Raw genomic sequence first — 54,555 nt, 5'->3', positions numbered from 1 at the left:
AGTCCTACCATAAAATACTGATTATTTTCCTTCCAAATTCGCGCGCTTTACTGATTTTTTAAATAACCTAGCAAGCAAGGGTTATTGCACACAACACGTAAATATACTTAATTTTAAACAAGCCCATCCAGTACAAGAGTTTTTTTAAAAATCTCCGTAAATACAGGGGAGAGCAGCGTTTTTTAATTGATCATTTTGTATATCTTTTGGTTGTATATCACTAATTTTTATATCTCGTGATATACAAAATGACTAGTGTATTATACTATATAAATAACTACAACTTGACGATTCACCAATTTGATGCATCGTTTAAAGACGTATTCATCGCAATAATTAGACACTATACAATATTAACAAAATATTTAGAATTAAAAAGATGTTTATAATTAGTTAATTTTAAAAAATCAGCTATTATTCCTAAAATATTATTGTTAGCTAGGATTCGTGATTACAATTGTTATTAATATGTTAATTGACTTATCTCATAGTCATGGTGAATTTATAAGCTTATATTACATTTCGATGAAACAACGCTGCGATGCAGAGGACAAAATCTTAAAAAGGTTTGAAACTTTGAGTGGGGTTGTTATTTTTAGTAACGCCTTTATTTCAGAGGAATATAACTCTATTTTTAATTATTTAAAAGCTAACAAAACCATGAAAGAAATGAAAAATACAGCCGATTTACTTGCAGCCAACAATGAGGTAGATATGCTTATTGTGGGTACGGGAACAGGAATTTCAGCGGCATTATCTACCAATGAACAACATTTAAAGTGTTTAATTATTGAAAAAACCGAATATGTTGGTGGTTCTACAGCATTGTCGGGAGGTGCCTTTTGGATTCCTGCGAATCCCGTGCTTACCGAAAATGGATCTACAGATACCCTTGAAAAAGCAGAGAATTATCTTAAAACCCTAGTAGGAAATGATGCACCACAAGAACGATGGAAATCTTTCCTAGACAATGGCTCGGAAACTGTAGAAATGCTCCGCCGCACTACGCCAATGAAGTTTTTTTGGGCAAAAGGGTATTCAGATTATCATCCAGAACAACCGGGCGGTGATGCCTTAGGAAGAACCTGCGAGTGCGAACCTTTCGATTTAAACACATTGGGCGAGGAAACCCAAAGATTTAGACCTGGATTAATGGAAGCATCATTACCAATGCCCGTAACAGGCTTTGATTATAAGTGGATAAACCTAATGATGCGTCGACCTACTAAGGCATTTCCTATAATTTTTAAAAGACTTTTCCAGGGAGTAGGAGGTAAAATAGTAGGAAAAAATTTGGTTGCTGGAGGGCAAGCAATTGCTGCTGGATTGTTTGCAGGGGCAATTAATAATAATATTTCCATAGCTACAAACACCAAATTAGTGGAATTACTTATGGACGGTGAGCGTGTTGTGGGTGCAGTTGTAGCACATCAAGGTAAGAATATAGAAATAAAAGTCAATAAGGGAGTGGTGTTGGCCGCGGGTGGATTTGATCATAATATGCCCATGCGTCAAAAATACCAATCTAAATCGTTAGGTAATTATAGCCTTGGAGCGGAGGGGAATACAGGAGATGCTATTTTACTTTCTCAAAAAATTGGAGCCAATATAGATCTTATGAAAGAATCTTGGTGGTTCCCAGCCATCGCTCCGGTTAATAAAGGTGAAAAGCCCATGGTGCTTTTGGCAGAGCGCTCCTTGCCTGGAAGCTTTATGGTAAACTCCAAAGGAAAAAGATTTATAAATGAAGCTACCGATTATATGAGTTTTGGTCAAAAGCTTTTAGCAGATGAAAAAATTGGGGATCCTATTGGGGATATGTGGTTGGTATTCGACCAAACGTACCGCAATAGATATATTCTTGGAGGTTCAGTTTTCCCGAGAGCTAAATTACCACAAGAATGGTATGATGCTGGGATTGCTTTTACTGCAGATTCTGTTGAGGAACTAGCAAAATTAACAGGTTTACCCGAAAAAGATTTTGCAGCCTCACTTGCCAGATTCAATATGTTGGCCAAGGCTGGGAAAGACGAAGACTTCAATAGAGGAGAAAGTGCCTATGATAGATATTACGGCGATCCAACGGTTAAACCAAACCCTAATTTACTGCCACTTAAAGGAAAATTATATGCCGTAAAAGTTGTGCTTTCAGATTTAGGAACCTGTGGTGGTTTGGTAGCAGATGAACTCGGTAGAGTTTTGGGTGAGGATAAAACTCCAATAGAAGGACTATACGCAATAGGAAATACCGCAGCGAATATTTTTGGTAGAGTGTATCCAGGGGCCGGAGGTACTATTTGTCAAGGGCTAGTATTTGGCCATATCGTAGCAAAACACGCCGCTAGCTTAAAACAAGTAGAAGCCTAAAATTAATTGTGTTTATGGTAGCGACGCTAATATTAGCGTCGTTATTTATTTTTAGTAGGATTACAATTAATTTTCCTCTCAACGTGGAGCTTTGCTAATGCAAAAAATAATTGTAACTGCTCTATTTTAATAAGGACTTGCGTTTCCAAAAAGCTGTCTAAAAAAAAATTACTTCTAGGTATTTTCACATATAAAAACTGACGGATTATCACTTACCTTTGGCTCATGAGTATAATTGTACAAATTGCGGTTTCTCCACAACAGCTAGAGGATTTAGATTTTATTTTAACACTTGCTTTAAAGAAGCAGAACCTTCGAAAAAACGAAGTTGGAGATTGGCGAATTCGCAAACGATCTATCGACGCGCGCAATAGTCCGATAAAACTAAACCTTCAAATAGAGTTGTGGCTACTTGAAGAACTTCGCGAACCAATACCACCTTATACACCACAAAAGGTTCACAACGCCAAGAAAATAGCCATTATTGGGGCGGGTCCAGCCGGACTTTATGCAGCCTTACGAGCGGTAGAAGCCGGATTTAAACCTGTAGTGTTCGAACGCGGTAAAGATGTACGTGAACGCAGAAGAGATTTGGCCGTTATTAATAAACTTCAAAAAGTAAACCCCGAAAGTAACTATTGCTTTGGCGAAGGTGGGGCTGGAACATATTCCGATGGCAAACTTTACACCCGAAGTAAAAAACGTGGCAATGTGCTTAAAGCATTAGAGTGGTTTGTACATTTTGGAGCAGATGAAGATATACTGGTAGATGCTCACCCACATATAGGTACCAATAAACTGCCAAAGATAATCGCTTCTATGCGGGAGGAGATAATAAAAAATGGGGGAGCGGTTCATTTTAACTCCAAACTTACCGATATTAAGATTAACGATACCGCAATTCAGGCTATTCAAATTAATAATGAAAATTGGTTTGAGTTTGATAATGTGATACTAGCAACAGGACATTCCGCTAGAGATATTTACTACCTACTTCACCGCAATAACATTAAAATTGAAGCAAAAGGTTTCGCGATTGGCGTTCGGGTAGAACATCAACAAACGCTTATAAATCATATTCAATATCAAAAAGAATACGATAACCCTTATTTACCTCCAGCGAGTTATAGCTTAGTAGAACAAATAGATGGCTTTGGTGTATATTCGTTTTGTATGTGCCCAGGTGGAATAATTGCACCTTGTGCCACCGAGCAAGACGAAGTTGTTACCAATGGTTGGAGCCCAAGTAAACGAAATAACCCTTATGCAAACTCAGGAATTGTGGTAAGTGTAAAACCTACAGATTTACCGAATTACAAAAAAGATGATCCATTTGTATGCTTAGATTTTCAGAAATATGTAGAAAAACGATGCTGGGAAGCGGGAGGTAAAACACAAAAAGTCCCTGCTCAACGTATGATAGACTTTGTAGAAGGTAAGGTTTCCACCGATTTCCCAAAAACATCATACCAGCCAGGTATTGTTGCAGCCGATTTAAATGAAGTGCTACCAGCTTTACTCGCAGAAAAACTAAAAAAAGCTTTTGTTGCATTTGGAAAAAAGAAGAATGGATATTACACTAATGAAGCCGTACTTCACGCACCCGAAAGTCGAACATCCTCAACTATTAGCGTGCCTAGAGATTCGATTACCCTACAACACGTCGAAATTCATGGGCTCTATCCCTGCGGAGAAGGAGCTGGCTACGCCGGAGGAATAATTTCTGCAGCCATAGACGGAATTAATTGTGTTGATGCTATAGTTAGAAAACAAGTAAGCACCGAATAGCCAAACTTAGAAATTAGAACCAAGAATCAAGAACCAAGAAACAAGAACCAAGAAACAAGAAACAAGAACCTAGAACCTAGAACCTAAAACCAAGAACCAAGAATTTAGACTCTCTCCACATTATATCTAGCCTCTAACATCTAACATCTAACATCTAACCTCTAACATCTAGCCTCTAACATCTAACATCTAACCTCTAACATCTAGCCTCTAACATCTAGCCTCTAACATCTAACATCTAACATCTAACATCTAGCCTCTAACATCTAACATCTAACCTCTAACATCTAACATCTAACATCTAAAATTTAGTCACCCACGTCTTAAAACCTAACATTTGACATTTATCATTCTTAATTTATAACCTAAGGCTTATTTTTGCATTCATTAAAAGAAGAAATATGAAAGCATTATTAGAAAAGTCGATAAATAATGCAATGGATTATACACAGTATAACATGCTTTTCAAACAATTGGTACAAGAAGAAAGAACTACAGGGGAATTCTCCCAAATGAAGGTCGATTATACAAAACTAAATTATAGCCGCACTAAAAGATTGGATAAAACTGCAAAGGTTTCGGAAGAGGCTATGGAGGTATTTAAAAATGTTTCTAATAAACAAACATGGCTGGTTATTAGTGAACCATGGTGTGGAGATGCAGCGCAAACACTTCCTTTTTTAAATAAAATTGCTCAAGAAGCTGATAATATCGAATTAAAAATTGTGCTTAGAGATGATAATCTTGAATTGATGAATCAGTTTCTTACTAATGGTTCGCAATCTATCCCTATTGTAATTATGATTGATGAGGAAATGAATGTACTTCAAACCTTCGGTCCGCGATCCAAGGCAGCTACTAAACTTGTTTCAGACTATAAAGAAGAGCAAGGAAAAATTGACGACGCTTTTAAAGAAATTATACAAGTGTGGTATAATAAGGACAAAGGTGTTTCAATAATAAATGACCTTGTAAATAGTTTGACTGTTAGAGCTTAAGTTAAGAAAGGACATCTAAGAACCAAGAACCAAGAATCAAGAACCAAGAACCAAGAATCAAGAACAAAGAACCAAGAACCATGAATCTAGAGTTTAGAGACTAGACGGATTGGATTAAACTAATATAACTGCAATCCCGACTTAATCTAGCAGCAAAGTGGTCTTAGCTTTTTTGAAAAAAATCTGACAGATATCATTTCAAAAATCTAATACATTATCAATCTTTGTAACAAAATAAAAAACCATGCAAATTGTATCTGCTCAAGAAGCTGTATCCATAGTAAAATCTAATAATCGCGTATTTTTTCAAGGGGCAGCAATGACGCCTAATTTATTGATAGACACTTTATGTGAGCGATACCAAGAACTTAAAAACGTTGAAATAGTTCAAATTCACACGCACGGAGAAGCAAAATACACTGTAGAACCATATACTCAAGCCTTTCGCCTTAATAGTTGTTTTGTTGGAGATAATGTTCGCAAAGGTGTAAATTCCATGCATGGCGATTATACTCCAGTTTTCTTAAGTGAAATTCATTTGCTGTTTAGAAGAGGTATTCTTCCTTTAGACGTAGCGTTTATTCAAGTGTCTCCTCCAGACAGACATGGGTATTGTTCCTTAGGAGTTTCAGTTGATGTAACCTTACCAGCTATTCAAACTGCAAAACATGTAGTAGCCCTGATTAACCCAAACGTTCCAAGAACTCACGGAGATGGGATTATTCATATTAAAAAAATAGACTATGGTGTAGAGGTAAACACCCCGATATACGCTGCTACAATAGGCGAGCCTTCTGAAATTGAATCTATTATAGGTAGAAATGTAGCCGAATTGGTGGAAGACGGTGCAACTTTACAAATGGGAATAGGTAATATACCTAATGCAGTTTTGCATAATTTAACGAATCATAAACGGTTGGGAATTCACACCGAAATGTTTAGCGATGGAATACTTCCTCTTGTTGAAAAAGGGATTATTACAGGAGAAGAAAAAGCAATAAAAACAGGCAAGATCGTTACTTGCTTTGCTATGGGGACTAAAAAATTGTACGATTTTATAGACGATAACCCCAATATTCACTTCAAAGAAGCTGCATATACTAACGATACAGCAATTATTAGAAGTAATCCAAAAGTGACAGCTATTAATAGCGCGATAGAAATTGATTTAACCGGACAGGTTTGTGCAGATAGTATTGGGATGTATCAGTATTCAGGAGTTGGAGGGCAAATGGATTTTATCCGAGGGGCATCACTTTCAGAAGGAGGGAAGCCAATAATAGCTATGCCTTCAAGTACAAACAAAGGTATTTCAAAAATTACTCCATTTTTAAAAGAAGGAGCAAGTGTTACAACCACTAGAGCTCACGTGCATTATGTAGTTACCGAGTACGGGGTAGTTAATTTATTTGGAAAAGGTATCGAACAACGCGCCAAAGAACTTATTTCAATCGCTCACCCAGATCATAGAGAATTTTTAGAAAGAGAAGCTAGAAAAAGATTTAATCACTAAGAACGAGCTTATAAAATGAATATAATTTAATTATTTTAATAAATTTTTATGTAATAATCAGTTTATAATCACTAAATTAGGGAAAATAAAAAAAATCATGTTTTCCAAGGCTTGTGAATATGGAATTCGTTCGGTTCTTTTTATCGCTGAGCAATCTGAACTAGATAAAAGATCGAATGTGACGGAAATATCCAAAGCAGTAGACTCTCCAGAACCATTTACTGCAAAGATATGTCAGCAAATGGCGCGTTCGGGAATTATCCTTTCCAAAAAGGGTCCTAAAGGCGGGTTTTATATTGAAAAAGATTCTAAACTTACTCTAGCCGATATTGTAAGTTGCATTGATGGAGACAAAATTTTTAACGGCTGTTGTTTAGGTTTGCAATTTTGCTCTTCTGAAAACCCTTGCCCAGTACACGATGAATATTTGGTGATTCGTGAGGGATTAACTAAGATGTGTAAAAATAATACCGTTATTGAACTTGCCAGCAAAATACGAAGTGGCGAAACTTTTTTAAAGATGTAACGCTCTAAACTTCAATCTCAAATAAAAGATTTTATATTTAAATTCTGATAGTTTTATCAGAATTTAAATTTTTGTATACCTTTGCATTTCTAAATTCAAACAATGTTTTCAAAAGCCTGCCAATACGGAATTAAAGCATCAGTTTTTATTGCTTCACAATCTGCCTTAGGTAATCGTGTAAGTTTAAAAGAAATAGCTGCTGGAATTAATTCACCAGAGGCATTTACGGCTAAAATTTTACATCAATTGGCTAAAAATAATATTCTTCAATCTCTAAAAGGTCCCACAGGCGGCTTCGAAATTCCAGAGGGAAAAGCAGAAACTATTAAGTTGAGCGATATCGTTTCAGCGATAGATGGAGATTCAATATACATGGGGTGTGCGCTTGGTTTTGATCATTGTGATGCACTTCAACCATGCCCAATGCATGATAAATTTGTTGATATTAGAGACAACTTAAAACTAATGCTCGAAACTACCAGCCTGCACGAATTGGCAAATGGTGTAGATGTGGGACTGTCATTTTTAAAACGCTAACTATTTTTTTATACCTATTTATGATAAAAAGGTAAGAAATTAAGAAATAAAATATAATATACCTCTAAAACAAACTTTAATATAAAATGAAAAAACTGAATTGGTTAATATTATTGGTTCTAGGAATATTGCCTCAATTTGCTATAGCGCAAAAGAATAGTAGTATTTCAACAGAAAACTGGTTGTCGAGTCCCGGTATTATCGGCACCTTCGTTTTAATTGCCATTGTTATGGTGGTTGCTGCAATAATTTTATTGGTGAAATTGAATTCTTATATAGATACATTGAAACGAAAGCAGCAAGATAAAAATAGGTTGGCTTTTAATGATGATATTATTGCTATGGAGGAAAGTGAGATTGATTCCATACTCGAAAAAAGAAAAGCTGCTCTTAAGTATAAATTGTCTGGGAATGAGTTAGGTGGACATGAAAATGCAGTGGATGATAAAGGTATTGTTCATCATATTGAAAACAAACCAAATAATGCTTTTTTTGACGAAAAGAAGAAAACTACACTAAGTATTGAAACTCCAGAAGCTTTAAAGAAAATAGTAATCTATTATATAGGTGCAGCAGCTGTCTGGCTTATTTTAGGAACCTTAATAGGTCAATATTTAGGAATGAAGTTTGTTTGGCCAGAGATGGACAGCCAGGCTTGGCTGTCTTTTGGAAGATTACGTCCTGTACATACCAATATGGTGTTCTGGGGATGGTCTTCGCTAGGGATGATTGGCTTGGGATACTTTGTAATTGCCCGTACTTCAAACACCGTAATTCATAGTTATAATATGGCATGGTGGGGATGGCGACTAATTAATGCCACAATTATTTTGGGAAGCATAAGTTTAATGGCAGGAATAAATAACGGGGGAGGAGAATACCGCGAATATGTTTGGCCAATTATGCTGCTTTTTGCAATTGCACTAATCATCACATTTATAAACTTCTATAAAACCGTAGCAAAACGTAAAATCTCCGAAATATACATTTCAAACTGGTTTATTCTTGCCGCTTTAATTTGGACAATCGTACTGTCTGTAATTGGGTACTTGCCATTTTATCAAGATGGTTTAGGCGAAACTGTAATTCAAGGTTACTATATGCACCAAGGGGTGGGAATGTGGTTTATGACCTTCACCTTAGGGTTGGTGTACTACTACTTGCCGTCTTCCCTTAATAAACCTATTTATTCGTATTCCTTAGGGGTGCTAGCATTTTGGACACAAATGTTGTTTTACACCATGATTGGAACACATCACTTTGTTTTTAGTCCGTTGCCTTGGTGGTTGCAAACAGTAGCAATTGTTTTTAGTGCGGGTATGGCTATACCAGTAATTGCAGGCTCAACAAACTTTTTAATGACTATGCGGGGCAGTTGGAATCACATTTCTAAAAGTTATGTGTTGCCTTTCTTTTTGGTTGGAACCATTTTCTATTTCGTGGGTTCGATGCAAGGAAGTCTTCAAGCATTTAGATTCACAAATTTCGTTTGGCACTTTACCGACTTTAATGTAGCCCATAGCCATATGACGATGTATGGTATTATAGCCTTTTTCTTATGGGCGTGTATATATGCAATTTTGCCAAAAATTACAGGAAAAGAACCGCCACAAGTATTGGTAGGAGCACATTTCTGGTTAGCATTTTTAGGGCTTTTTGCTTATATGATTTCGCTAATGGCAGGAGGAACTTATAAAGGGTTAAGCTGGATAGAAGGCGAAGCTTTTATTGAATCGGTAATACTTATGAAACCTTATTGGGTTTGGCGTGCCATTGGTGGTTCACTAATGTTCCTTTCACATTTAGTTTTTGCTTATAATTTCTATTATATGGTAAAAAAATACCGAAGAGTGGGAACGGAAATTAAGTCGGAATTAGTAGAAGAAATAACTGTTTAAATAGAATAGAAATGCTCAATTTTCATAAAGAACATAAAAATTTAGTGCTTACGGCTGGTGTCGTATTTATAGCATTGAGTATAATGATAGCGATACTTCCGGCTTTTCAAATGCAGGAAACCGAACCTATTCCAGATCAAAAACCATTAACAGCTAATCAAGAAAAAGGCTTACAAATTTATGTTTCCGAAAACTGTATGGCTTGTCACACACAGCAGGTTAGAAATATAGAAATGGATAATGTTTGGGGGGATCGTCCGTCAATTCCCTCCGATTATTACTACAGCAAAAAACGAATGGACATATGGCGACAATCTCCTTCATTATTAGGAAGTGAACGTACAGGCCCAGACTTAACTAATATTGGTAAACGTCAACCGAGTGAGGATTGGCATTTACTTCACCTATACAATCCAAGAGCGGTGGTTTCAGAATCAGTAATGCCTTCATACCCTTGGCTTTTTAGAGAAGTAGATAGTTTTATGATTGGTAATGATGAAAAGCCTTTAGCTATTCCTCAAGAGTTTTTTGATAAACCCGGTAAAAAAGTGGTAGCTACAAAAGATGCTCTACTACTTGTGGAGTATCTAAAATCGCTCAAACAAACAGAACTTCCTGGTGAAAATATAGGCGAATTTATTCCAGCACTTCGAAAAATACAAGAAGAAGGAATGGATGGTAATACCGCTGGCAGTGGTCTTGACGGTGCTAACTTGTACAAACAAACTTGTGCCGCTTGTCACCAAGACAACGGGAAAGGTATTGCAGGAGCATTTCCTCCTTTAGCAGGTAGTAAAATTGTAAACGATGAAGATCACGAAATGCTTATAAAAATAATTCTTCAAGGTTACGATTCTCGTCCAGATTACGGTGTTATGCAAGCGTTTGGTGATATATTAAACGACGCAGAAATTGCCGCTATAGCAACGCATGAACGCAAAAGTTGGGGTAACGATGCTCCCCCTGTATCGGAAGAAGATGTTAAAAAGATTAGAGAATATGTTTTAAACGAATTAAATAATTAAATAAAAGAATAATGAAAAAAGCACTAGCAGTTTTTGCCGTTTTGTTTTTTCTAGGAAACCAAATTAGCTGGGCGTGTGATGTTTGTAAAAAAAATCAACCGTCTGGTTTTGAAAATATAACCCATGGTGCTGGGCCATCAGGCACACTAGACTATATAATTATTTGGGTGGGAATTGTAATTGTGGTTGCAACCTTATTTCTAAGTCTCAAATATTTAATAAAACCAAGGGAAAACAATCCAAATCACATCAAGAATATTGTTAAAAATGAAGGATTTTAAGCTATGGAAGATAATAGAGTTATAAAAGTTTTTTTGGATGAAGACCCTAAACCTTTCGCCTCATTCGCACCGCCAGTGAAAGTTGTTTTGGATACCACCAAAATTCCAGATGGAAAACATACCTTAAAAATTGTAGCTAAGTCTTCTAGTGGGATAGAAGGTATTCGCGAAATTCCTTTTGTAGTGCGAAATGGTCCCGCAATTTCTGTTGTTGGCCTGAAGGATAATGAAACAGTAGATACTCAAGTACCTCTTATAATAAATGCGTACGGAAGTGAAACGAATGACTTTTTTGTAATTAAGGGTTCTGAAACTCCAAAGGCAATACCTGCTTGGGTATGGGCGCTTTTAATTGCATTTTTTGCCTTCGGTCTGTTTTACCTAATTATGTATTGGAATCCAGATTTGTATAAATCGTTCTTTTAAGTTAAATCTATGAGCGCTTACTTGATTGCTATCAAAGCCAGAATTGAAAAGCCTATTTTAAAAGAGTCTTTATTCTATACCGGGTTCTTGAATATCTTTAAAGGAATGTATCGAAAAACAATTTAAAATGAACTATATTCATCAATTTCGTATACTGTTTAGTTCGACATTGGAAGTATAACCTAAATTAAAATAGCTGCTGAAAGTCGTGCTTTTTGCTGAGGCTATCAGGAATACCTTAATAAAATTCATTCGCGCTTAAAAGTTAAACAGAACGATGTAGGAAACCATCGAAATCAGTATGTAAGAGTTGATTGATTTAGGGTGAATCGTATGGATATTTATAAAATAAAAACGAATAATTGAACGCTGTTCTCAATTTGGCAGCAAATGAATTAATAATTTAGAAAACCTTTAATCTTATGGAAAAGAAGAAACCTATTAAACGTCATATTGCTTTGCAACCTTTAAGTAGGCAACATCATTTTGGCTTATTATTTAGCTGGAAAATTCGAAAAGGATTTCAAAATAATATTGAAATAGGGAGAATGCAAGAATATGCAAAATGGTTTTATAAGCACGAAATAACGCCACATTTTAACGATGAAGAAAAATATGTTTTTCCTATTCTAGATAAAGAAAATGAACTTATTGAACGAGCTTTAAAAGAACACAGGCGAATTAAACGTTTGTTTAATGATAACAAAGATCCCGAAAAAGCACTCAATAAATTAGAGGAAGAGCTAGATGCTCATATTCGTTTTGAAGAACGAATTCTTTTTAACGAAATTCAAAAAGTAGCAACAAAAGCACAACTTGCTAAAATTGAAGAAATTCATAGCAATTTAGAAAAATCACCCGACTATCACGATCCCTTCTGGGAGTGAAAATTCACCCAATAACTATCAAATATTTAGAGATATAGGATTTTCAATATATTCTGACAAAATTGTCATAATTATGATTTAAGTCATACTTTGTTCCTTTTATTCTACTGAAATTTGTTTTATTAATTAAACATAAATAAAAATGCCATGACAACACTTCAAGATAAAACAGTAGCAGATGTAGTTACGGAAAATATTAAAGCCGCTCACGTCTTCAAAAAATATGGAATAGACTTTTGCTGCGGGGGAGGGGTAAGTATCAAAAAAGCATGTGAAAAAGCCGAAATTGATCCTGTTTTAGTAGAAACAGAAATACTTAACTTAGAAAATATTAAAGACCGAGCTTTAGATTTTAACAGTTGGAAACTTGACTTTCTAACCGATCATATTATAAATGTACATCACGGTTATGTGGAAGAAAGTAGCCCTTTATTGCTTCAGTATTCGCAAAGAGTAAATCATGTACACGGACATCATTATACCGAATTAGCCGAAATAGAATCCTTAGTAAAACAAGTGGTTCAAGAATTGGCATCGCACATGAAAAAAGAAGAGTTGATTTTATTCCCATTCATTAAGAAACTTGTAAGAGCAGAACGGGAGGGTACAAAAGTTCCTCCAATACATTTTGGAACTGTTGAAAACCCTATTAAAATGATGGAGGCAGAACACGAAGAAGCAGGTGAAATTCTGCGTAAAATAGCAAAGCTAAGTAACAACTTTACGCCACCTCAAGGGGCTTGTAATACTTATAAAGCGTTTTATTCAAAACTAGAAGAATTTGAACAAGACTTACACCAACACGTACATCTAGAAAATAATATCCTTTTCCCGAAAGCATTAAAACTGGAAAAGACATTAAAAAAATAATTGAGAAATTAATAAAATAGAACTATCACTGAAAAATAATTAGTTTGTTTTTAATACAGTTCGGAAGATTGACAAATAAGATTGTTTAACGTCAAACTCCGAACTGTTTTTTCTTAATTTTACAGCTTGGTAAATTTAAAAAAACATATTGGCATTGCACTTGCTTATTTCCTGCTAGTAGCTCTAATGGGAGTATTGTTAAGGTTATTTTTTGTCACCCCTGTCCAGCTTAATTTTAAGTATATACTTCACGCACATTCTCATACAGCTTTGTTGGGTTGGATTTATTTAGGCTTGACAACTTTAATCTATAAAAATTTCCTTTTTGAGGTAAAAAAACCCAAGTTGTATAAGCGCATTTTTATTTTTACAAATATCTGCATATTAGGGATGCTTGTAACTTTTCCCTTTCAAGGGTATGCCCTGTATTCAATTATATTTTCAACCCTATTTTTGTTTGCTTCCTATTGGTTTACATGGTTTGCGATAAAATACATCCCCGAACATCTTAAACATCGTTTTTCTTGGAAACTTGTAAAAGCTTCTCTTTGGTATTTGGTGTTTTCCAGTATTGGTCCATGGGCTATCGGTGGCGTAATGGCTACCTTAGGCACAGAATCTATATGGTATAAAACATCTATATATTTTTATCTTCACTTTCAATACAACGGTTGGTTTATATTAGCGCTGTTAGGAATTCTGTTCAATGTACTTGAAGAAAAAGGAGTTGTTTTTAAAAGGGAACAGTTAAAATCATTTTTCTTTCTTCTAAATTTTGCTGTGATATTTACCTTATTTCTATCAGTACTTTGGTTTGGACCGCCTAAAATTATATATGTATTGGGATTAATAGGTGCTGTGGCGCAAATCCTAGCCTTTTATGAGCTGTTTTTACTTCTTAAAAGGCAGAGGAGTTTTTTAATTAAAAGTATTTCTCCTCAAGGCCTATTGCTATTTAAAATTGCAGGAGTTTTATTAATTGTAAAAGTGTTCATGCAATTCTTTTCTGCTTTTCCTTATATGGCCGATTTGGCTTATCGACTTAAAGATTTTGTAATCGGTTATTTACATCTTGTATTTCTAGGAATTGTAATCCCCATGATGCTCGCTTTTTTAAATTATTTCCGTCTGCTTAGTATTCCTAAAAGCTTCCTGTGGTTTTTCTTTTTGGCTTTTATTACTACAGAAACTTTAATATTTTATAAAGCCTTTGCTATATGGCTAGGCCTACCTTTTTTTCAGAATTATTACATTCTACTAGCCATCTTAAGTTGTCTTTTTCCAATAGCCGTCGGGATTTTATTTTTCAAACAAATTAAAAGTTTTTATCTTTCTACCTAAATCATTCTAAATTGATTGATTATATATAGCAAGCTTTCATTGTAAAAGCTGATAATAATCATTTAATGAAAGATTAGACTTTGCAATATTTGCACCTATAATTTAATGCATAAATTTCAACCTAATGGGTAACTGTTTCCACTGTGGCGATGCGTGTCGCGACGACGTGATTACACACGACGAAAAGTCCTTTTGTTGCCACGGATGTAAGACGGTTTACGACATTCTACACGATAGTGATTTAGGTTATTATTACGATCTTGAAAAAAATCCAGGAATTTCTCCTAACGAAATCGCGGGTAAATTCGACTTTTTAGACAACCAAACTATTGTTGAAAAACTACTGGAATTTAACGATGGTAAAATGCAAATTGTCTCGTTTGTAATTCCTTCAATACATTGTAGTAGCTGTATATGGATATTGGAAAATTTAAATAAACTCAATCCTTCAATAATTTCATCTCAGGTTAATTTTCCAGAAAAAACAGTTCGAATTTCTTTCTCTTCAGGGGAAGATGCCCTTAAAAATTTAGTGATTTTATTAAGCCGAATTGGCTATGAACCGTATATCTCTTTAGACGATTCCGATAAAAAAGATAAGAATGTAGACCGCAGTTTATTATTTAAATTAACAGTGGCTGGATTTGCTTTTGGAAATATAATGTTCCTTTCACTTCCTGAATATTTTGAAGGATCTGAATTTTGGCTAGACAAATTCAAACCTTTTTTTAGATGGTTGATGTTTGCTTTCTCGCTTCCAGTAGTTTTTTACTCGGCAAGCGGATATTTTATTTCAGCTTATAAAGGACTTCGTTCTAAAATACTAAATATCGATGTACCTATTGCACTAGGTGTCGCTGTGCTTTTTATACGAAGTACTATAGATATTGTAATGGACTGGGGAACTGGTTTCTTCGATAGCTTGGCAGGACTTCTTTTCTTTTTGTTACTAGGGAAATTCTTTCAGCAAAAAACTTACAGCTACCTGTCCTTTGAACGCGATTACAAATCGTACTTTCCTATAGCAGTTACCCGATTGTTTAAAAACCCAGAAGGAAATACCATTGAAGAACAAGCCGAAGTTTATAAAGTTGAAAAAGGCGATCGCTTGTTGATTAGAAACAATGAAATTATCCCTGTAGACGCGATCTTGATAAAAGGAAATGCCCTAATCGATTACAGTTTTGTTACGGGTGAAGCTGAACCAATTTCCAAACAAAGTGGCGACAAGCTTTTCGCTGGAGGAAAACAACAGGCAGGAATTATTGAAGTTGAGGTTTTAAAACCTGTTTCTCAAAGCTACTTAACGCAATTGTGGAGTAACGATGTTTTTAGCAAGGATAGAACAGGAGTTTTCGAATCGCTTACAGACAATATAAGTAAACGCTTTACAGTAACGCTATTAACTATTGCATTTATTGCAACAATTTTCTGGATGGTTGTAGATCCTTCAAAAGCATTTAATGTGTTCACTGCTGTACTAATTGTAGCTTGTCCTTGTGCTATTGCTCTAGCTGCACCATTTACACTAGGTAATGTGCTGCGTATCTTCGGAAGAGAAAAACTGTATTTAAAAGAAGCTTCAGTTATTGAACAAATGGCAAAGTTGGATACAGTAGTATTCGATAAAACCGGTACACTAACTACCAATCAAAAAAACTTAATCACCTATGAAGGTGTAGCACTTACTGAAGAAGAAAAAAAATTACTTACAAGTACTCTCCGTGCCTCTAGCCACCCCTTAAGCCGTTCGTTATACAGCATTTTAGATAAAAACGATATTCAAACCTTAGATGAATTTAAAGAAGAAGTAGGAAAGGGGATTTCTGCATCGTATAATGAAAATAGTATAAAAGTTGGTTCGTATGAATTTGTGGGAGATTATAGCGAAACTCTAGACGAGATTAAAAATAAAACTACTGTTCATATAAGCGCGAATAAAGTATATAAAGGATGTTATATTTTTAATAGTGAATATAGATCTGGAGTAGCCGATGTATTTGAGCAAATAGGCAAGGATAAAGAAGTAATCGTGCTTTCAGGGGATAACGAAGGGGAACGCGAACGCTTAGAAGCAATGTTGCCGCAAGGTATTAAGTTGCACTTCAATCAAAAACCAAACGATAAATTAAATTTTATAAAATCATTACAGCAAGAGGGGAAACGAGTGTTAATGATTGGCGATGGATTGAATGATGCTGGAGCGTTAAAACAGAGTGATGTAGGCTTTGTAATATCCGAAAATACCAACGTTTTTTCTCCCGCTTGTGATGGTATCCTCGATGCATCTAAATTCGATAAAATTCCAGACTATCTCAATTTTTCTAAGAAAGGAGTACAAGTAATCAAATGGGCTTTTGTACTTTCGTTGTTTTACAACCTTATAGGGATTTCATTTGCAGTAACCGGACATTTACTTCCCGTTGTTGCTGCAATTTTAATGCCTTTAAGCTCTATTAGCGTGGTGGTATTTACAACTATTACAACTCAATCGATAGGTAAGAAATTAAGAATGAGTATAAATAAGAAAAGCTGACGATTGTCATATTATAGTGATGATTGTGATAATATTTTTGAATTTGATATTTAAGAAATGACGATAATTTACATGCTCTTAGCGCTCAGCCTTTTAGTAGCGATTATTTTTTTTATACTGTTTGTTTTTTCAGTAAGAAAGGGGCAATACGACGATACGTATACACCATCTGTACGAATGCTTTTTGACGATGAGCTTGTAAAAGAAGATGCCGAACTAACAGGAGATAATGCCGGAAAAAAACTGAATAAAAATAAAGTAAATTTAACCAATCCAGATAAATAATTCTTTTACCATTATGCAAACAGAACAGTTTTACTATGACAATCAGATTGTCAAAAAGTTTATCTATGCTACCATTTTTTGGGGGCTCATAGGTATGAGCGTTGGCTTACTACTGGCTTATATGTTTATGTTTCCGAATATGACAGACGGAATTTCTTGGCTAAGTTTTGGTCGTTTAAGACCATTGCATACCAATGCCGTGATTTTCGCTTTCGTAGGAAATGCAATCTTTGCAGGGGTTTATTATTCCTCTCAACGTTTGCTAAAAGCTAGAATGTGGAGCGATTTTTTAAGTAACCTTAATTTTTGGGGATGGCAGGCAATTATAGTTGCAGCAGCTATTACTTTACCATTAGGTTACACCACTTCAAAAGAATACGCAGAGCTAGAGTGGCCAATTGATGTTGCAATTGCAATAATTTGGGTGGCTTTTGGTGTAAACTTGATTATGACCATGGTAAAAAGACGCCAACGTCACTTGTACGTTGCGCTTTGGTTCTATTTAGGAACATGGGTAACTGTGGCAGTATTGCATATTGTAAATAGTATGGCAATTCCTGTAACAGCATTAAAGAGTTATTCAATGTATTCTGGAGTGCAAGACGCCCTGGTACAATGGTGGTATGGTCATAACGCAGTAGCGTTTTTCTTAACTACACCTTTCCTTGGACTGATGTACTACTTTGTTCCTAAAGCTGCAAATAGACCAGTGTATTCATATAGACTTTCTATTGTTCACTTCTGGTCTTTAATTTTTATTTATATATGGGCAGGACCTCACCATTTATTGTACACTTCACTTCCAGAATGGGCGCAAAACCTAGGAGTTGCATTCTCTGTAATGCTACTTGCTCCATCTTGGGGAGGTATGATTAACGGACTTCTAACCTTGCGTGGTGCTTGGGACAAAGTACGTGTTGATCCTGTACTTAAATTTATGGTTGTGGCAATTACCGGTTACGGGATGGCGACTTTTGAAGGGCCAATGCTTTCACTTAAAAACGTGAACGCTATTGCTCACTTTACCGATTGGATTGTAGCGCACGTTCACGTAGGTGCACTAGCGTGGAATGGTTTCTTAGCCTTTGGTATGATTTATTGGTTGGTACCACGCCTATTTAAAACAAAACTATTCTCAGTTCAATTGGCAAACGCACATTTCTGGATAGGTACTTTAGGTATCATTATGTATGCGTTACCCATGTATGTAGCTGGATTTATGCAAGCTTCTATGTGGAACCAGTTTAACCCAGATGGAACGCTTACCTACGGTAACTTCCTTGAAACTGTTACCCAAATCATGCCTATGTATTGGATGAGAGCAATAGGTGGTAGCTTATATATTACAGGTGCTTTCATTTTGCTTTACAATATTATAATGACTGCCAGAAAAGGTAGTAAAGTTACAGACGAACTTGCAGAAGCTGCTCCATTAACTCCAGTTACTAAAAGACAAACTTCAGGTGAAGGATGGCACACTTGGTTGGAGCGTCGCCCAATTAAATTAACGATTTATGCAACCATTGCAATTTTAATTGGTGGAATGGTGCAAATTATTCCTTCGTTAATGGTGGACGATTATGTTCCGGCAATCTCAAGTGTAAAACCGTATACACCTTTAGAATTAGAAGGTCGTGACATATACATCCGCGAAGGTTGTGTGAACTGCCATACGCAAATGATTAGACCATTTAGAAGTGAAGTAGAACGTTATGGTGAATATTCAAAATCTGGTGAATTTGTTTACGACCATCCGTTTCTTTGGGGAAGTAAGCGAACAGGGCCAGACCTTCACCGTGTAGGAGGTAAATATTCTGATAACTGGCACTTAAACCACATGTACGACCCGCAGAGTACTTCATCAGGATCTATTATGCCTTCGTATAAATGGTTGATTACATCAGAATTAGATAAATCTGATACCGAATCTAAAATGCGTGCATTATCTAAAATAGGTGTTCCATATACAGATGAAGAAATAGCAAGAGCACAAGAATGGATGACTGAACAAGGAACTCAAATAGAAAAGAATCTTTATAGCGACCCAGATTTTGCTTCATCTTATGAGGCAGATAAAAAGTACGCTCAAGAAAACGGGGAAGAATTTGTTGAGATGAAAGACCGTGAAATCGTAGCAATAATTGCTTATCTACAACGATTAGGAACAGATATTAAAGTACAAAACGCCGAAGATGCATCGGCATTAAACGACTAGTTATGTTGAAATTTGTAAAAGGAAACCTAGAGAACATAGACGATGTTCAAATATATCCATTGATATCACTGTTAATATTCTTTTTCTTTTTTGTTGGGCTCTTTTATTGGGTGATTACAGCTAAGAAAGAGCACATTACTGAAGTGAGTAATATTCCATTGGAAGACGATACTAATAACCAAAACGACCAAATACTATGAAAACCGTAATGTCATATTTAAGAGTCATAGGCTTTATGATTCTTGCCTTTTTCCTACTAGAGTTTATAGTAGATTCTGGAGAGGAATGGGCTATAGTTAAATTTCCAATTATCTGGGCCGTTTTAGGCGTGGTGTTTTTCTTTGCTATTGCCTTCGAGATAGTTTCGGCTGCGTTACAGCGTGTTCTCTATACAGGTCTTGACGATGATGCTAAAAAGCGATACGCTACTTTAGAAGAAAATCAATTCGGCTGGATTAAGAAGAAGTACAAAGAAATGCTCGATTCTAAGCCATTAGAAAAAGAGCAGGAGATAGTGTTAGACCATAATTACGATGGTATTCGTGAGTTAGACAATAATCTTCCACCTTGGTGGAAATATCTGTTCTATGCAACAATTGTATTTGCTGGGGTATATCTAGTGTATTATGAAATTTTTGATGGTCCAAATCAAATTGATGAACTTGAAACTGAAATAGCACAGGCAAAAATAGATATCGCTAAATACAAAGAAAATAACAAAGACCTCATAGATGCCAGCACAGTAGAATTTTTAGATTCTCCTTCAGATCTTGCTGCAGGTAAAGCTATTTACACCGATAACTGTGTGGCTTGTCATAAAGACAGTGGAGGTGGAGGTATTGGTCCAAACCTGACAGACGATTATTGGATTTTAGGTGGAGGAATTAAAAATATCTATAATACCATTAGCGAAGGAGGTAGAGCAGGAAAAGGAATGATTGCCTGGAAAACAGATTTAAAACCTAGTGAAATTGCCCAAGTGTCGAGTTATGTAATGACACTTCACGGTACGAATCCAGCAGATGGAAAAGAAGCTGAAGGGGAAATCTGGAAGGATGAAAATTCTTCAAATGATGCTGTTGAAGAAAATGAAACAGCAGATAATACTGAAGTTTAAACAGAGATTGACCCTGTATCAAGAGCTAGTAACTTAGAGTTGATTTTAATATCTTCTCTAAGTTATTAGCATCAATATTACGTTTCACATCAAAAAATAATATCATTGGAAACTCCAGAAAACGAAAGCTTTAGAGATAGCATCGGAACGCTGAATGAAGAAGGAAAAAGAGCTTGGGTGTATCCTAAAAAACCTTCCGGTAAGTACTACGATTACAGAAAGTATGTAAGTTATGTTTTACTAGCATTTCTATTTTCTGCCCCGTTTATTAAAATAAATGGCAATCAGTTTTTGCTATTTAATGTTTTAGAGCGACGCTTTAATATTTTTGGTTTTCCATTTTGGCCTCAGGACTTTTACCTATTTGTTATAATGATGGTAATTGGAGTGGTTTTTATCCTATTATTTACAGCAGCCTTTGGACGTATATTTTGTGGTTGGATTTGCCCGCAAACTATTTTTATGGAAATGGTTTTCCGCCGAGTAGAGTATTGGATTGATGGCGATAGAGGGGCTCAAATTCGATTGGATAAACAAAAGTGGGATGCAGAGAAAATAAGAAAACGAGTTTTAAAGTGGTTTATATTTTTTATTATTTCCTTCTTAATTGCCAATATATTTTTAGCGTATCTAATAGGAAGTGATCGATTAATACAATACATTTTCGAAGGACCAATTGAACATTTAAGTACGCTAATTTCACTATTAATTTTCACAGGTGTTTTCTACTTTATATTCGCTTGGTTCCGTGAGCAGGTTTGTATTATTGCTTGTCCTTACGGAAGATTACAAGGTGTTTTACTAGATAACAAATCTATAGTAGTAGCCTACGACCACAAACGTGGTGAAAAGGAAAAAGGCCGTGCAAAATTCAGAAAAAATGAAGATCGTGAAGCCTCTGGAAAAGGGGATTGTATAGACTGTTTTCAATGTGTTCATGTGTGCCCAACTGGAATTGACATCCGTAACGGTACTCAGCTCGAATGCGTAAACTGTACAGCTTGTATGGATGCTTGCGATAGCATGATGGAAGCAGTTAACTTGCCAAAAGGATTAATAAGATATGCTAGTGAAGAAAATATTGAAAAGAAAGCTCCTTTTAAATTCACGCCGAGACTTAAAGGATATACAGCAGTTTTAGTAATTCTTATAGGAGTACTTACGGGGATGTTGTTCTTAAGAAGTGATGTTGAAGCTAATATTTTACGACTTCCTGGGCAGCTTTATGAGCATAAAGAAAACAATATTATTAGTAATGTATTTACCTATAAGTTGCTGAATAAAACCACTAGAGATATTGAAGACATTCACTTTAAACTTAAATCGCCTAAAGGAGAAATAAAGAGTGTGAAACAAGGTGAAATTATAGTTCCTGCGCAAGATTTAGCCGAAGGAACACTGTTTATCGAAATCAATAACTCAGCCTTAAGTGGTGATAAAAACCGCGCGGTAATTGAAGTGTATAGTGGCGATAAATTAATAGAAACTACAAGCGTTACATTTTTAGGCCCGCGAAGCTATAAGTAATTCTTTTGAATTTAAAAGGAATTGAAATACAGAATTAACAATTAAATAATAATCGTGATGAAGATAAATTGGGGTACAGGCTTGGTGATTGGGATGGTGCTGTTTATATCATTTATACTATTTTTCGTTATAAAAATTAGCACTCAAGATAAATACGATTTCGATTTAGTAACTGAAAATTACTATCAAAAAGAATTGGTGTTTCAAAAAGAAATGGACGACCAAACCAATTCGCATAGCTTAAAGTCTAACGTAAAGGGCAAAAGAACCGCTGAAGGATGGATGATTACCTTTCCAGAGGAAGTTGATTATTCAAAAATAACTGGAACGGTATTGATGTACAGACCATCCAACAAGAAATTAGATTTCGAAATGCCATTAAAACTAACGAGTTCAAGCTTACTTATTCCCGATGAAAAGATGGTAGGAGGCCGATGGAACACTATCGTTCAATGGAGTATCGATGGGGAAGATTATCTATTTAAAGATGAAATTATCTACTAGTATCAATTGAATTATAAACGTAGAATAGCGTACTTAAAATGTTATACACCGCACTTTTATTTGGATTGTTAGGTAGTTTTCACTGCGTGGGAATGTGCGGCCCTATTGCATTTTTATTACCTGTATATAGAACTAATAACCTCAAAAAAATTGGTCAGATTTTTCTGTATCACCTTGGAAGGATATTAGCCTACAGTATAATAGGATTGGTCTTTGGTTTAGTAGGAAAAAGTTTAAACTTATTTGGGATGCAGCAGCAACTCTCAATTTTTATTGGAGTATTAATGATTGCAGTTATCTTTATTCCCACAAAAACTTTTAATAAATACAACTTTTCAAAACCAATTTACAAAGCTGTTTCAAAAGTAAAATCTGCGTTAGGCAAAGAATTAAAAAAGAAAACTCCTGATACGTTTTTAACTATTGGATTTTTAAATGGCTTTTTACCTTGTGGGTTGGTGTATATGGCTGTTTTCGGTGCAATCGCTTCAGGTAATGCGCTTCAAGGGAGTTTGTATATGGCTGTATTCGGATTGGGTACAATCCCATTGATGACCTCTGCTATATACCTTGGAAATTTTCTAAATGGACAAGTGCGCCAACGAATTCGCAAAGCAATTCCAGTACTAGTTGTAATTATTGGGTGCCTATTTATCGTTAGAGGGTTGAGCTTAGGAATACCCTATATTTCCCCAAAACCAATGACTGAAAAAGTAGATTCAAATTTAGACTGTGCGCCAACGCTATCAGACAATAAACTAATTAATAACCAAAAAAATATTTAAGCAATGACAAATTCAATCTTACCATTAGCTAATTGGGGCATGGGTACCGCAATCATCATTTTCTTTGCAGTGCTATGTGTAGTAATGGCTGCCATTGTACTAAACTTTGTTCTTAGAGGAAAGGGCAGTGGTGACCATAATAACACTACAAATTCAGATGAAAAAAAACACTAGCAGGTAAATCTCATCGAGATTCACTACAAACGCTTAGTTTCTTTATTGTGAAAACAACTATTTTGCTAAATCAATTATAGCTTGGATAGTTTCCTTATTATCTACACCAAGACCTTCTTGTTGGTGTACAAGTTCACCCCCTTGATTAAAAACACTTATAATATTTGAGTGCGAAAAATCTATTGGGGAAATTTGTTTGTAGTTAACTGCTAATACTGCAGCAAATTCACGGGTATCTTCTTCGCTACCACGTAGGAAAAGCCATTTGTTATCTTCCATCTGGTTTTCCTTTGCGAAAGCTTTTAAACGCTCAGGAGTGTCAGTTTCTGGATCTATACTTACAAATACATATTGAACATCATCCTTTTTATCATTGGGAATTTGTTTTTCAATATTTCTCATATCCGCAACCAATCTGGGGCAAGCAGCTTGACACGAAGTATATATCATAACCATAGCCAGAACTTTTCCTTGTAGCTCTTTCAATTCAATATCTTCGCCTTCTTGTGTAGTCCAATTAGAAGGAAGGTTATAGATAGACATATCTGAAATAACATTACTCTTAGATTCTTCGGTGTTGTTTTCAGAAATATCTTCAGAATCTTTAACTGCATTATTACAGGAAATCGCAACAAGTGATATCGCAATTAAAATATATTTAAAGTTTTTCATAATCATTTTAAATTTTTATAAGCATAAGGAAAGAGTTTAGAACTTATTCTTCTATATCCTTTACGCATCTAAACCCGAGGTTTTGTGAGCTGTAACGGGCTTTCATACTCCCGCGAAATGCATATCGCATAAAAGCAGCATAATTCATTAAATCTGAAGCGCCAATAGCCGCACTTCCGCAGAAAAGATTAGAGTCTTTATCCTGATCTTTTCGTGATTCCCCCGAAATAAGAACCGTATTAAAATCTTGTGTCCACTCCCATACTAAGCCGTGTAAATCGTATATTCCGTAATAGTTCTTGTACGATTCGCCAATCGGATTTGTATAGGTTTTAGGGGTTTCGTACCAACTTAAAATATATTGATTATAAGATTCAATTCTTCTAGCGTCGGGAACATCTTCGTTTGCCATAGCAGCAAACTCCCATTCGTCAACTGTTGGTAATCGTTTTCCTTGGCATTCGCAATATTTTTTGGCTGCAAACCAAGAAACACTTGTTACTGGAGCATTAGGAAGACCACTATAGGTAATATCATTCTCCCATTTATTAAGATAGCTTTTATCTGCAAAAAGGCTTATTACATTGCTTTTTTTCCATTTTGAATTTTTCTTTACAAATTTTAAGTATTCCTCATTTGTAACAGGATATACGTCCATCATAAATGGATCAACTTTTACCAGTTGGTCTGCCGTTCCGTAGAGCGGTAAAAAAACACCGCCCTTTACTTTGGCCATTTTATCATTTTGAGCAGTAACCTTAACAAATAATAGCGAACAGACTAAGAAAAGGGCGATGTTTAAAAATCTCATTGTAAATTGCTTAATTATCTATTTCTAACAGCTTTTACCATTTCTGGGGTTACATCTGTTTTGTTATTGCCCCAGCTGTTATATACATATGTCAATACGTTTGCAACATCTTCATCGCTAAGGGCCTGTGCGGTCATCACACTATTGTATTTTTTACCGTTAACAGTTATTTCACCTGATTTACCATTTAATACAATATCAATTGCGCGATCTACATCTTCGTTTAAGTAGTCTGCTTTAGCTAAAGGAGGGAAGGCACCTTCAATTCCCTGCCCGTTTGCTTGGTGACAAGCAACACAAGTAGCCATATATTTATCCTTACCAAACTTCATTTTTTCCTCAAAACTCAAGGCTTTAACTTCTTCTTTTTTGTCATCTTTCTTACCTAAACTAGGCATGGATTGAATTACACTACCTTCTGGAAGGTAAATCCCTTCGTAAATCTCTCCAGCAAAAACTTTTTCGTTTTCTTCACCTTCAACGTTTAATACGGCAAGCGCTCCTTTGTTGAATGCTCTAAAAATAGAGTGATCTACCAATATAAATGACCCTGGAACATCTACTTTAAATTCAACTATTGCTGCACCTCCTGCAGGAATTAATGTTGTTTGAACATTGTCGTTTATTAAATCTCCACCTTCAACATGAACTCTGTCAAAAATTTCTCCAATTACGTGAAAAGAAGAGACAAGATTAGGTCCTCCATTACCCACAAATAAACGAATAGTTTCGCCCACTTTTGCCGTTAATGCATTATCTCCTGTCATTGCCCCCACGTGCCCATTAAATACTACATAATCTGCTTTTTCATCAATTGCTTTCTGCATATCAAAAGCTTGTAAACCACGTTCTCCATATTTTCCTTCGGTGTAGAAATCACCCTGCATTATATAATACTCTCTATCTACTGGTTCTAAACCACCTTCTGGCTCAACTAGAATTAAACCGTACATACCGTTTGCAATATGCATCCCTACTGGAGCGGTCGCACAATGGTAAACATATAATCCCGGGTTAAGGGTTTTAAATGAAAAGATTTTCTCGTGACCTGGAGCAACAAATGATGATTCTGCTCCACCTCCTGGACCATTCACCGCGTGAAGGTCGATGTTGTGAGGTAGCTTATTGTCTGGGTGATTTTTTAATTTAAATTCAATTTCATCACCTACACGAGTTCTAATAAAGCTTCCTGGAACAGTACCTCCAAACGTCCAATAAACGTATTTTACACCGTTTACCATCTCGCCTTCTCTTTCTTGAATTTCAAGATCGACGATTAGCTTTTTAGCTTTACGTTTTCCTACTGGAGTAGGAACAAATGGTGGATCGGTTAGTTCTGCTACCATTTCTTGGCTTACAGGAATATCCAAGGCATTTTCATAAGTTTTGCTAGATTGGTCGTTAACACATCCAGTTAAAAAGGCCACTGCTCCAAAGCCTAGCAGCAGTTTTACTACATTTTTTTTCTTAAAATTAATTGTCATAATAGTTGGTTTTAAAGAGTTGATTTATAATTTGGTTGTTTCACTTTTATTCCAAGTGAACAGTGTAGGATTTATTGTAACCATTGCCCAAGCCCAATAATTTGAATTGCCATCAAAATTATTTTTTACAATTTCGGTCCCTTTCGTAGCGAAAAATTGTGAATAACCTAGATGAAATCCAACATCTTCATTCAATTTGTACGAAGTTAATAAATCCAATTCAAATCCTAAATTTTTAGAAGCTTCATTATTTATATCTGCGGCAGCATAGAACTGATGAAGTGCTAAATTGAAATTTGTTTTAGTGTTTAATTTGTATTTTACATTTCCGTAGAGGTCCAATAACCCTACATTATTTAAATGGTTCCCCACATAAAAATAATCCATTAGCCCATTAAACTTATGATTTGTACCATAAAGAGGAGTAAAGGCTTTATTTTCCCTATTTGCTGGCGCACCATAATCATTTCCACTCTGTAACTCGCTTCCTAATCCTATATTTAGATTTGAAGTTGCAGCATAATTCGCTTCTAATGAAAATAAATATGCGCTTAAATCATTATCGGAAACATCTTTACCAAATTGATAGTAGAGATTTGAAGAAAAGTTAAAGTTGTCAATACCAGTTTTTAAGTGTATTCCAGCAGTTTGGCTGTATCGAGTGTCATTTTTAGACGCATCAAGTTCATCGATATATTGAAGTCCGTTATTTAAAAACAGAAAACTTGCTGATAGCCTTTCCCAATTCTTATTTACCCAAATATATTGAAGGCTTTTATAGGTATTTACTGTAAGTATGTTTCCAGTAAGGCTTTCGTTGTCTTGGTTATAAGCTGCCCCAAAATGAAGTTTAAAATAGCTTGGTTCAAATTTTAGAAGTGCAGCGTCGTGGCTTCTTCCTTGCTGTGCCCAGCCAACATTTCCAAAGAAACGCTGATCGTCGTACACTATCTCCTGACGTCCAATTTTAAAATTAAAATCTTTAATCAAAAGTATTTCTGCCCATGCTTGATGTAGTGAAAAGCCATTATTGTCTGCTACATTGAGTTGTGGCACATCTCCCCAAACGCGCACATCTTGCGGACTTAAATACAAATGAAGTTTTTCAGTTTTAAATTCAAAGTTTAATCGTGTTCGTTGTGAAACAAAGGCCGCAGGATCAACATTGTTTGGGTAAAGTGTTTTATAACCATGTCTATGCTCAAATCTAGGACGCAGCTCTGCATCTAAAGTGAATTGCGAATAAACATTGACAGCCCCTAATATCAGGAAAACAAATAATAGCTTCTTAGCAAAACTCATAACCGATAAAATTATTTTCTGACACAAATGTCTGAATATAAAATAAAAAGAAATATGACGGTTGTCACAAAAGCCTTATTAATAACTACTTTAAACAGTCATCGAAAACAGTTGCCTGTCTGGCTGATTTCGCTGTAATAATACATCAAATGCCATGCAGATATTACGAACAAAAGGACGACCTTTTTCTGTTATACGTAAGTTTTTAGCGCCAATTTCTAACAAACCATCAGTTTCCATTTCTTTTAGGTTGCTGAGTACATCTGGTAATTCTGGAAATTGAAGTGAAGTATTTTCCCAAGAAGTTTCTAATCGGCACATCATATTTAAAATGTGTTTTCTAATAATTAGGTCTTCTTCATTTAGCATATGACCGCGATATACTGGAAGAACTCCTTGTTCAACCAAATGTTGGTATTCCTCTACGTTTTTAGCATTTTGTCCAAAACTGTACCAGCTATCACCAATAGCAGAAACTCCAAGTCCTATCATTAACTGCGTCTTGCTTTCGGTATACCCCATAAAATTTCTATGCAATTCTTTATCCTCGACAGCTTTGTATAAGCTATCCGATTTTAAAGCGAAATGATCCATACCGATTTCTATATATCCAGCTTCTTCTAGCATTTTCTTACCAGTTTCATACATTTCTCGCTTCTCTGCTGGAGTAGGTAAGTCTTCTTCTTTAAAACCTCGTTGTCCATTTCCTTTTATCCACGGCACGTGAGCATAACTGTAAAAAGCTATACGGTCTGGCATTAGCTCTTTTGTTTTTTCTATAGAATAAATTACGTGCTCTTTTTTCTGAAATGGGAGTCCAAATATAATATCGTGTCCTACCGAGGTATAACCAATTTCGCGAGCAGTTTCGGTTACTCGTTTTACGTTTACAAAGGGTTGAAGTCTGTTAATCGCTACCTGAACTGTTGGATTATAATCTTGAACCCCATAGCTTACCCTTGTAAAACCACAGTCGTAAAGCGTTTGTAAATGATCGCCTTTGGTGTTGTTCGGATGACCTTCAAAGCTGAATGATGGATTCTCTGCCATTGTTGCATCTCGAAAAATACCTCTAATTAGAATTTTTAAATTTTTTGCTGAAAAAAAGGTAGGTGTTCCTCCTCCTAAATGCAATTCCTTAATAATTGGTCTCTCATTAAATAGCTCAAGATAAAGTCGCCATTCCTTTAAAACAGATTCTAAATATGGTGTTTCAACAGCGTGATTTTTGGTGATGCGTTTATTACATCCACAAAAAGTACACAAGCTTTCACAAAAGGGTAGGTGTATATACACGCTTATTCCTTCTTTAGAATTGCTTTCGGAAAAACTTTGTGATACATTTTTCTTCCATTCTTTTAAGGAGAAGTTAGACTCATTCCAATACGGAACAGTTGGATAACTTGTGTATCTAGGACCAGGAACATTGTACTTTGAAACTAAATTGGAAGTCATATCTAATTTTATTTTGGGTTCAAAATTAGAGCTGTTTGTTTGTTTACTAAATGATTAATATCAGTTTTATTTTTTTTAAACATCTTATCTTTCAGTATGTAAATAAATAGTTTTACGTAACTTTTGTTACAATATATGTTAATTGATTGTTTTAATTTTAGCTTTATCTTTATCTCAACAAAATCATAAGTTATGAAATTTTCATTAATATTTTTTGTTATAATTTTATTATCGGCTTGTAAAAATAATCGTGCCAACTACTCGGAAATAGCACAGAATAATCCTGTGGAAGGTATTGCTAATCAGGAACACCCAGGAAAGAAGTTAATGGAAAATTATTGCAATGTTTGCCACAATCCAAAAACTGCAGAGAAGGACATAATTGCTCCTCCAATGATAGCTGTAAAAATGCATTATATTTCTGAAGAAACCACCAAAGAAGAATTTGTAGGTACAATGCTAGATTGGGCTAAAGAACCTTCAGTAGCGAAATCGAAAATGCCTGGTGCCGTTAAAAAATTTGGTTTAATGCCCTATCAATTTTATCCAGAACAAACTATCAGGCATATTGCCGATTATATATTTGAGAATGATATAGAAGAACCGGTGTGGTTCGATGATCATTATAAAAAAATGCACGGTGACCGACCAAAAATGAAAGGTAAAAAAGGAAATAGTAAGGGGAAAGGGAAGAAAAAAGGAATAGGAAAAAACAATACAATTGAACAACATTCTTCCAAAGAGAAAGGTATGCAAATATCGCAAACCACTAAAGCCGAGTTAGGCAAAAATCTCATGGGACAAATACAAAAAAATGGCGTAATAGAAGCCCTAAATTTTTGTAACGTGCAAGCTATGCCTATTACAGATAGTATGGCAACACTGTACAATGCAACGATAAAGCGCGTAACAGATAAACCGAGAAACCCTAAAAACACAGCAAATTCACAAGAACTAGAATTTATTAATCAATTTAAGACTCAAATTGCAACGGGGAGAGAGGTTGAGCCAATACTTGTGAAAAAAGGTAACAATACAGAATTTTATTTACCAATTGTCACTAATGCTATGTGCCTACAATGCCATGGTTCTCCAGGAAAAGAATTAGAAACTATTACATTAGCTAAAATAAAACAATTGTATCCTTTAGATATGGCCACAGGTTATTCCGAAAATGAGGTGCGCGGTATCTGGAGTATAAACTTTAATAATTAAAATATGAATAACAATCAATCGTATTGGGATGAACGCTATAAACAAGGTAAAACAGGTTGGGATATAGGTTATGTTTCCACCCCGATGGAAGATTATATCGATCAGCTTACCGATAAAAATTTAAAAATATTGATTCCCGGCGGAGGGAATAGTTATGAGGCGGAATACTTATTTGAAAATGGCTTTAGAAATGTTTACATAGCAGACATTTCTTCAATCCCACTTAACAATTTGGCTGAGCGCATACCATCATTTCCAAAAGAAAATTTACTACACACAGATTTCTTTGATTTAAACGATTCGTTCGATCTAATATTAGAACAAACATTTTTCTGTGCGTTAGAGCCCATTTTAAGGAATCGATACGTCGATAAAGCATACGATTTGCTGAAGCCTAATGGAAAAATAGTGGGATTGCTTTTTAATATTCCATTGAACAGTGATGAACCACCATTTGGTGGAAATAAGGATGAGTATATTCCTTTGTTTGAAGATAAGTTTGTATTCGATAAAATGGAAATGGCTTACAATTCTATCCCTCCTAGAGAAGGAAACGAACTGTTTATTAAGTTGCAGAAAAAGTAATTTTAAATTTTATAGCTTTTCGCCATAAGCTAAATCTCCTGCGTCACCTAAGCCTGGAATAATATATCCACGACTGTCTAAACGGTCATCTACAGCAGCTATCCATAAATGTGTATCTGCGGGGAAAATTTTTTCAACGTATTCAATCCCTGGTTTAGCACCTATAACAGATAGTATGTGTATTTGCTTAGGTTTTCCGTGATTTTTTAAAGCTTCCAATACATTTTCCAATGTTTTTCCTGTTGCAAGCATAGGATCTACAAGTATCAATGTTTTTCCTTCTATAGAAGGTGAAGCTAGATAACTAACGATAACTTCAAAGTCATCATCATCATTTGGATGTTCTCTGTAAGCAGAAATAAAAGCGTTTTCAACCGAATCAAAATAATTTAAAACTCCATTGTGAAGCGGAAGTCCGGCACGTAGAATTGAGCATAATACTATTTTGTTGTCAGGAACATATACTTCCTTTTCACCTAGTGGAGTAGTGACCTTAACAGTTTCATAGTTTAAGGTTTTACTAATCTCATAGCTCATAATTTCCCCAATGCGCTCTATATTTCTTCTAAAACGCATTGAATCTTTCTGAATCGAAACATCGCGAAGCTCAAAAATGTATTTACTGATTAAAGAATTCTTTTTGCTGAAATCGTTTATTATCATAATAATTTAGATATGTGTACTAAGATAAAGCATCTTAAAAAAACAAACATACTTATCTAAGAAAAAGACCATCTACTTTTATGCGGATGGTCTTTTAAAATGTATGAATAGTGAATGTTTTAAAGGCTTTTCAAGAAGTCTTTAAAATCCTGTCTATCGTAATCGGCCATTCCTTTGTGAGTAAACACCAATTCTCCTTTTGAATTTATAATATAGGTAGTAGGGATGCTTTGTGACTCATACATTCTTGGCATTGCCGCTATTGGTGCATAAACTTCAAAGTCAAAATTGTTTCTCTTTTTATAATCTATCGCCTTTTCAAACTTACGATCAAAAGAAATCATGAGCACTTCAACTTTATCCTTATCGATGTCGTTGTACATTTTGTTTATGCTAGGCATTTCTGCTACACATGGCGGACACCAAGTAGCCCAAAGGTTTATAAATATTACTTTCCCACGAAATTGTTCCATAGAAACCTTTTCCCCTTTAGAATTTATCAACTGTAAATTGAAATCGGCTTTTGTTGCTGTAGGACCATTTTCTGTAATATCTTCTTCTACTTTTTCAATATCTGGATTCATTGCGCCTGTAGCTAATAATCCACGTTGTGCAAAACCGATGATTTCAGTGTGAATCCCAGAAAAGTAAATTCCGAGTATCACTACAGCGAATATTCCGTATTCGATTAAGTTTTTCTTTATTTTTTTGTTCATATTCAATTTTTTTTAAAAAGTTGTTTTTTATTTAAAAATGTAATCTGTACCTGGCACTGTAGAAAACGAATTCACACCCAAATACTCACAATATGCACGACCGTCCATTTTTGGCGAAATAGGAGAGTGAAGCTTTAAATATTCTTCAACTACTTCGTGAATGGTATAATCCTTAGTTTCAACATCAATTACATTAGGCATTCTACACAGTACGTGATCTGGATCTCCAGGACGTTCGCACGCAGAAATTGTGTAATATCTATTTTCATCAAGTGGCTCGCCATTTACTTCAATAGATATTATTCGTTCATTTTTATCATTCTGACTGTTAAACTCAACTTTCATTCCTGAAAATCGTACTAGCCATCCGCCAAATCGTTCTGTAGCATTTTGTGCAAAAGCGTTATGCATCTCTTTTTCTAACCACATTTTAATTTGCTTCCCTGTAGCTTTCCCTGTTTTTACGGGTTCGTTAACAGGCATGAGGTTCCAAAGGTTGGCACGAGTTATCGCTGCTGGTTTACCATCTTTAGGAACTATTGGATTTCCAAATCTAAACCCGTTAGAAATTGAAATATCTGCGCCAGTTTTCCATCGGGCGGCGTCGGTTATCAAATTATCCATAGGATTTTCAACTGTAAGATATCGATACAATGGCTCGGTTGTGTACCCTACAATAGTTTCAAGGTTTTCTTGATACGGAGCTTTGTTTTTGTTTATTACAGCTTGTATTTCAGGATCCGCTTTATACACTTCCGGGTCTACATCGATAAGTTCATAATCGTCTTTTACCAACTTATTATTTACAAAATATAAGTTTAGCTTGCCTACAAACGACCCAAAAGCACCCGGTTCTGTCACTTTTGCATATGTACCTTGTATGGGTTGTCTAACGCGTTCGTGGGTGTCATTTCCTAGAATATAATCTACATTTTCGGCAATTGGGCTATTGGCCAAGGTAACTTGCTTATAGATACCGATATGTGTAACTAAAAACATCACATCAATTTTCTCATCAACCTTTACCTTATCTATAAACTTTTTTACACTGTTGTCTATCTGACTGAAATTAATTCCTTTACTGAAAATAGGATTCTGCCTAATGGGAACATCCGGATCGTTTATACCAATAAACCCAAGGCGAACACCATTAATCTCCTTTACTAAATATGAAGGGTAAAGATTTTCATTATTGTCTTCATGTTTCATATTCTGAACAATGGTAGGGGTTTCAAATTTTTCATAAACTTCAAGCATTTTTTGCTTGCCGTAAATTACTTCCCAATTACCAGGAATTAACACATCGTAATTCATGTTTTTGATTACATCAGACATTACTTCACCCTCAGAAAAAGCTACGTAACCACTTCCTTGAATTAAATCGCCACCATCAACAATAATGGTTTTTCCAGGGTTTTTCTTTCTTTCTTCGTCAAAAAGCGTTTTTATATGTGCTAATCCGCCACGCTCCTTAAAGACAATCTCGTTGTTTTCCCAGAATAACTCAGGGTGTGGATCTAATTGCCCGTGAATATCTGCTGTTTGTAAAATTGTAATTTTTAAAGTGTCTTGCATATCACTGTTTGCTTGGGGGCTTTTGTTATAAGTAGGGCTGTTCCAAGCTATAAAAGTTGTAACACCCATAATTAAAGCTATATATGTATAAATTCGATTTGGTTTCATTTTGTTTGTTTTATAGACTTAATAATTTATATCCTTTTTTCTGAAGTTGGAAGGCAGTTAAAAAGGCGTTATCTACAACTTCTACTTCTTTAGGTAAATCTTTAGGATCTATTTCTAGATGGTCTAAAGACATTTTGCACACATTCAGACTCACGTTTTGCTTCGTTGCTTGCTTTCGGTTTTCTTCAGTTTCAGAAGTTGTGATTGGCGATACATTTGCCCCATAAAGAATGATTTTAAAGTCTCCAGAGGTGTTTAATTCTTTAGCTGCGAGTAAAATTGGTTTCAGCTGTTCAGGATTTGAAGTGAGTACAACAAAATTATCTGTAATTTGCTGTTTCTGAGCTGTAAAACTAAAACTTACTAAGGCGATAAGTACTAAAAATATATTTTTCATAATTTAAAATTTTTATAGCCCTAAGCTTAAATATCCTTTTTGTTGAAGCTTTAGGTTGTGTAAAATTCCGTTGTCTATTATTTCCATTTTCTTCGGAAGTTTTTTAGGATCGACATTAAATTTCTTTAATGAAAATCCACAGGCAACGATTTTTGCACCTATCTTTTTTGCTTCTTTAAGGTGAGGGTTCATAGTTTCCAAATCGGTTAAATTGCCAATTTCCTTTCCACAAACAATAATTTCGAAATTCCCGAAGTTTTTTCCATCTTCTTTTGAAAGTTCTTTTGCAGCCAAAAGTATGGGCTTGAGTTGTTGTACTTTTTTTGTGAGTACTACATAGTTTTGTTTTTCAGTTTCTTGTGCAATTGTGTTTTGTGTATTTCCCAAAAGCATAAATAGAGAAAGTATAAAAGTTGAAACAAGTGTTTTCATCGTTGTTGTATTTTGTTGTTATTAAAGTTGTTTAAAATAAAAAAGAGTAGACCTCCAGCGATTGCGATATTTTTAAAAAGTGGCCCTAGACTGTTTACTTGTCCTATCTGAATGGTTATAGTTATTGGGATAAGCACAGCGAGTAGTACCATAGCTGCCCATCGGGTTTTAAAGCCTATTAAAAAGCTAACCCCTGCCGCTAGCATAACAATTCCTGATAGGATTACTAATAGTTCAAGGTTGCCAAAAATTTCGGCAAAGCCTTTTAATTTAGCCATCTGAATACGGTTTACCGTTTTTTCGATTTCAATTAAGTGATTGGCTCCCGCCATTAAAAATATTCCGCTTACCATAATGCGTAATACTTGCACAGAGCGCTTGCCAACGGTTAGCGTTGGATTCATAGATATATAGGTTAAAGATTGATAGATACTTTATCGATAGCGAAATCTATTCACCTATAAAATCGGGTGTTGCTAAATCGATAAAAAATAAAATGCCTGAAAATGTTTATGATAGGCGAGGAGGAAGGTAGTTTCGTTCGTCAAACAAGTTTAATTTGAGGAACTCCTTAAAAGTGAAATTCTCATAGTTGTCTTGACTGTAAACCAGAGTGAATTCAGGGTTTATAAAGTCGACAAATGATGAACATATAATTGATATTTGAGCCTGCTGTTCGTGCTGATACTCGATTACTTCGGCTTTTGAATCGGCAACTGTAGATGTTTTGTTTTTGCAATAAGGTTTTACAAACGTGATATTATCTGTAACAAAATGCGCGAAACCGCTATAACTATTAAAGACCAAACTCATCAGGATAAGTCCGGCAAAGATAAAAGCTATTGCGTTTTTAGGTTTCATTACTAGCAAATCTAAATAATACTTTAGTGTTGGAGTGTAACTTAGGTTACATTGATTAGTAAATAGTCGGTTTCGACAGCAATTTTAAGTACACAAAACTCCCAACTCATAACTCCTAACTCTGAACTCCTAACTCTGAAGTCTGAGCTCATAACTCCCGACTAATCCACCTCAACTTCTGTAGTTTTATTTTTCTTGAAAACAGGAATTAAATAGGAAATAGAATATCCATAACCTACGCCAAACTCGCTATAATCATAGGTTCTGTTGTAACCAGGGATATATAAATTATCGAAGTTATCGGGTTTGTCTTCGGCTACTTTTCTTTTTAATTGAAGGTTTATAGATAGATAAAGGTTGTTTAACACTTCGGTTTTTATCCCTACAATTAATTCTGCCCAATGTGCCGTTAAACCTGTAAATTCTTGAGGGTCGTAAATAGTTTCGTTGGGATATGCTGGGTTGTCTGTATAGATTCTGTAGCTGATTAACTCCTGCTTAAATGTTGAAAATCCGTAGCGTAAGCCAATAGTAATAGCGTTTTCCATTCCAAGCCAATTTTCGTAGGCGTTGTAATCGAACCCAAGTTTGGCATAGCTACCGCTGGTTTTGGAAGATACATAAGGTTCTACCCAATCCTTCTTTTCGCTTCCTAATTCTGCAGCGGCATAAAATTTATCGGTAACCCTAAAATCTCCTATAATTTCAAAGCCAGAATATCCGTCTTCGAGTAAAGTTCTTATCGGCTTAGATAAATCTGCTCCAACACGCAATCCGTATTTTTCAATTTTCGGAATGGTATCGTTAGCATTTTTATTTTTCTGCGCCACCATAGAATGAGTGCCGCAAAATAGACTAATGCAGCAAAGTAAGGTGAGCGCTATTTTCATCTTTTACAGTTTCTCGTTTTGGTATTACTTGTTCAATCCAATTCTCGTTGCCTTCTTCTTCTAAAGTAGCATTCAAATTATCGAATTCCGTTCTAAAACCACAGGCACGATTTACGTAGCCATTTTCTCTACTGTAGGTAAACATCATTTTGTCAATATTTACTATAGTATCGGTTTCAGTAATTGTGGTTTTTATAAAAAGGTATTTTGTAGTATCTCGGTTTGTATTAAGCGGAAGTACTATAGAATCTGTACTCGTTCGCGGAATAACCTCTATGGAATCAGTGTTATTTGTTTTTACAGTCAAAAAATTCACTTTCTTAAGCACTGTAGGGTTTGCAATATCGTTAAAAGTGATTACCAAATTTGCCGTTGTCGCAGTATCTGGAGGGCAGATATCATCTTTTGTACACCCTTTGAAGGCATAAATAATAAGAAAGAGAAGTATAATTCTTTTAAACATAGATTTTTAAAATTGACCTAAACACTTTTTTAACTTAGATTCTACAACTAAAAAATTCAAGATAGAAATCTTAGAATTGAAATTGTCGTCCGTTTAAATTTAATTAGCGTTTCTCCAAAAGTACAACATTTTCTACATGATGTGTTTGCGGGAACATATCTACAGGTTGAACCTTAATTACTTTATACTTTTCATCTAGAAGTGCCAAATCGCGAGCTTGAGTGGCGCTATTACAGCTTACATATACAATTCGTTGCGCTTCTAAATTCAATAATTGCTGTACAACATCGGCGTGCATTCCGTCTCGTGGTGGATCGGTAATTACCACGTCTGGCTTGCCGTGAGTATTGATAAACTCTTCATTAAAAACCTTTTTCATATCGCCTACATAAAACTCGGCGTTATCGATTTTATTTAAAAGTGCGTTTTCTTTTGCAGCTTCAATAGCATCAGGCACAGCTTCAACGCCAACAACTTTCTTAGCTTTTTTTGCCACAAATTGCGCTATAGTTCCTGTTCCAGTGTATAAATCGTAAACCAATTCACTGCCGCTTAAATTGGCAAAATCTCGGGTAATTTTATAAAGCTCGTAAGCTTGTTCGCTATTGGTTTGGTAAAAAGACTTTGCGTTTATCTTAAATTTTAAGCCTTCCATTTCTTCAAAAATGTGATCTCTACCGTAGAACAGTCCGATTTCTTGATCGTAAATGGTATCGTTTCCTTTTGAATTGATAACGTATAAAAGTGACGTAATTTGAGGGAATTCTTCAGCAATAGCTTTTAGTAATAACTCTCTATTTTCTTTATCCTCGTAGTAAAATTGAATCAAGACCATTACTTCTTGCGTTGAAGAAGTACGAATCATCAAGGTTCTTAAAAACCCTTCCTGATTTCTAGTGTTGAAAAAAGACAGGTTTAATTCTTCGGCTTTTGCCTTGACAAAATCACGGATAGCATTACTTGGGTCGGCTTGTAAAAAACACTTGTCTAAATCTAATATCTTATCCCACATTCCAGGAATGTGAAAACCTAAGGCATTTCGGTTTTCTATTATTTCGCCGCTTCTAATTTGATCTAGCGTAAGCCATTTGCTATCACTAAAAGAAAACTCCATTTTATTGCGATAGAAATACTGCTTTTCTGAACCTAAGATAGGTTCAAATTCAGGAAGCTCAACTTTTCCAATGCGTTTAAGATTTTGTTCCACTTCTTTATGCTTGTAATACAGCTGATGTTCGTAGCCCATATTTTGCCACTTACACCCTCCACAAGTACCGAAATGAGGACATACGGGTTCAACTCTTTTATCAGAATATTTTGAAAATGAAATTGCCGACCCTTCAAAAAAGCCTTTTCTCTTTTTTGTAGTTTGTACATCTACAATATCGCCGGGAACCGCATTGTTAATAAATACAATTCTGCCGTCGTCTGCCTTAGCAACTGCCTTGCCTTTAGCGCCAGCGTCTATCACCTCTAAATTCTCAAGGATTACCCTTTTATTTTTTCTCGCCATAGGCGCAAAAATAGCACAATTGTAAGGTTTAAATCCTGTTAAGGCACTAAAAAAAGTGGTAATTATTTAGTAATTTGCGCTCCAAGGATGATTTCTCTCCATTAAGTAGGAATCAAATCTATTTTATTTCAAAATATTACAATTTTATGTCAGTTTTAGAACAATCAGCTTCACAGAAAGCAATCGAATTAGAAAACAAATACGGAGCCCACAACTACCACCCACTTCCAGTAGTTTTAAACAAAGGAGAAGGTGTTTATGTTTGGGATGTAGAAGGCAAGAAATACTACGATTTCCTTTCGGCTTATTCTGCAGTGAACCAAGGACATTGCCATCCAAAAATTGTTGGTGCAATGGACGAGCAAGCTAGAACTCTTACACTTACATCACGTGCATTTCACAATGATATGCTAGGTAAATATGAAAAATTTGCTTGCGAATATTTCAACTTCGACAAATTATTACCGATGAATACAGGTGCCGAAGCAGTGGAAACAGCTTTGAAAATTTGTAGAAAATGGGCTTACGAAAAGAAAGGTATCGATGAAAATGAGGCCGAAATTATAGTTTGTGAAAACAACTTCCACGGAAGAACAACTACTATAATTTCCTTCAGTAACGACCCAGTAGCTCGTGAAAACTTCGGTCCGTATACTAAAGGATTTATAAAAATTGAATACGACAATCTTGAAGCTCTTGAAAAGCATTTAGAAAGCAATAAAAATATTGCTGGATTCTTAGTAGAACCAATACAAGGGGAAGCTGGAGTTTATGTTCCTTCAGAGGGATACTTAAGCAAGGCGAAAGCACTATGTGAAAAGCACAATGTATTGTTTATTGCAGATGAAGTACAAACTGGAATTGCACGTACAGGAAAACTTTTGGCTGTAGATCACGAAAATGTAAAGCCAGACCTATTAATCTTAGGGAAAGCCTTAAGTGGTGGTGCTTATCCAGTATCGGCTGTTTTGGCAAACGATGAAGTTATGAATGTAATTCAGCCAGGAAACCACGGTTCTACTTTTGGTGGAAACCCTGTAGCTGCTGCGGTAGCAATGGCTGCGTTAACAGTTGTAAAAGAAGAAAACCTTGCCGAAAATGCTGAAAAACTTGGAAAACTATTTCGTGACGAATTAAATAAGTTTATTGAAAACAGTAATATCTGTAAGCTAGTACGCGGAAAAGGATTGCTTAATGCTATAGTAATTAACGATTCTGAAGATGGCGATACGGCATGGAATATCTGCTTAAAGCTTCGTGATAACGGACTTTTAGCCAAGCCAACTCACGGAAACATTATCCGCTTTGCACCGCCATTGGTAATGAACGAAGAGCAATTGATGGACTGTGTGTCAATTATTACTGAAACATTAAAAGAGTTTGAAAAATAGTAAACAACTCTAACAGGTTTAAAAGTAAATCTAAACGGCTCCGATATTTATTGGGGCCGTTTTTTTATTGGTTAGTTTGAAGGATTAGATACCTATTTTTTAATAGTTCTTTGAATCTGTTTTAAACCTGACAGGTTTCCAAAACCTGTCAGGTTTGGTCGAGGAGCCAATAACCCAAAATCTGTAATGTTTAACCGCACAATCAAAAATCCAAAACCAGTCAGGTTTGAGGGATATATTAGAACTGTCTTGATACTCAAACGCTTATCTATATGCTATATAATTTTTAAAAAATTGTCTCGAAATACTTTTGGTCTATATTAAATATTATAGGTAAGTTTAGGAAGTTTTAACAGTATTATCTTTAAAAAGCGAGTAAAAACCTATGATTTATTATAGATTTTAAGCGTTTTATTTAGCAATATGTTATTACTTGTGGTTTTCAATAGCAGTTTGCCTTAACTTACTAACCTTTTATTTTATTAATCTTTATTACTTTAATTATGAGAAAAAAATTACCCTTCTACCAATTATGGCTTTTTTCCTTAGCATTAGTCTTTGGAGGGTCCACCGCTGTCACGGCGCAGAGCACATCCAAAACATTAAGTCAATTTCGAGCAGAACAGTCACTAAATTCGAGTAGAAGTATTTCACAACAACCTAAAAATAATCCAACCTTTATTAATGCATCTACTGTTTCTACTGCCGATAGGGTTACCCTACAAGGTTGTGACCAAGGCGATGACAGTAACGGGTTTGAAAATGGATTTAATATTACTGCAGAAAGCGGGTATAGAAGTGCAGACGACTTTTATGTGGAAGCAAATGAAAACTTAAATGTTCGCTCCATTGTATTTAATGTATTTGCGAATTATCCTGTTTCCTCTGTAGATTTTAATTTTTATGAAGATGATGGCGGGAAGCCGGGGGCGACAGTTGTAGCTTCTGAAACTGGACTTATCCCTTATGCTCAAGTACCAATTGGTGCATCTTTCGGATACACAGTTTATGCAATTTATGTAGAAGTTGATTATAATTTTGATGGCGGAGCTTCTGGTACTTCGTACTGGATGCAACCTGAAGTGGATTCACCTATGGCTTTTTGGGAAGGGACTTCGGCAGGTACACTTGGAGAAGTAATTCATATGAGTGAGTTTTTAGGGCCATGGTTACCAGACGATGATGGCGGAATTCACCACGGAGTGTTTAAACTACATTGCGATGTAGTGGTAGCTGTAGATCCAATATGCTTTGATATTTCTGATACGGTTGAACCTATAACACGTGTTGTACTTGCAGATATCGACAACACCTCAAGTGCGGCAATCGACGGTTCGCCAGCGCTAGAAGATTTTACAAATATTGAAGGGGTAATGGCTCAAGGAATATCGTACGATATAGCGCTTGAAGGAAATACAAATGGATTTGTTAGCTATTTCACAGTATGGATAGATTGGAATCAGAACGATGAGTTCGAAACTGAGGAAATGTACGAAATTGGTTACATTGAATACTCTTCTGGGAACGATGGACTACAAACCACCGGAACAATCACCGTTCCAATCGATGCTGTTCTAGGGGAAACTACCATGCGAGTAATTAAAAACTGGGATACTTCGCCTACAGACCCATGTGATGTTTACTTATACGGACAAGGGGAAGACTATACCATTATAGTAGAAGATGAATTAGGTGTCGAAAATCAAACTGCTACTGCATTTTCTTATTACCCGAACCCAACCAGTGGCGTTGTTAAGATTACAGCAAATAAGGAAATCAATTCTGTATCAGTTGTAAATATTCTTGGGCAACAAGTAATGGTAAAAGAAAACCTCGAAAATGGGATGGTTGATTTGTCTAACTTAGAAACTGGAACTTATATTTTCCAAGTAGCATTCGATAATGGAAGTATAGAAAACTTTAAAGTTCTTAAAGAATAAGCAAGTAAAAAACTATCGACTATAGTTTAAAAGAGCCGCCTATTATGGGCGGCTTTTTTTATAGTAGTTGGTTAAACCTGACAGGTTTCTAGAACCTGTCAGGTTTGTTGGCGAAAGCTAAGGTTTCTAAAACCTGGAGGGAATGGTGCAGAATATTAAACCTGACAGGTTTCCAAAACCTGTCAGGTTTAGTGCGGCTATCTAGTTTTTATAAATCTGTTAGGTTTGGATGTAAATCAAAACGGCCCCGATTTACATCGAGGCCATTTTTTTATTGGTTAGTTTGAAAGATTACATTCCGTATTCTTTCATAAGTTCTTCATTCATATTCATAATTCCTTCCATGCCAAATGTTGAAAATAGATAGATAACGTAGATTAGATAAATTACACTTAGTGCAATTCCTATGTACGAAAGTATCTTTCCAGTTTTTACGTTTTGGTATCCGGTGTAAAGTTCTGGGTTCTCCATATACAACTTAGTGGCAGTGCCAGCCATAACGATGGCTACAATTCCAAATACAAGACCTAGTCCATAGCAACAACAAGTGACTATAGATATTATTCCGAATACGAGAATTAAGGTTGAATTGGGTAATTTTTGTTGTTCCATATATATTTTAATTTTGGTTGGTTGCTTAAAAATACCAATTTTTTTCAAGCCATAATATTTTAGCTAGATAAATTGATTCATTTTAATAAAATAACTAACTACCATCACAATGGCATTCAGTGCGATAAGTCCAATTTTAATTTGATAATCGAACTTAAACTTCACGAAAAAATTTACAAAAACAACTGCTAGTAGTAAGAGTATGGTATAAATAGCGGGATAAACCTTAAAAGCCGCAGCAAATTCTCCTGTAAAAACGTGAACAAATGAACGTTGCATGCCACACCCCAAACACTCCACTCCAAATATTTTCTTGTTTACACAAGGAATCATGTAGTCTTCAAATCCGGTTGATAACACAGACAAAATTTTTTACTTGTTGTGAACTATCGCCTTATAATCTATTGTAATATCGTCCTTGGTAGTAAGTTTCACCAAATAAACCCCATCGCTTAAGTTGCCAGTATAGAAACTATAGCTATTGTTGGTTCCTAAGTTTTGCTTTTGAATTACCATTTTCCCGTTCATATCGTAAACAATGGCAGACTTAATAGTATGGCCTTCAGGATTGCTTATTTCTAGTTGTTTTTGTGGGTTGTTTTGGAACATCGCTACACTAGCAATAATTTTTTCTTGCTCTTCGATAGAAGCGGTTGATGAGTTATTGCGGTATTCAGCTTTCTTAAACACAATAAAAAATCTGTTGTCGTAATGTCCTGCATCCAACGTTAAACTGAATGGAAACGTAAGGCGAGTACCTATACGTCTAAAAGAATTGTCTTGACGGTCGTACAAAAATATTTTCTCGTAAGGCTTTTTAACTTCCTCAGCAATTAAAAGCTTAATATCTGTAGTTTTGTCTAATTTGAAGTTAATAGGAATTTGCTTGTTTTCCTCGTAGTTAACTGCGTTAATTACATAAGGTAAACGCTCGCTATCGTTGCCAATTGGGAAATAAGCATCGGTATTTACACCCATAGGACTCAAGCCATCATAACCACGGTCGTACCCATCGGTTGCTAAATCGGAAAATACTAATAACATATCTCTTGTTAAGGCATCATCAAATACTGCGTAAATACGGGTTTGAGGGTCACGGGTATCTAATTCTGAAGGTAGGGAAGCTGTAAGTTCGCCTATATCTCTTGTGTTACTAATTGAAACATCATCTGATGGTCTTTGAAATACAGAACCTGGTGCTCCTTCCTTTACAAATATTCTATGCGAATTTTTAATAGTGACATTCCCATCACTTTGCCCAACAAACATAATTCCTTGTCCGATTGGTGCATAACGTTTTTGGTTAATGGTTACACCAGTTCCAGCAGTTGTGCCAGTATGAGTTCCTCCTGCATTCCAAATGTAAAAAGATGCTTGAACATAATTACCTGCAGGGTTGTTATCTGTTAGATCTCCATCTGGGTCTTCCAGTCCTGGAGTCCAGACCCCATAACCAAAAGGTTTATCGGTGTATAGATGTGAAGCTACAGTTCTATTTTCATCGTAATACCAAAGTGCTCCTAAAACACCTACATTTTCACTATCATAATAAAGCTGATTTAAATCTAATGCAGAAGCATAAGGATTACCGGATAAAGTCATTTGTGCTACTCCATCAACGGGTGCTGCTACAGGAACGGTAAAACTACCACTGTTAGGGCGTCCTCGAAATTCATAAGTTTGGTCATGGTTGGTTATAGGTCCAGTGATAGCATTTCCTAAATCAGAGCCGTCGTTTACCCCTTTCATCGTAAAACCTAATCCTGCTCTAATAGTATTATCAGCGTTTATTCTCACATAGTTTCCCTCGGCTTCCGAACCAGGAGTGGGGTGGGTGTAAATCCAACGCCTTGAAATAGTTAGTCGTGGGTCTGTAAACCCATTTCTAGAAGCTACATTATAACTTATTCTAGCGTTTGTGCCTAAAGGATCCCCTTGCTCTTCGTAAATGCTATTTATTCCAAAATGTGAATTATTTCCTACTGAAGTTGCGGCTGCTGGATTTCCTACTGGAGAGCACCAGTAATAATATGCAAAAGTATTGGTAGGAAATGTGTTTTGTTTTACAGAAAGAAAACCGTCTCCTGTATTGGTAGAAGTTGTACCACCCTGTATCAACTGTCCGTTATCGCGTAAGTAGATACTGGCTTCAACAGTAGCATTGGGGTTCCTAGTAAGGTTTATGTCGTTTTCAACATATACTATCTGATCTTTCACATAAATATATGAGTCGGTAGGACCATTTGGTTTTACTGTTAACTGTGCAAAAACCCCAGTAGCTATTAAAAAGAATGAAAGTAAGAGTAGTTGTTTTTTCATTGGGATATATTGATTATGAAACTGTTGCTTTGGTTTAATACACCGTTAGTTTATGTGTCTAATCGATTTTATATGTATGAATAGCAAATAGTTAAAACGCATTTTATATTTTTACATTTTATTGATTTTAACCTGCGAAAATCAACGCATTTTAAAAGGTTAAATTTAAAAAGAAAATTCTACATATTAACGCTTATCCAACAAAATACCTAATTTTTTAGTTTATAGGTAGTTAAGATAAGAAAAAAGTAGGATTTTTTTGATTATTTTTTAAAAAAACATCCGCCATTAATGCAAATAGGAGATAAAGTTTCAGTTTTAGATGATAATATTTCAGGCGTTGTTACTGCCTTACGTGGCAATACGGTAACGCTTGAAACTGCAGATGGCTTCGAATTGGATTATCAAAAAAATGAACTTATTGTTTTGGATGGTTCACTTTCTAAAAGAGACCTAATTCCTAAGGATGTTTTGTCTATTATTTCGGAGAAAGAACAGAAAAAACCTGGGAAAACAAAACGTGTAAAGCCCAAAGAGCGCAATGCTCCAGCCATGGAGGTGGACCTTCATATCCATCAACTCGTTCCAAATACTAGAGGAATGGATAATTACGATATGCTTACCATTCAGTTAGATACTGCAAAACGGCAGTTGGAGTTTGCGATGTCTAAACGAATTCAAAAAGTAGTTTTTATCCACGGCGTAGGCGCTGGTGTTCTTCGCACCGAACTCGAATACTTATTTAGACAATACGATAACGTAAAGTACTACGATGCCAATTTCCAAAAATACGGAAGAGGAGCAACGGAGATTTATATTTATCAGAATGCTTAATTGTAGAGGAGGTGAAATTTGAGAATCTGAAATCTAGAGCCTAGACGCATCTCTTTTCTTTTGTCTCTTCTCTCTTCTCTTTTTTCTCCTGTCCTAGTCTCTTGTCTCTTCTCTCTAGTCTCTAGTCTCTAGTCTCCTGTCTCTAGTACTGAGCTTTGCTTTATAAATGTACCGAAGACTAGGGCTGTGGGGTTACTGTTTTGGTTATAACTTCTACATTTTCAATAGTTCCCATATTTAGAGTTTCTATTATAATTTGTTCGTCGCCTCTTACCAAAACCAAATCTTTTAGTGTGATTTGAACACTTTTAAAAATTTGATACTCGTGAGGTTGATGTTGAAAAACTCCGTAAGCGTTAGCTACTTCAGGGTTTAAGTAGTCTGGACCCACAGTAGGGTCGGTTATATCATTTCTCGGGTCTAAATCTAAGTTTTCATCTTCAAAACGCGTAAGAACTCCGTCGTTATCGTCGTCGTTGTCTAAAAAGTCTGGAATTCCGTCTCCATCCGTATCTTTCAGATTGGTAAATGGATCTTCATCGTCATCTTCTAAATTCAGTTCAAAAACGGTTGGCACATTGTCGCCATCATCGTCAAAATCGTACATATCGTCTAAGCCATCGCCATCGGAATCACCGGCAAACTCAAATTCTCTTGGCACTCCATCGTTGTCTTCAATTAAAAAAGTAGTTGTAAGTACTGCAGTTCCAGAACTTGCTACATATTCTACCGTAACATTTGGGGAAGTAGGAGGAATACTACTGCAAAAATAATTATTGCCTAATGCTGCGTCATATGTTCTATAATCAACTACTATAGTTGTACCGTTAAGAGCATAGTTTAGGATTCCTTCTTCGCGGTACAGACTATCTAAAACTTCCAATTTAAGCGATAAGCTTTCTTTTGAATCTGGATTTACTTTGTAAAACACATAGTTCCCTACGTCTCCGCAAGTTTTAAGTTCCGCATTGTCAAAGTTAAAAGACCTCACAATAATATCACCGTCATCACAACTTTGAATAAAAATAGAAGAAAATATAAGTAGAAATAAAAACCGATTCATTTTATAAGTTTTGGTAACGTTTGTAATAACAGTATGTTATCGTAATTAATCGCAAAGTTTTAATGTAAAAACAATTAATTAAGCTAAAGCGATAAAGATAAAAAAATTGAATGGTAATTATAATGAATCATTCGTTTAAATAGCAGGGCTTTCTCCTTCCGTTTAAGGTAAAAATCCTGCGAATCAATTTTCCTAATCAGCGTAATAAATCAAGAGGAACACCTTTTAGTTTAACTGCTTAACTTTTAGATAGAATTCATTTTCAAGCATAAAAAAATCCTGACAAGTTAAACTTGCCAGGACCTCTAAAAATCCTAATTATAAAAAAACTACTTAGAACGGGTAGGTGTTCTCCGCAATTACCTTTTTAGAAATTGTCTTTCTAAGCTCAGCGATATTTGGCATGTTTTGGTACTTAGTAAATCTCTTAAGTCCCATAAGCATAGCACGTTGTTCATCACCTTCAGCGAAAGAAAGAATTGCTTCTTTTGCTTTTACAGTAATAGTATCTACAGCGTGGTATAAGTATAACTGAGACATGGCAATTTGTTCTTTTTGAGTGTCTTCTCCAAAGCGATTTACGTTCTTTTCAGTACGTAAAATAGCACTTTCAGCCATGTAGATTTCAATTAAGATATCTGCAGCAGCTATAAGTGTTTGTTGGTGTTCTTCAAGTTCAGTTCCATATTTTTGAGCTGCACTTCCTGCCACCATTAAGAATACCTTCTTCAATTTAGCAATCATTGCTTTTTCTTCTGAAAGTAGTTCAGAGAAGTCTGGCGTGTCGAAAGATGGGATTCCCATTAATTCGTCAGCCACTGCTTGGGCTGGGTTTAAAAGATCTACGTGACCTTTCATTGCTTTTTTCACAAGCATTCCAACCGAAAGCATTCTGTTTATTTCGTTTGTTCCTTCGTAAATACGAGTAATTCGAGCATCACGCCAAGCCGATTCCATTGGTGCATCTGCACTGTATCCCATTCCTCCATAAATCTGGATTCCTTCGTCTGTACAGTTTTGAATGTCTTCTGAAACAGCTACTTTCAAGATTGAGCACTCAATAGCGTATTCTTCTACACCTTTAAGCTCAGCTTCTTGATGACTGTTTCCAGCTTCCATACGAAGAGCAATTCTGTCTTCGATATCTTTGGCAGCTCTATACGAGGCACTTTCATCTACATAGGCATTCGTTGCCATTTCGGCTAACTTAAGTTTTATAGCTCCAAACGATGAAATTGGTACGTCAAACTGAATTCTTTCATTGGCGTATTCTACCGCTTTTGAAATAACTCTACGTTGTCCGTCAAGTCCTGCGCCAGCAAGTTTAATACGACCTACATTTAAGGCGTTCATCGCAATTTTAAAACCTTCGCCTCTTTCGCCTAACATGTTTTCTACAGGAACTTTGGTGTCACTAAAGAAAACTTGGCGAGTAGAAGAGGAGTGAATACCTAATTTCTTTTCTTCTTCACCCAGTGAAATTCCATTTGAAGGATCGTTTTCTACGATAAATCCAGTAATGTTTTTGTCGTCTTCAATTCTGGCAAATACAATAAAAGTATTACAGAAACCAGCATTCGAAATCCACATTTTCTGTCCTGAGATCGAGTAGTATTTTCCATCGTCAGAAAGAACTGCTTTAGTTTTACCGCTGTTAGCATCACTACCAGCACCAGGTTCAGTAAGGGCATACGCGCCAAACCACTCGCCAGTAGCTAATTTAGGAACGTACTTTTTCTTTTGCTCTTCAGTTCCGTAGAGTGTAATTGGCAGGGTTCCAATACCAGTATGGGCTCCAAAAGCTGTGGCAACAGAGCCACTAGCTCCAGAAATATAGTCGCATACCAACATTGTAGTAACGAATCCCATTCCTAATCCGCCGTATTCTTCGGGAACAGCTACCCCAAGAAGGCCCATTTCGCCGGCTTTACGCATTACTTCTTCAGTAAGGGCGTAATCGTGTTGTTCGAAACGTTCTTTTTTTGGCCATATTTCGCGATCTACAAATTCTTTCACAGAATCGCGCATCATTTTCTGCTCTTCAGTAAAATCTTCAGGAGTGAAGACGTCTTCTGCTTTTGTTTCTTTCACGATGAATTGTCCGCCGCGGAGTAATTTCTTCTCTGTGTTTTTTGAGTTATCCATTTTGTTATCGATTTTTAGAATCAAGAGCCAAGAATCAAGACTTTAAGATAGTCCAGACTTGAATCCCGAAATCATTTTTTGAATTTGTTTTATTTTATCTTCTAAATTTTTAAATCTTTCTTCTGAAATATAATTTTCAGTAAAGGCTATAATTAATTGTGTTTCTAGTTCGAATAAAGATCCCAGACTTGATTCTAGATATTGTTTAAAATGCTTATTTGTGCTCTTACTTGAACCTTCAGCAATATTTGAAGGAATTGAAACTGCACATCTATTCATTTGTGAAACCAATGCAAATTTTTCAAAATCTGGAAACTTACGAGTTACTTTATAGATCTCAGAAACCAGATTCATACTCTCTATCCATATTTTAAGCTTTTTAAAATTATGCATATAATAGTCTTGATTCTAGGTTCTTGGTTCTTGATTCTATTTTAAAAACTCCCAAACTGTAAGTTTTCTAAAATTATGCTTCGCTGCCATGTTGTACAGGTTTTAAAGTTTTAGTCTTACGTCCTACGTCCTATTGTCTTAAGTCATTATTTAAGAAACTCATAAACCCCAGCAGCTCCTTGTCCGGTTCCTACACACATAGTTACCATTCCGTATTTGCCTTGTAGGTTACGCTTACGCATTTCGTCGAATAACTGCACTGAGAGTTTGGCTCCAGTACAACCTAGTGGGTGACCTAAAGCAATCGCTCCTCCATTTACATTTACAATTTCCTTGTCTAAATCAAGTCCGCGAATTACAGCTAGTGACTGTGAAGCAAAAGCTTCATTTAGCTCAATTAACGCTAACTGATCTTGATTTAATCCAGCTTGTTTCAGGGCTTTTGGGATGGCGTATAATGGCCCGATACCCATAATACTAGGCTCTACACCTACAGCTGAATAGCTCACCATTCTTGCAATTGGCTCAAGGTTTAATTCTTTTACCATTTCTTCGCTCATCACTACTGCAAAAGCAGCACCATCACTCATTTGTGATGAGTTTCCAGCAGTTACACTACCTCCTTGAGCGAATACAGGACGTAATTTTGATAAAGCTTCTACATTAGTGCCTTTTCTTGGTCCTTCATCTTTATTAACTGTATACGATTCAGTAACCTTTTTACCGTCATCGTTTACATAAGTGCGTTCTACTTCAATAGGAACAATTTGATCTTGAAAACGATTTTCTTCTTGCGCTTTTAAAGCACGCATCTGACTCGTATATGCAAATTCATCTTGGTCCTCGCGCGAAACGTTGTATTTTTTAGCAACAGCTTCTGCTGTAAGTCCCATATTCCAGTAGTAGTCTTCGTTGCCTTCTTTCGCCACTTGATAATCTGGAACAGGCTTGTAACCTCCCATTGGGATATAGCTCATGCTTTCTGCACCACCAGCGATGATACAGTCTGCCATACCGTTTTGGATTTTAGCAGCGGCAATAGAGATAGTTTCTAATCCAGAAGCACAATATCTATTTACTGTCATTCCGGGAATATCAACAATATCCAATCCCATAATCGAAATTAATCGACCTACGTTTAAACCTTGTTCGGCTTCTGGCATTGCGTTACCGACAATCACATCGTCAATTCGCTTTTTGTCGAGTTCCGGTAATTCGTTCATAATATACTTGATGGTTTCCGCCGCCAATTCGTCTGGACGCTTAAAACGGAATACCCCACGAGGCGCTTTCCCCACCGCGGTTCTGTATGCTTTTACTATATATGCAGTTTTCATAATAGATTTTAGATTTTAGACATGAGATATAAGACTTTTTAAATTTTCTTTGAAAATTTCTGTATCAAAGCATAATTCATTTTTTGTATCTCAATTAATTCATTTAAAATAGGTTTTACTGTATTTTCTGAAACTAATTCAAGCCGGTGGGAAAGAACTAGTTGTGTAAACAATTCATTTGATGATCCGTTGGCAATACCCAAAAAGTTTTTAAACTCTCCATCAGTATTTCTTCCTGCACCTTCAGCAATATTAGATGGTATGGAAATCGCACTACGTCTAACTTGGCTTGTTAAGCCATATTTCTCTTCTTTGGGAAATTCAGTGGTTATCCGATAAGTATGTTCCGCTATATCCATCGATTTTTGCCAGATTTTTAACTCTTGAAAATTGTGCATGACACTTAGATTTTAGAAGTTAGACATGTGATTTAAGATTCTAATAAAAATAACTATTTAGTTGATATTTAATTACTTTGTCTCAAGTCTCAAGTCTCAAGTCTCAAGTCTAATTTCTAAGCGGTTTCCCCTTCTGAATCATGTGTTGCAATCTTTCTAGGGTTTTTCTTTCTCCGGTTAAACTTAAAAATGCTTCTCTTTCAAGGTCTAGTAAGTATTGCTCGCTTACATAACTCGCTTCACTTAAATCACCACCTGCCATAACGTATGCCAGTTTGTTTGCAATCTTCTTGTCGTGTTCGCTAATATATTTTCCAGCGTACATTTGGTCGGTTCCAACAAGGAACATTCCCATGGCTTGCTTTCCGAGTACTTTAATATCTGTTCTTTGGATTGGCTTGGTATATCCTTGGTCTGCCATAAAACGTGCCGTTGCTTTTGCTGTAGCAATTTGTCGATTTTGGTTTACCACTACAATGTCTTTTCCTTTTTGAAGAATGCCAGTATCATACGCTTCATAAGCCGAAGTAGATACCTTAGCCATTCCTATAGTCAAGAAATAATCCTGAAGTCTATTAAGTTCAACATCTCCTTTGTGGAAAGTATCACTTGCTCTAAGTGCCATTTCTTTAGAACCTCCACCGCCAGGAATCACCCCAACACCAAATTCTACCAAACCAATATAACTCTCTGCAGCTGCAACAACTCTATCGGCGTGAAGTGTAAATTCACATCCACCTCCTAAAGTCATTCCGTGTGGTGCCACTACTACTGGAATAGAAGAGTAGCGAAGACGCATACTTGTATCTTGGAAATATTTTACGGCGGCATTCAATTCGTCGTATTCTTGTTCTACAGCCATCATAAAAATCATCCCGATATTGGCACCAACAGAAAAGTTTTTCCCTTGATTGGCAATTACCAAACCGTCGAAGTCTTTTTCTGCAATGTCTACAGCTTTATTAATTCCTGCTAAAACATCGCCCCCAACAGCGTTCATCTTACTTGTGAATTCCACATTTAAAATACCATCGCCAAGATCTTCAACTACAACCCCGCTGTTTTTGAAAACCTCTGAAGTTTTACGAATGTTGTCTAGAATAATAAATGAATCCTGTCCAGGTACTTTTAAGTGTTTTCCTGCCCGTCCGGCAGGCGGGTTCTGAGGGATATCGTAATAATAGGTATTCCCTTCTTTTACGGTATAGAAAGAATCTACTCCAGCTTCAAGCATTTCGTTTACCCAAGCTGCTGGTTCTTTTCCTAAATCTTTAATTAATTCAATTCCTTTTTTAACGCCAACGGCATCCCAAATTTCGAAAGGACCGTTATCCCATCCAAAACCTGCTTTCATAGCATCGTCAATCTTGTAAAGCTCGTCGGTAATTTCAGGAATTCTTTTTGAAACATAAGCAAACATTGCTGCGAAGTTCTTACGGTAGAATTCACCAGCTTTATCTTCCCCAGTAATAAGAATTGGGAAACGATCGGTTACAGTACCAACCGATTTCGTTTTTTCTAGCGTTGCAAAAGATGCTTTTTTACTTTTTCTGTATTCTAAAGTGTCGAGGTCTAAGGAAAGAATTTCACTATTCCCTTTCTCGTCTTTTACTTTTTTATAGAAACCTTGTCCGCTTTTACTTCCAAGCCATTCTTTCTCCATCATAGTGTCGATAAAACCTGGAATTTGAAAGATTCCGTGTTCTTCGTCTTCCGGAGCATTCTCGTGAATACCTTTGGCAACGTGTACTAAAGTATCAAGACCAACAACGTCAACAGTTCTAAATGTAGCCGATTTTGGACGACCGATTACTGGACCTGTAAGTTTATCAACCTCTTCAACGGTAAGTCCCATTTCTTTCACTTGGTGGAAAAGACTTTGAATTCCGAAGATTCCAATTCTATTTCCTATAAATGCAGGTGTATCTTTTGCTACTACCGTAGTTTTTCCAAGGAACTTTTCACCGTAACTATTTAAAAATTCTAATATTTCAGGTGAAGTTTTTGGTCCTGGAATGATTTCAAAAAGTTTTAAGTAACGTGGCGGGTTAAAGAAGTGTGTTCCGCAGAAATGCTTTTGGAAGTCTTCACTACGTCCTTCGCTCATAAACTTAATAGGAATACCAGAAGTGTTTGAAGTAATAAGGGTTCCTGGTTTTCTGTGCTTATCGAGATTTTCGAAAACTTGTTTCTTAATATCTAGGCGTTCTACTACTACTTCAATAATCCAATCGGCAGTTTTTACCTTAGCAATATCATCTTCTAAGTTTCCTGTAGTAATACGTTTTGCAAAATCTTTGTGATAGAGTGGGGCAGGGTTGCTTTTAATAGCTTTTTGTAAATCTGTGTTTACAATTCTATTTCTTACCACCTTATCTTCTAGAGTAAGCCCTTTTTTCTTTTCGGCATCATTAAGTTCACGCGGAACAATATCGAGCAATAGCACCTCTACACCAATATTGGCGAAATGGCAAGCTATACCGCTTCCCATAATTCCGGAACCGATTACCGCTACTTTGTTAATTCTTCTTTTTGACATCTCTTTAAATTATGAGTTATAAATTATATTTTCTGAATTAAGAAAACTAAAGTCTTAATTCTGAATTATTTGTTTTTATTGATTTTAAACTGAATCATAGACCTTTTTGGAACTGATTAAGTCGTTAATAGTTTGTGCTACTTTCCTAAAAGTTTGCAAGTCTTCTTCTGAAACATTTTCTCTTACAGCTTTATCAAAACCGAAGACTACGTCTTTTGAAAAACTTCGCATTTCTTTACCGAATGGCGTTAGATGAATTAAAACCCCACGTCCATCTTCTGGATTTGGTTTTCGTTCAATCAGTCCTTTGGTTTCCATAGCTTTTAAAGTGCGTGACAAACTTGTAGCTTCCATTCCCATTTTTGGACCTAAAGCAGTACTTGGTGTGCCATTCTCAGGATCTATACTTATTAAAGCAAACCCGGTTGCCATAGTACTCCCTTTTTTTCCTGCCTCCTCATTGTACATTTTAGTAACATTCATCCAAGTGGACCGCAAAACATAATCTATAGTTTTTTCTTTTGTTTTTTCTTGCATTGAGGATATTGAAAAAAGTATGATACCAAATATACAAAAATTTATTATGCACGCATAGTAAATTTAGTAATTTTTTTCTAATTGATTGGGGGTGAGAGCCTCGATACAATTTTGCAGATTAATATATTTCAATTTCATGATAAAGTAGTAGCTGCAAAATCACTCGGCTGCCGCTTTTAGGCTTTTTTATTTTGCCTCGATACAATTTTGCAGATTAATATATTTCAATTTCATGATAAAGTAGTAGCTGCAAAATCACTCGGCTGCCGCTTTTGGGCATTTTTATTTTGCCTCGATACAATTTT

At 35.8% G+C, this 54,555-nt stretch carries 52 protein-coding genes; 27 read left to right on the top strand and 25 right to left on the bottom strand.

What is annotated here, in order from left to right:
• Window positions 1–525 precede the first annotated feature (525 nt).
• From RT250_RS12880 to RT250_RS12775, 22 genes are all read left to right on the top strand, one after another.
• Entirely contained in the window at window positions 526–2,367 is a 1,842-nt protein-coding gene (locus RT250_RS12880; RefSeq protein ID WP_313115223.1) for a 3-ketosteroid-delta-1-dehydrogenase, read from the top strand.
• Between the two features lie 225 nt (window positions 2,368–2,592).
• Window positions 2,593–4,155, top strand: coding sequence for an NAD(P)/FAD-dependent oxidoreductase (locus RT250_RS12875; RefSeq protein ID WP_313115222.1), 1,563 nt, complete (start codon window positions 2,593–2,595; stop codon window positions 4,153–4,155).
• Window positions 4,156–4,556: 401 nt separating this feature from the next.
• Entirely contained in the window at window positions 4,557–5,153 is a 597-nt protein-coding gene (locus RT250_RS12870; RefSeq protein WP_313115221.1) for a thioredoxin family protein, read from the top strand.
• A gap of 244 nt (window positions 5,154–5,397) precedes the next feature.
• On the top strand, window positions 5,398–6,666 hold the full coding sequence (locus tag RT250_RS12865) for an acetyl-CoA hydrolase/transferase family protein (RefSeq protein WP_313115220.1): 1,269 nt from the start codon (window positions 5,398–5,400) through the stop codon (window positions 6,664–6,666).
• A 97-nt stretch (window positions 6,667–6,763) separates the two neighbouring features.
• On the top strand, window positions 6,764–7,192 hold the full coding sequence (locus tag RT250_RS12860) for an RrF2 family transcriptional regulator (protein ID WP_313115219.1): 429 nt from the start codon (window positions 6,764–6,766) through the stop codon (window positions 7,190–7,192).
• A 102-nt stretch (window positions 7,193–7,294) separates the two neighbouring features.
• Entirely contained in the window at window positions 7,295–7,729 is a 435-nt protein-coding gene (locus RT250_RS12855) for an RrF2 family transcriptional regulator (RefSeq protein ID WP_313115217.1), read from the top strand.
• A gap of 86 nt (window positions 7,730–7,815) precedes the next feature.
• Entirely contained in the window at window positions 7,816–9,627 is a 1,812-nt protein-coding gene (locus tag RT250_RS12850; RefSeq protein WP_313115215.1) for a cbb3-type cytochrome c oxidase subunit I, read from the top strand.
• Between the two features lie 11 nt (window positions 9,628–9,638).
• Entirely contained in the window at window positions 9,639–10,652 is a 1,014-nt protein-coding gene (locus RT250_RS12845; RefSeq protein ID WP_313115214.1) for a cbb3-type cytochrome c oxidase subunit II, read from the top strand.
• 11 nt (window positions 10,653–10,663) lie between these two features.
• Window positions 10,664–10,933, top strand: a complete 270-nt coding sequence (locus tag RT250_RS12840; RefSeq protein WP_313115212.1) for a hypothetical protein — start codon at window positions 10,664–10,666, stop codon at window positions 10,931–10,933.
• Window positions 10,934–10,936: 3 nt separating this feature from the next.
• Window positions 10,937–11,359, top strand: a complete 423-nt coding sequence (locus tag RT250_RS12835) for a cytochrome C (RefSeq protein ID WP_313115211.1) — start codon at window positions 10,937–10,939, stop codon at window positions 11,357–11,359.
• A 422-nt stretch (window positions 11,360–11,781) separates the two neighbouring features.
• Window positions 11,782–12,246 (top strand): hemerythrin domain-containing protein, encoded by a 465-nt coding sequence (locus RT250_RS12830; protein ID WP_313115210.1) that lies wholly within the window; start codon window positions 11,782–11,784, stop codon window positions 12,244–12,246.
• A 147-nt stretch (window positions 12,247–12,393) separates the two neighbouring features.
• Window positions 12,394–13,116, top strand: coding sequence for an iron-sulfur cluster repair di-iron protein (gene ric / locus RT250_RS12825; protein ID WP_313115209.1), 723 nt, complete (start codon window positions 12,394–12,396; stop codon window positions 13,114–13,116).
• Between the two features lie 345 nt (window positions 13,117–13,461).
• On the top strand, window positions 13,462–14,457 hold the full coding sequence (locus RT250_RS12820) for a hypothetical protein (protein WP_313115207.1): 996 nt from the start codon (window positions 13,462–13,464) through the stop codon (window positions 14,455–14,457).
• Between the two features lie 124 nt (window positions 14,458–14,581).
• Window positions 14,582–16,993 carry a heavy metal translocating P-type ATPase gene (locus RT250_RS12815; protein WP_313115206.1) on the top strand — a complete coding sequence of 804 codons (2,412 nt, stop codon included), beginning with the start codon at window positions 14,582–14,584 and terminating at the stop codon, window positions 16,991–16,993.
• A gap of 57 nt (window positions 16,994–17,050) precedes the next feature.
• A complete protein-coding gene (gene ccoS / locus RT250_RS12810; RefSeq protein WP_313115205.1) occupies window positions 17,051–17,278 on the top strand; it encodes a cbb3-type cytochrome oxidase assembly protein CcoS in 228 nt (75 codons plus the stop codon).
• Window positions 17,279–17,291: 13 nt separating this feature from the next.
• Entirely contained in the window at window positions 17,292–19,493 is a 2,202-nt protein-coding gene (gene ccoN / locus RT250_RS12805; RefSeq protein WP_271424889.1) for a cytochrome-c oxidase, cbb3-type subunit I, read from the top strand.
• A 2-nt stretch (window positions 19,494–19,495) separates the two neighbouring features.
• Entirely contained in the window at window positions 19,496–19,693 is a 198-nt protein-coding gene (locus tag RT250_RS12800; RefSeq protein ID WP_139856585.1) for a CcoQ/FixQ family Cbb3-type cytochrome c oxidase assembly chaperone, read from the top strand.
• Window positions 19,690–20,610: a cbb3-type cytochrome c oxidase N-terminal domain-containing protein gene (locus RT250_RS12795; RefSeq protein WP_313115203.1), complete on the top strand. Its 921-nt coding sequence runs from the start codon at window positions 19,690–19,692 to the stop codon at window positions 20,608–20,610. Before RT250_RS12800 ends, RT250_RS12795 begins: the two co-directional genes overlap by 4 nt.
• 105 nt (window positions 20,611–20,715) lie before the next feature.
• The gene (ccoG, locus tag RT250_RS12790; protein ID WP_313115202.1) at window positions 20,716–22,137 is read left to right on the top strand and encodes a cytochrome c oxidase accessory protein CcoG; all 1,422 of its coding nucleotides are present in this window, start codon (window positions 20,716–20,718) and stop codon (window positions 22,135–22,137) included.
• 57 nt (window positions 22,138–22,194) lie between these two features.
• Window positions 22,195–22,641 (top strand): FixH family protein, encoded by a 447-nt coding sequence (locus tag RT250_RS12785; protein ID WP_313115201.1) that lies wholly within the window; start codon window positions 22,195–22,197, stop codon window positions 22,639–22,641.
• Window positions 22,642–22,679: 38 nt separating this feature from the next.
• On the top strand, window positions 22,680–23,426 hold the full coding sequence (locus tag RT250_RS12780; protein ID WP_313115200.1) for a sulfite exporter TauE/SafE family protein: 747 nt from the start codon (window positions 22,680–22,682) through the stop codon (window positions 23,424–23,426).
• A gap of 3 nt (window positions 23,427–23,429) precedes the next feature.
• The gene (locus RT250_RS12775; RefSeq protein WP_313115199.1) at window positions 23,430–23,600 is read left to right on the top strand and encodes a hypothetical protein; all 171 of its coding nucleotides are present in this window, start codon (window positions 23,430–23,432) and stop codon (window positions 23,598–23,600) included.
• A gap of 57 nt (window positions 23,601–23,657) precedes the next feature.
• On the opposite strand, the gene RT250_RS12770 is transcribed toward RT250_RS12775, so the two are convergent.
• The 5 genes from RT250_RS12770 to hemN form a co-directional block, all read right to left on the bottom strand.
• Window positions 23,658–24,272: an SCO family protein gene (locus RT250_RS12770; RefSeq protein WP_313115198.1), complete on the bottom strand. Its 615-nt coding sequence runs from the start codon at window positions 24,270–24,272 to the stop codon at window positions 23,658–23,660.
• A gap of 43 nt (window positions 24,273–24,315) precedes the next feature.
• Window positions 24,316–25,083, bottom strand: a complete 768-nt coding sequence (locus RT250_RS12765) for a formylglycine-generating enzyme family protein (protein WP_313115197.1) — start codon at window positions 25,081–25,083, stop codon at window positions 24,316–24,318.
• A 14-nt stretch (window positions 25,084–25,097) separates the two neighbouring features.
• Window positions 25,098–26,567, bottom strand: a complete 1,470-nt coding sequence (nirK, locus tag RT250_RS12760; RefSeq protein WP_313115196.1) for a copper-containing nitrite reductase — start codon at window positions 26,565–26,567, stop codon at window positions 25,098–25,100.
• Between the two features lie 24 nt (window positions 26,568–26,591).
• Window positions 26,592–27,869: an alginate export family protein gene (locus tag RT250_RS12755; RefSeq protein WP_313115195.1), complete on the bottom strand. Its 1,278-nt coding sequence runs from the start codon at window positions 27,867–27,869 to the stop codon at window positions 26,592–26,594.
• A 90-nt stretch (window positions 27,870–27,959) separates the two neighbouring features.
• Window positions 27,960–29,324, bottom strand: a complete 1,365-nt coding sequence (gene hemN, locus RT250_RS12750) for an oxygen-independent coproporphyrinogen III oxidase (protein WP_313115194.1) — start codon at window positions 29,322–29,324, stop codon at window positions 27,960–27,962.
• A gap of 192 nt (window positions 29,325–29,516) precedes the next feature.
• Here hemN and RT250_RS12745 point away from each other — a divergent pair, with 192 nt between their 5' ends.
• Together RT250_RS12745 and RT250_RS12740 are read left to right on the top strand one after the other, a co-directional pair.
• Complete coding sequence (locus RT250_RS12745) at window positions 29,517–30,539, top strand: Tll0287-like domain-containing protein (RefSeq protein ID WP_313115193.1); 1,023 nt, start codon at window positions 29,517–29,519, stop codon at window positions 30,537–30,539.
• 3 nt (window positions 30,540–30,542) lie between these two features.
• The gene (locus RT250_RS12740; protein ID WP_313115192.1) at window positions 30,543–31,124 is read left to right on the top strand and encodes a methyltransferase domain-containing protein; all 582 of its coding nucleotides are present in this window, start codon (window positions 30,543–30,545) and stop codon (window positions 31,122–31,124) included.
• A 9-nt stretch (window positions 31,125–31,133) separates the two neighbouring features.
• Here the strand turns inward: RT250_RS12740 and upp are convergent, their stop codons facing one another.
• The 10 genes from upp to rlmD form a co-directional block, all read right to left on the bottom strand.
• On the bottom strand, window positions 31,134–31,787 hold the full coding sequence (gene upp, locus RT250_RS12735; protein WP_313115191.1) for a uracil phosphoribosyltransferase: 654 nt from the start codon (window positions 31,785–31,787) through the stop codon (window positions 31,134–31,136).
• Window positions 31,788–31,906: 119 nt separating this feature from the next.
• On the bottom strand, window positions 31,907–32,503 hold the full coding sequence (locus RT250_RS12730) for a TlpA family protein disulfide reductase (RefSeq protein ID WP_313115190.1): 597 nt from the start codon (window positions 32,501–32,503) through the stop codon (window positions 31,907–31,909).
• Between the two features lie 27 nt (window positions 32,504–32,530).
• A complete protein-coding gene (locus RT250_RS12725; RefSeq protein WP_313115189.1) occupies window positions 32,531–34,186 on the bottom strand; it encodes a bifunctional metallophosphatase/5'-nucleotidase in 1,656 nt (551 codons plus the stop codon).
• 10 nt (window positions 34,187–34,196) lie between these two features.
• Window positions 34,197–34,583, bottom strand: a complete 387-nt coding sequence (locus RT250_RS12720; protein WP_313115188.1) for a DsrE family protein — start codon at window positions 34,581–34,583, stop codon at window positions 34,197–34,199.
• A 12-nt stretch (window positions 34,584–34,595) separates the two neighbouring features.
• Window positions 34,596–35,015: a DsrE family protein gene (locus RT250_RS12715; RefSeq protein WP_313115187.1), complete on the bottom strand. Its 420-nt coding sequence runs from the start codon at window positions 35,013–35,015 to the stop codon at window positions 34,596–34,598.
• Window positions 35,012–35,419 (bottom strand): DoxX family protein, encoded by a 408-nt coding sequence (locus RT250_RS12710; protein ID WP_313115185.1) that lies wholly within the window; start codon window positions 35,417–35,419, stop codon window positions 35,012–35,014. Before RT250_RS12710 ends, RT250_RS12715 begins: the two co-directional genes overlap by 4 nt.
• Window positions 35,420–35,525: 106 nt before the next feature.
• Complete coding sequence (locus RT250_RS12705; RefSeq protein WP_313115184.1) at window positions 35,526–35,876, bottom strand: hypothetical protein; 351 nt, start codon at window positions 35,874–35,876, stop codon at window positions 35,526–35,528.
• Between the two features lie 161 nt (window positions 35,877–36,037).
• Window positions 36,038–36,766: a DUF6048 family protein gene (locus RT250_RS12700; RefSeq protein ID WP_313115183.1), complete on the bottom strand. Its 729-nt coding sequence runs from the start codon at window positions 36,764–36,766 to the stop codon at window positions 36,038–36,040.
• Window positions 36,732–37,229, bottom strand: a complete 498-nt coding sequence (locus RT250_RS12695; RefSeq protein ID WP_313115182.1) for a DUF6452 family protein — start codon at window positions 37,227–37,229, stop codon at window positions 36,732–36,734. Before RT250_RS12695 ends, RT250_RS12700 begins: the two co-directional genes overlap by 35 nt.
• A 103-nt stretch (window positions 37,230–37,332) precedes the next feature.
• On the bottom strand, window positions 37,333–38,742 hold the full coding sequence (gene rlmD / locus RT250_RS12690) for a 23S rRNA (uracil(1939)-C(5))-methyltransferase RlmD (RefSeq protein ID WP_313115181.1): 1,410 nt from the start codon (window positions 38,740–38,742) through the stop codon (window positions 37,333–37,335).
• 146 nt (window positions 38,743–38,888) lie between these two features.
• Between rlmD and rocD the strand changes: the two genes are divergently transcribed.
• Both rocD and RT250_RS12680 read left to right on the top strand, forming a co-directional pair.
• Entirely contained in the window at window positions 38,889–40,133 is a 1,245-nt protein-coding gene (gene rocD / locus RT250_RS12685) for an ornithine--oxo-acid transaminase (RefSeq protein WP_313115180.1), read from the top strand.
• Window positions 40,134–40,636: 503 nt separating this feature from the next.
• Window positions 40,637–42,073, top strand: coding sequence for a GEVED domain-containing protein (locus RT250_RS12680; protein ID WP_313115179.1), 1,437 nt, complete (start codon window positions 40,637–40,639; stop codon window positions 42,071–42,073).
• A 291-nt stretch (window positions 42,074–42,364) separates the two neighbouring features.
• Here RT250_RS12680 and RT250_RS12675 read toward each other — a convergent pair whose 3' ends face one another.
• The 3 genes from RT250_RS12675 to RT250_RS12665 all read right to left on the bottom strand — a co-directional run bounded on the left by RT250_RS12675 (window position 42,365) and on the right by RT250_RS12665 (window position 45,004).
• On the bottom strand, window positions 42,365–42,685 hold the full coding sequence (locus tag RT250_RS12675) for a CCC motif membrane protein (protein WP_139856608.1): 321 nt from the start codon (window positions 42,683–42,685) through the stop codon (window positions 42,365–42,367).
• A gap of 63 nt (window positions 42,686–42,748) precedes the next feature.
• Complete coding sequence (locus RT250_RS12670; protein ID WP_313115177.1) at window positions 42,749–43,045, bottom strand: DUF2752 domain-containing protein; 297 nt, start codon at window positions 43,043–43,045, stop codon at window positions 42,749–42,751.
• 12 nt (window positions 43,046–43,057) lie between these two features.
• A complete protein-coding gene (locus RT250_RS12665; RefSeq protein ID WP_313115176.1) occupies window positions 43,058–45,004 on the bottom strand; it encodes a DUF8693 domain-containing protein in 1,947 nt (648 codons plus the stop codon).
• A 291-nt stretch (window positions 45,005–45,295) separates the two neighbouring features.
• Between RT250_RS12665 and RT250_RS12660 the strand changes: the two genes are divergently transcribed.
• On the top strand, window positions 45,296–45,838 hold the full coding sequence (locus RT250_RS12660) for a DUF8465 domain-containing protein (RefSeq protein WP_313115175.1): 543 nt from the start codon (window positions 45,296–45,298) through the stop codon (window positions 45,836–45,838).
• Window positions 45,839–46,016: 178 nt separating this feature from the next.
• Here RT250_RS12660 and RT250_RS12655 read toward each other — a convergent pair whose 3' ends face one another.
• From RT250_RS12655 to RT250_RS12625, 7 genes are all read right to left on the bottom strand, one after another.
• Window positions 46,017–46,901 (bottom strand): hypothetical protein, encoded by an 885-nt coding sequence (locus RT250_RS12655; protein ID WP_313115174.1) that lies wholly within the window; start codon window positions 46,899–46,901, stop codon window positions 46,017–46,019.
• Between the two features lie 333 nt (window positions 46,902–47,234).
• Window positions 47,235–49,046 (bottom strand): acyl-CoA dehydrogenase FadE, encoded by a 1,812-nt coding sequence (locus RT250_RS12650; protein WP_313115173.1) that lies wholly within the window; start codon window positions 49,044–49,046, stop codon window positions 47,235–47,237.
• 42 nt (window positions 49,047–49,088) lie between these two features.
• Window positions 49,089–49,439 carry a four helix bundle protein gene (locus tag RT250_RS12645; RefSeq protein ID WP_313115172.1) on the bottom strand — a complete coding sequence of 117 codons (351 nt, stop codon included), beginning with the start codon at window positions 49,437–49,439 and terminating at the stop codon, window positions 49,089–49,091.
• A gap of 146 nt (window positions 49,440–49,585) precedes the next feature.
• Complete coding sequence (locus tag RT250_RS12640; RefSeq protein ID WP_313115171.1) at window positions 49,586–50,776, bottom strand: acetyl-CoA C-acyltransferase; 1,191 nt, start codon at window positions 50,774–50,776, stop codon at window positions 49,586–49,588.
• 38 nt (window positions 50,777–50,814) lie between these two features.
• The gene (locus RT250_RS12635; protein WP_313115170.1) at window positions 50,815–51,174 is read right to left on the bottom strand and encodes a four helix bundle protein; all 360 of its coding nucleotides are present in this window, start codon (window positions 51,172–51,174) and stop codon (window positions 50,815–50,817) included.
• Between the two features lie 109 nt (window positions 51,175–51,283).
• The gene (locus RT250_RS12630; RefSeq protein ID WP_313115169.1) at window positions 51,284–53,713 is read right to left on the bottom strand and encodes a 3-hydroxyacyl-CoA dehydrogenase/enoyl-CoA hydratase family protein; all 2,430 of its coding nucleotides are present in this window, start codon (window positions 53,711–53,713) and stop codon (window positions 51,284–51,286) included.
• Between the two features lie 84 nt (window positions 53,714–53,797).
• A complete protein-coding gene (locus RT250_RS12625; protein ID WP_313115168.1) occupies window positions 53,798–54,250 on the bottom strand; it encodes a MarR family winged helix-turn-helix transcriptional regulator in 453 nt (150 codons plus the stop codon).
• Window positions 54,251–54,555: the final 305 nt, after the last annotated feature.

It is taken from the genome of Aequorivita sediminis, assembly GCF_032080575.2.
GTDB classification, from domain to species: Bacteria; Bacteroidota; Bacteroidia; order Flavobacteriales; family Flavobacteriaceae; genus Aequorivita; species Aequorivita sediminis.
This window is presented reverse-complemented; position numbering and strand designations above follow the sequence as displayed.

What these genes read in the sequence shown, in the direction of transcription:
- rocD (WP_313115180.1), top strand. Translation starts at nt 38,889, where the DNA reads ATGTCAGTTTTAGAACAATCAGCTTCACAGAAAGCAATCGAATTAGAA.
- RT250_RS12720 (WP_313115188.1), bottom strand. Translation starts at nt 34,583, where the DNA reads ATGAAAAATATATTTTTAGTACTTATCGCCTTAGTAAGTTTTAGTTTT.
- RT250_RS12655 (WP_313115174.1), bottom strand. Translation starts at nt 46,901, where the DNA reads ATGAATCGGTTTTTATTTCTACTTATATTTTCTTCTATTTTTATTCAA.
- RT250_RS12785 (WP_313115201.1), top strand. Translation starts at nt 22,195, where the DNA reads ATGAAGATAAATTGGGGTACAGGCTTGGTGATTGGGATGGTGCTGTTT.
- RT250_RS12730 (WP_313115190.1), bottom strand. Translation starts at nt 32,503, where the DNA reads ATGAACAAAAAAATAAAGAAAAACTTAATCGAATACGGAATATTCGCT.
- RT250_RS12855 (WP_313115217.1), top strand. Translation starts at nt 7,295, where the DNA reads ATGTTTTCAAAAGCCTGCCAATACGGAATTAAAGCATCAGTTTTTATT.
- RT250_RS12830 (WP_313115210.1), top strand. Translation starts at nt 11,782, where the DNA reads ATGGAAAAGAAGAAACCTATTAAACGTCATATTGCTTTGCAACCTTTA.
- hemN (WP_313115194.1), bottom strand. Translation starts at nt 29,324, where the DNA reads ATGACTTCCAATTTAGTTTCAAAGTACAATGTTCCTGGTCCTAGATAC.
- RT250_RS12695 (WP_313115182.1), bottom strand. Translation starts at nt 37,229, where the DNA reads ATGTTTAAAAGAATTATACTTCTCTTTCTTATTATTTATGCCTTCAAA.
- nirK (WP_313115196.1), bottom strand. Translation starts at nt 26,567, where the DNA reads ATGACAATTAATTTTAAGAAAAAAAATGTAGTAAAACTGCTGCTAGGC.
- RT250_RS12850 (WP_313115215.1), top strand. Translation starts at nt 7,816, where the DNA reads ATGAAAAAACTGAATTGGTTAATATTATTGGTTCTAGGAATATTGCCT.
- RT250_RS12745 (WP_313115193.1), top strand. Translation starts at nt 29,517, where the DNA reads ATGAAATTTTCATTAATATTTTTTGTTATAATTTTATTATCGGCTTGT.
- RT250_RS12815 (WP_313115206.1), top strand. Translation starts at nt 14,582, where the DNA reads ATGGGTAACTGTTTCCACTGTGGCGATGCGTGTCGCGACGACGTGATT.
- RT250_RS12775 (WP_313115199.1), top strand. Translation starts at nt 23,430, where the DNA reads ATGACAAATTCAATCTTACCATTAGCTAATTGGGGCATGGGTACCGCA.
- RT250_RS12665 (WP_313115176.1), bottom strand. Translation starts at nt 45,004, where the DNA reads ATGAAAAAACAACTACTCTTACTTTCATTCTTTTTAATAGCTACTGGG.
- ccoS (WP_313115205.1), top strand. Translation starts at nt 17,051, where the DNA reads ATGACGATAATTTACATGCTCTTAGCGCTCAGCCTTTTAGTAGCGATT.
- RT250_RS12870 (WP_313115221.1), top strand. Translation starts at nt 4,557, where the DNA reads ATGAAAGCATTATTAGAAAAGTCGATAAATAATGCAATGGATTATACA.
- RT250_RS12740 (WP_313115192.1), top strand. Translation starts at nt 30,543, where the DNA reads ATGAATAACAATCAATCGTATTGGGATGAACGCTATAAACAAGGTAAA.
- RT250_RS12795 (WP_313115203.1), top strand. Translation starts at nt 19,690, where the DNA reads ATGAAAACCGTAATGTCATATTTAAGAGTCATAGGCTTTATGATTCTT.
- RT250_RS12880 (WP_313115223.1), top strand. Translation starts at nt 526, where the DNA reads ATGAAACAACGCTGCGATGCAGAGGACAAAATCTTAAAAAGGTTTGAA.
- RT250_RS12835 (WP_313115211.1), top strand. Translation starts at nt 10,937, where the DNA reads ATGGAAGATAATAGAGTTATAAAAGTTTTTTTGGATGAAGACCCTAAA.
- RT250_RS12680 (WP_313115179.1), top strand. Translation starts at nt 40,637, where the DNA reads ATGAGAAAAAAATTACCCTTCTACCAATTATGGCTTTTTTCCTTAGCA.
- RT250_RS12675 (WP_139856608.1), bottom strand. Translation starts at nt 42,685, where the DNA reads ATGGAACAACAAAAATTACCCAATTCAACCTTAATTCTCGTATTCGGA.
- ccoN (WP_271424889.1), top strand. Translation starts at nt 17,292, where the DNA reads ATGCAAACAGAACAGTTTTACTATGACAATCAGATTGTCAAAAAGTTT.
- RT250_RS12780 (WP_313115200.1), top strand. Translation starts at nt 22,680, where the DNA reads ATGTTATACACCGCACTTTTATTTGGATTGTTAGGTAGTTTTCACTGC.
- RT250_RS12660 (WP_313115175.1), top strand. Translation starts at nt 45,296, where the DNA reads ATGCAAATAGGAGATAAAGTTTCAGTTTTAGATGATAATATTTCAGGC.
- RT250_RS12705 (WP_313115184.1), bottom strand. Translation starts at nt 35,876, where the DNA reads ATGAAACCTAAAAACGCAATAGCTTTTATCTTTGCCGGACTTATCCTG.
- RT250_RS12645 (WP_313115172.1), bottom strand. Translation starts at nt 49,439, where the DNA reads ATGCATAATTTTAAAAAGCTTAAAATATGGATAGAGAGTATGAATCTG.
- RT250_RS12755 (WP_313115195.1), bottom strand. Translation starts at nt 27,869, where the DNA reads ATGAGTTTTGCTAAGAAGCTATTATTTGTTTTCCTGATATTAGGGGCT.
- rlmD (WP_313115181.1), bottom strand. Translation starts at nt 38,742, where the DNA reads ATGGCGAGAAAAAATAAAAGGGTAATCCTTGAGAATTTAGAGGTGATA.
- RT250_RS12625 (WP_313115168.1), bottom strand. Translation starts at nt 54,250, where the DNA reads ATGCAAGAAAAAACAAAAGAAAAAACTATAGATTATGTTTTGCGGTCC.
- RT250_RS12715 (WP_313115187.1), bottom strand. Translation starts at nt 35,015, where the DNA reads ATGAAAACACTTGTTTCAACTTTTATACTTTCTCTATTTATGCTTTTG.
- RT250_RS12845 (WP_313115214.1), top strand. Translation starts at nt 9,639, where the DNA reads ATGCTCAATTTTCATAAAGAACATAAAAATTTAGTGCTTACGGCTGGT.
- RT250_RS12865 (WP_313115220.1), top strand. Translation starts at nt 5,398, where the DNA reads ATGCAAATTGTATCTGCTCAAGAAGCTGTATCCATAGTAAAATCTAAT.
- upp (WP_313115191.1), bottom strand. Translation starts at nt 31,787, where the DNA reads ATGATAATAAACGATTTCAGCAAAAAGAATTCTTTAATCAGTAAATAC.
- RT250_RS12640 (WP_313115171.1), bottom strand. Translation starts at nt 50,776, where the DNA reads ATGAAAACTGCATATATAGTAAAAGCATACAGAACCGCGGTGGGGAAA.
- RT250_RS12630 (WP_313115169.1), bottom strand. Translation starts at nt 53,713, where the DNA reads ATGTCAAAAAGAAGAATTAACAAAGTAGCGGTAATCGGTTCCGGAATT.
- RT250_RS12770 (WP_313115198.1), bottom strand. Translation starts at nt 24,272, where the DNA reads ATGAAAAACTTTAAATATATTTTAATTGCGATATCACTTGTTGCGATT.
- RT250_RS12860 (WP_313115219.1), top strand. Translation starts at nt 6,764, where the DNA reads ATGTTTTCCAAGGCTTGTGAATATGGAATTCGTTCGGTTCTTTTTATC.
- RT250_RS12700 (WP_313115183.1), bottom strand. Translation starts at nt 36,766, where the DNA reads ATGAAAATAGCGCTCACCTTACTTTGCTGCATTAGTCTATTTTGCGGC.
- RT250_RS12800 (WP_139856585.1), top strand. Translation starts at nt 19,496, where the DNA reads ATGTTGAAATTTGTAAAAGGAAACCTAGAGAACATAGACGATGTTCAA.
- RT250_RS12710 (WP_313115185.1), bottom strand. Translation starts at nt 35,419, where the DNA reads ATGAATCCAACGCTAACCGTTGGCAAGCGCTCTGTGCAAGTATTACGC.
- RT250_RS12840 (WP_313115212.1), top strand. Translation starts at nt 10,664, where the DNA reads ATGAAAAAAGCACTAGCAGTTTTTGCCGTTTTGTTTTTTCTAGGAAAC.
- RT250_RS12765 (WP_313115197.1), bottom strand. Translation starts at nt 25,083, where the DNA reads ATGAGATTTTTAAACATCGCCCTTTTCTTAGTCTGTTCGCTATTATTT.
- RT250_RS12635 (WP_313115170.1), bottom strand. Translation starts at nt 51,174, where the DNA reads ATGCACAATTTTCAAGAGTTAAAAATCTGGCAAAAATCGATGGATATA.
- RT250_RS12650 (WP_313115173.1), bottom strand. Translation starts at nt 49,046, where the DNA reads ATGGATAACTCAAAAAACACAGAGAAGAAATTACTCCGCGGCGGACAA.
- RT250_RS12725 (WP_313115189.1), bottom strand. Translation starts at nt 34,186, where the DNA reads ATGAAACCAAATCGAATTTATACATATATAGCTTTAATTATGGGTGTT.
- RT250_RS12875 (WP_313115222.1), top strand. Translation starts at nt 2,593, where the DNA reads ATGAGTATAATTGTACAAATTGCGGTTTCTCCACAACAGCTAGAGGAT.
- ric (WP_313115209.1), top strand. Translation starts at nt 12,394, where the DNA reads ATGACAACACTTCAAGATAAAACAGTAGCAGATGTAGTTACGGAAAAT.